The following is a 55014-nucleotide window of genomic DNA, read 5'->3' on the forward strand; positions in this document are numbered from 1 at the left end:
GCAGCGCCGACCATTCGGTGATCGCGTTCATCTTGATCGTCTTCGCCTGCTCGTCGGTGAGCAGCGAAGCGTCGAACCTGTCCCACGGAATGTCCTTCTCCATGTCCCAACGGACGGCTTCGAGCGATCTGAAAAGTTCCGGATAGAGCATCGTCGTCATCGTCGTCGCAACGCACTCGGCATCGGCGGTCACGCCGATTGCGTGGACGCCGGCGCGACCGCTTCGGCATCGGGCTCGCGGTCGTCCCGATCGTCGTCCACCGAGCGCGGCGACAGCCGGCCGCGCAGCAATGCGTAGTAGAACTGTCGATAGGTGCGGTGGTAATAGCGGATGCGCGGCGCGATCGCGCCATGCAGGTCGTGCAACCGCTCGATCGGCAGGCTCGGCATCATGTGATGCTCGACGTGATAGTTGTTGCCGTTCGTGAACCATGTCATGAACGCGTTGCTCTCGATCGTCCGCGTGTTGCGGAACGGGTCGGTGCTCGTCAGGTCGCAGCGGTAGTGCTCGGGCATCTCGACCAGCGCATGCACGGGCGCCGCGACGCACACGAGCGGCACGACCCACACCCAGACGGCGAACCACGTGTGCAGCGCGAACGACAGCGCGGCGAGCAGCGCGATCGCCGCGGCCATCAGCAGATAGTCGCGGCGGATCGCGCGCGACACGAGTGCGTTGTCGCCGAAGCGCGCGCCCGGCACGACGAGCTTCGCGACGTTCTTCGCGAACTGGATATAGTGCGCAGCCATCGACAGCCGCCACGCCCACAGCCCCACATTGACGACGGGGCTCGCGCCGTACTGGTCGCCGTAGTCGAAGAACTCCTTGTTCTCCGGCGTGCCGAGCAACCGGTGATGGCGCAGGTGGCTGTCCTGGTACGCGTGGAACGACACGAGCATCGGCATGCCGAGCAGCACGCCGAACACCATGTTCAGGCGCTTGCTGCGGAACCCCTGGTAATGCAGCGCCTGGTGCTGCAGCTCGACGCCGTGCGCATACATCGCGCCGATCAGCAGGATGCCGACGATCTTCACGATCACGAGCGTCGACAGCGCGAACATCATCCCGTGCGCGACGAGCGCGACGTACACCGCCAGCTTCAGCGAAAAGACCACGCCGCTCGGGCGGCTCTTCATGTCTGCAACCGGTTTCGAGCGGGCAACAAGCGATGAGGTGACGGACAAGACGCTCTCCTTGAGCCGGACCCTGCCCGGCACGATGACGCGGCGACGCTGGCGCGCTGCCGGGATGCAATTCTTCTGTGAGTCGATGTTTCGGACAAGCGAATTTTCCGAACGCATTGCATGACGCCTGCGCATGAGCGAACCACATCGTGAACTAGACGACCGGTCGAATGAGACCGACCAGTCACCTCGCGCCTCGAGCACGCTAATCACGCGAATAAGGAACCTGCGCCGGCCTTCGTGGATGCGCTCCGCTCATGCATAGCCTGCATAGATTCCGTTTGTCGCAGCGGATCGATCCGGCAAGAATCCACCTCACTCGACGAACGGCGCCGCCGGCACCGTGGCGCGAGCGGCCGTGTTCCTCAAGGGGAGAACCCTCGTGACGAAGTACGCATCCACCATTCATCGCCTGATCGAATCGCTCGAGGACGTCGCGGGCGCCATGCATCGCATGACGTTCGTCGACGACGCGGGCAACGAGGCGGGCATCACGTACCGCCGCTTCGCGGAAGAGGTGTTTCGCCAGGCCGGTGCGCTGCGCGAGCTCGGTGTGCGCGAGAACGATCTGGTGATGCTCGCGCTGCCCGCGTCGGTCGAGCATGCGGTCGCGATGATGGCCTGCGTGATGACGGGCGCGCTGCCCTGCACCGTGCCCGTTCCCGCGCGGCGTGCAACGGCCGGACGGCAGGTGGCGGACGTCGCGTGCGAGTTGTACCGGCCGCGCATCGTCGTTGCCGCGGATGCGCAGGCCGCGGCCTGGCACGATGCGGCGTTTCCCGCGGCGTCCACGCGCGTCGTCGATCTCGCGATGCTGTCGAGCGCTGCAGATGCCGGCGCGCGTGCGCTGATCAGCGCGAAGAGCGGCCGCGATCCGCATCATGTCCAGCTCACGTCGGGTTCGACGTCGCATCCGAAGGCCGCGGTGCTCAGCCACGAGAACGTGATCGCGAACGTGCTCGGCATCGGCGGGTCGGTGCGCTTCGATGTCGCGGCCGGCGACGGCACCGCGTCGTGGCTGCCGCTCTATCACGACATGGGGCTGCTCACGCTGCTGTCGAACCTCCACTACCGCGCACCGCTGCTGATGATGCAGCCGAACAGCTTCATCCGGAATCCGCTCGGCTGGCTCAAGCGCATCGCATCGGTGCGCGCGACGACGACGTCGGTGCCGACCTTCGCGCTGCGCTATTGCGTGCGCCGCTTCAACGCCGCCGCGATGGACGGCGTCGATCTGTCCGCGTGCCGCAACATCTTCATCGGCGGCGAACGCGTCGACGATGCGACGCTGCGCGATTTCGCCGCGACGTTCGCGCCGTATGGCCTGGCGGCGTCGGCACTGCAACCGTGCTACGGGATGGCCGAATCGACGCTCGCGGTATCGATGCACCGTGCATGGCACGAAGGCGCGGTCGACGGCGCACCGTACGTGATCGCCGACACGCTCGACCGGCGCGCGCTGATCGAGCGCCGCGACGCGCAGCCGGCCGCCGCGAACGACGGCCACGAGACGGATACCGAAGCGGACACCGAAACGGTGCTCGCGATGGGCACGCCGATCGACGGGATGGCGTTCCGCATCCTCGACGACGGCGACCACGCGCTGCCGAACCGTGCAGTCGGCGAAGTCGCGATCCGCGGCACGTCGGTGATGCTCGGCTACCTGAACCCCGACGACGGCACGATCGCCGCGCCGCTGACGGCCGACGGCTGGTTCCGCACCGGCGACATCGGCTACGTCGCGGACGGCCAGCTGCATATCCTCGGCCGCAAGAAGGAAGTGATCATCATTCGCGGCAGCAACTATTTCCCGCACGAGATCGAGGAAGCGCTGGCGTCGCACGGCGCGCTGCGCAAGAGCACGTGCATCGCGTTCGGTCTGCCCGATCCGGAAACCGGCACCGAACGGCTGGTCGTCGCGATCGAGGCGCGGCCCGTCGACGCCACGCCGCAAACGCGGTCCGAGTGCCAGCAGCTGCTCGCGTCGCGCATCGGGTTCGCCGCGCAGGATCTGTGTTTCGTCGAGCCCGGCTCGCTGCCGCGCACGACGAGCGGCAAGCTGCAGCGCCTGAAGTGTCGCGATCTCTATGCGAACGGCGCGTTGCCCGTGATTCCCGCGTCGGCCGCCGTCGAAACGGGCCAGGGAGCGTTCGCATGACGGCCGCGTCGCCTGGCCCCGTGCTCGAACTGCGCGACGTCACCCGCGTGTACGAGGGCGCGGGCCGCGTCGTCGCCGTACGCGGCGCGACGATCTCCATCGGCCGGCGCGACGTCGTCGCGCTCGTCGGCCCGTCGGGCAGCGGCAAAAGCACGCTGCTCAACCTCGCCGGCTTTCTCGACGTGCCGAGCAGCGGGGAACGCTGGCTCGAAGGCCGCCGGATCGACGACGCGCCGGACACGCTCGAACGGATTCGCCGCGAACGCATCGGCTTCGTGTTCCAGCAATTCAACCTGATTCCGGTGATGTCGGCGCTCGAGAACGTCGAGCTCGGCTGCTTCGCGTGGGGCACGCCGCGCACGCGGCGCGAACGCGCCCGCGCGATGCTCGACGCGGTGGGGCTTGCCGCGCGCGAACGACACCGCCCCGGCGAACTGTCGGGCGGCGAGCAGCAGCGCGTCGCGCTGGCCCGCGCGCTCGCCAAGGAGCCGGCGATCGTGATCGCGGACGAGCCGACCGCGAGCCTCGACAGCGCCAACGCGCGGGCGGTCGCCGAGCTGATCCTCGACACCAACCGCACGCTGGGCACCGCCTTTCTGATTGCGTCGCACGACGATCGTCTGTGCGCGCACCTGCCGCGCCGCATCGTGATGCGCGACGGCGTACCGGGAGTGAATCGTGAACTGGTCGACGTTTGCGTGGCGTAACCTCTGGCGCAACCGGCGCCGCACCGTGCTGACGATGGCGATGATCGGCGTCGCCGCGTTTGCGTCGAGCCTCGCGCTCGGCTACGTGATCGCGACGTTCGACGCGGTGCGCGAAGGGTCGATCGACAGCGGCGTCGGCCATGTGCAGGTGTTGCATCACGGCTATCTCGACCTGATCGGCGAACGGCCGCTGCAGTACGGGCTGACCGCCGACGAGCAGGCTGCCGCGACGCGCGCGATCGCCGCGCTGCCCGGCGTCGCGACGACCGCGCGCGGTATCGACTTCGACGGGCTCGTGTCGAACGGCGATCTGAGCTACGGCTTCGTCGGCGAAGGGATCGAGCCGAACCGCGAGCCGCCCGGCTTCTTCGACTATCACACGGTGCTGTCGGGCCGCTATCTGTCGCCGACGCATGCGGGCACCGAAGTCGTCGTCGGCGCCGAGCTCGCGCGCAAGCTCGGCGTGCACGTCGGCTCGGTCGTGCAACTGATGGCGTCGACCGCGCACGGCGGCATCAACGCGACCGACGCGCAGATCGTCGGCGTGATGAGCACCGGCAACAAGGACGTCGACGAACGGATCGTCGACGTGACGTTCACGGCCGCGCAGGCGCTGCTGCGCACCGACCGCGCGTCGCGCATCGCGGTGTTCCTGTCGAATACCGCGCACACGCCGGCCGCCGCCGCGACACTGCGCGCCGCGCTGCCGACGCTCGACGTGCGGACCTGGGACCAGCTCGTGTCGCTCTATCACCAGGTCGTCGCGCTGTACAAGAACCAGTTCTCGGTATTCGGCGCGATCCTCTGCGTGACGATCCTGCTGTCGATGAGCAACTGGATCCTGATGAGCATCGTCGAGCGGCGTCGCGAGATCTCGACGCTGCGCGCGCTCGGCGTGCCGGCCGCCACGGTGCGCGGCGTGCTGATCCAGGAAACCGCGCTGCTCGGCCTGCTCGGCGCGGCCGCCGGCATCGCGCTCGCGCTGCTGACGATGGTCGCGCTCAATCACGCGCAGATCCACCTGCCCGCGCCGCCCGGTCGCGTGAAACCGATCCTGCTCGAATTCACCGTGTCGCCCGCAGCCGTGGCCGCCGTCGAAGCCGCGTTCGTCGTGCTCGGCGTGGCCGCGGCACTGCTCGCGACGCTCGGGCTCGCGAAACGCAACATCCTCGAAGGACTCGCCCCATGAACCGCATTCGCGTAACGTTCGCCGCGCTCGTCGCGTGCGCGCCGCTCGCCGTCCACGCAGCCGACGTGCCGACGGCCCAGGCCATGCTCGCCCGTGCCGACGCATACCGCAGCACGGCCGCCGACACGCAGACGAACATCCGGATCACCAACGAAGTCGGCGGACAATCCGGCGACGCGACCCGCTATCTCGTCTACACGCGCGGCAACGGCGACACGCTCGCGCTCACGCGCAGCGGCGAGAACGACGGCCAGAAATACCTCGCGACCACGCGCGGGCACTGGTTCTACGTGCCGAACACGCGCAGCGCGGTGCGCATCAACGGGATGCAGCGACTGCAAGGCGAAGTCGTGATCAGCGACATCACGCGCACGCACTGGGCGGACAGCTATCGCGCGACGGCGGCCCCGGGCACGACGCCGATCGACGGCAAGCCGGCCACCGAGCTCGACCTGACCGCGACCGACCCCGACAACGTCTACCCGACGATCAAGCTGTGGGTCACGCCCGATACCGACGTGCCGGTGCGCGCGCAGTTCTTCCTCGCGAGCGGCCTGCTGTTTCGCAGTGCGGATTTTTCCGCGCCGGTCGACGCGAACGGCCGCAAGGTGATCCGCAAGATCACGTATCGCAACGAGGTCGAGAAGCAGCGCGCGAGCGTCGTCGACATCCTCGACGGCCAGCCGCGCAAGATTCCGTCGGGCTGGTTCAACCCCGACACGCTCGCCGATGGTCAATGAGTACGACGCCGATGCCGACGCCCATCGTGACCGCCTCCGTTCATCGTCCGGCCGGGCCAGCCGCAACTGGCCGGGGATCGCGCTCGCCATCCCGCTCGCGCTCGGCTGCACGCTCGCGCATGGAGAATCGCTGATGGATCAGCTCGGCACGCTCAACGGTATCGGCTACGCGCGCTCCGTCGACAGCATGGACGGCCGTGCGCTGCTCGGCCGCCTGATCGGCGACTCGCCGCGCAATCTGCAGGAAGCCGGCCTGCTCGCACGCATCGACGGCGAAAACCTGTTCGCGAACGCGCGCGTCGTCGCCAGTAATCATTCGCTCGGCGCGCAAGCGAGCCGCTTCAACGAAGCCGGCGTGCGCTACGCGTTCGACAACGGCGTCACGCTCACGGCCGGCAAGCGGATCGACGCGCTCGACACGTCGCAGGCGTTCTTCCCGCTCGGCTTCTTCCAGAAACGGGCCGCGACGGCCGACATCTACGACCGCTACGGCGACGTCGAAGGCACGCCGCTCGTCGAAGCGAAATGGGCCGGCGAGCAGACCACGCTGCAGTTCATCGCCGGCGAGAACCGCACGCTGCGCAACGACGTCGACAACCGCGACGTCCAAGGCGCGACGCAACTCGTGCGCGGCGCATACAACTGGTCGGGCGGCTCGGCCGCCTTGCTCGCCGGCCGTCACGCGGGCCGCGGCGGCGCCGGCGCGACGCTGTCGTTCGACGTCGCGCGCTCGAACACCGTCTATGCGGGCGCCTGGCTCGAACGCGGCACGACGCGACCGCTGCCGGCCTTCATCGCGGACGGCACGCCGCTCGATTCGGCGGCCGCGTACGACGCCGTCGATCGCCGCAACGATCGCCAGATCATGTGGCGCAGCGCGGTCGGCATGCAGAGCGCGCTGCCCGGCAACCTGTCGCTGATCGTCGAGTGGTCGCACGACGAGGCGCGTTACGACGCCAGCCAGTGGCGCCGGATGGTCGGCGCGGTGCAGGCGAACAACGCGCTGCTGCCCGTCGCGCCCGGCGCCGCGCTGGCCGGCCTCGGCGGCACGGCCAACTTCGTGAGCGTCGACGGCAGCCTGCGCGACTACCTGTTCGCGCGGCTCGGCAAGAAAATCGGCCGCGTCGAGTATTCGCTGCGCGGCGTCTATTCGCCGCAGGACAAGGGCCTGCTCGCGATCGCGCAGGTCGTCGCCGACGTGAACAAGCGCGTGAGCGTCGACGTCGCCGTCACGCGCGCATTCTCCGACAGCCAGTCCGAGTACCGGATGGTCGGTCTCGGCACCCGTATCGACGCCGCCGTGCGCGTGCGTTTCTGACAGGAACCCTGCCATGTCCACGCTTTCCGTTCCCGCTTCGACCGCCACGCCGCCCTCTCCGCCGCTGCTGCGCGTGGCCGACCAGGCCGCGTATCCGGTGCTGCGCCACCTCGACAACCTCGACACGATCGGCGCCCCGCCGCGTGCGGCGGCCCGGCTGGTCGAAGCCGCCGCCGTGCGGCTGCTCGACAGCGAGATGGTTATCGCGCTGCGCGCGTCCACACCGGACGTGCTGCCCGATGCGTCCGCGTCGACGCCGCTTCGGCACGACGAGGCGCCGCTCACCGAAGCGCTGCTCGAACAGATCGGCCGCGAAGGGTTTCATCACCTGTTCAAGCCGTTCATGCGCGCGTTCATCCGCATCATGTTCGGGCTGTTCTTCTCGGACGACCAGAACCGCCGCGCATGCGAGTGCATCGACGCCGGCCACAACTTCGCGTTCCTGATGAGCGACGGCGGCGGCCCGACGCTCGCCGCCTGGCGCACCGTCGTACGCAGCGACGACAACGGGCTCGCGCTCACGGTCGACAAGGTGTGGGGCATCGAGGCGCACCGCGACTGCATGGCCGTCGTGGCGGCACGCCTGCCGGGTGTGATGTTCCCGGCCGCCTATCTCGTGTGGCCCGACGAGTACCGAAAGCTGACACGCGCGACCTGCGGCGCGCCGTTCCTCGCGGGCAACCTGCAGCTCGCGAACGTCGCCGGCCAGGTACGCATCGCCGCCGAGGATCGCCTGCGGATCGGCGGCCCGACCGTGTTCAACAAATACCTGACCGTCGTGCGGCCGTACTTCGTCCGCGCGCTGATGGCGCACGTCGGCTGGCTCGAACGGACCGGCCGCGTCGAGCTCGACGCCGACGCACGCGCGGTGCACCGCTTCATCGCGGACGCCGCGCGCAACCAGACCGACGACGCGCACTACAGCTTCGGCAAGGTGCAGCGCGTGCTCGCGATCAAGCTGCTGTCGAACGAGTTCCTGAGCGCGCTCGTCCGCGACGGCAAGGTGCCGCTGTTCGACGACCAGCGCGATCTGCTGGCGTTTTCGAAGATGGAAGGCAGTTCGTACCGTTGTTATCACGAGCTTCGCAAGAGCCTGCGCTGCGAAGCCGGCAGTTGACCCACGCGACAGGCCGATCGATCCCGATCAATCCAACTCAACTTCAGGAGCTCCCCTCATGACGACCCAGAACGTTCCGGCCGACGCGCTCGACATCCTGTCCCGCGAAGTCGCGAAGATCCTCAACGTCGAAACCGTCGACACGGACGCCGGCATCGGCGAACTCGGCATCGATTCGCTGAACATCGTCGAGCTGATCGTGTTCTGCGAACAGCTTTACGGTTCGATCGATCCGGAAGCGCTGAACATCACGCAATACACGACGCTGCAGCAGCTCGACGCGCAACTGCGCCGCCAGCAGCACGCGGCCTGATACGGCGATGCTCGCGCCCCTTGCCCCCGCGGCGGCGGCCGTCGTCCAGCCGGCCCCGGCGACCGCGCTGACCGTGCAGGCGCTCGCGTACCGACGCGTCGCGCCGTCGCGCGACGGCGCGGCCGTGCCGCTCGACGACACGGCCCGCGCGATCGGCGCACTGGCGTGTGCCGAACGCGAGCGACTGTGCGGCGCGATCGCCGCGGACGACTACGTGGTCAGCTCGACGATCCTGTCGATGCTGCTGATGAACGACTCGCCGCAGCATCGCGTGTTCGCGCAGGCGCTCGCCGGTACGAACGACTACACGCCCGACTGGATGACGTGCTCGTACGAGTGCGCGGGCTGGGGCTACGTGCTGCGCCGCACGCTCGCGACCGCGGCCGAGACCGGGCCGCGCACGCTGCTGCTGCAGATCGTCGACATCGACGTGCACGGCTATACGTACTGGCACGGCAATCCCGCCTGGGGGCGCTCGGGCTTCGGCGTCTGCACGCTGCTCGTCGACGTCGGTCGCGAACCGGCGCAGTCGGTCGTCGCGGAGGCCGCGCCGCCGGCCAGCGCGGTCGTGCGGCTCGGTCGCGACATCCGCACGTTCTGCGCGGCGCGCCCCGGGCTGCATGCGGCGCTGCCGTTCTTTCCGGCCACGTCGCGCCGCGCGCTGCTCGCGTCGGTCGGCAAGACGCCGCTGCTGCCGGACGGCCACGGCCTGTTCGGTCATGCGTTCGGCAGCGACCCGTGGCTGTCGGTGCTGCTCGCGCACCGCGACGGCGACACGCCGCGCCGCGCGGCCGTCTGCTCGCTCGCGCTGAACGGCTATTACGCGATCGCCGACGTCGCGTTCGCGCCGGACGCGACGTTCTCTCTCGACGGCGAGGCGTGACATGGTGCGGCCCGTTCACTTCACGTACCGGATCGCGCGCGACGCACGGCAGCCGGTTGCGGTCGCAGCCAGCGCCTACCGGATGCCGCTCGACACGCCGGCCGACTATGCGCGCGCCGCGCTCGCGGAAGCGGCCGGCGATGCGTATGACGCCGGCAATACGTACGACGTGGCCGCCGGCGAACGCCGCGTGCTGCTCGACCACGTGCAGTATTTCGCATTCCTCGCGGAAATCACGGCGCGGATTCGCGGCGCCGTGCATCCGGACGCGCGCCTGTTCATCGAAGTCTGTGCGCCGTATTTCGGCGCGCTGCCGGCCGAACTGCTCGCGCCGCACGTGCTGCTCGGCGTGCACCTGTACGACGAAGCGCTGCGCGACGCCGCGCGCGGCGCGCCGGTCGTCTGGATCGGCGACCGCATCCTGCGCGATGCGGAATTCGCCGGCGACAACCGCGTGTGCTGCGCGATCTGGCCCGCGCGTCTCGCCGATGCGTTCGACGCGCAACTGCGCGGCGCGTGGCCGGCCTATGCGATCCGGCTCGACCCGCACCCGGGTGCGTCGCGCGCCGCCGCTCCGTTCATCGATTCCGTCCATCATTCCGGCGCCGCCGCGCGGCCGGGGAGACCCTGATATGAATGACACGCTTACCGTGATGCAGGACACGGCCGATATCCGCTGGTCGATGCCCGTCGACGCGCTGATGTCGAACGACTACGCGCTGCGCGAAGAGGCGCTGAACCGGCTGTACGAGAAGGCGAAGGCCGCGCAGTGGGATGTCGCGACCGACGTCGACTGGCGCCACGACCTCGACCCGGCGAATCCCCTCGGCATGCCCGACCCGACGCTCCTGATCTACGGCACCGAGCTGTGGGGCAAGCTCGCCGACGCCGACAAGCGCGAGGTGCGCCATCACGCGCAGGGCTGGCTGCTGTCGCAGATCCTGCACGGCGAGCAGGCCGCGCTGATCTGCGCGTCGAAGCTCGCGTCGGCCGAGAGCGGCCTGAGCGCGCGGCTGTGCGCGGCCGCGCAGATGATGGACGAAGCGCGCCACGTCGAGGCGTACGCGAAGCTCGTCAACGAGAAGCTCGACGTCAGCTACCCGATGAGCCGCTCGCTGAAGGGGCTGCTGCACGACACGATCACGAGCAGCGCGCTCGACATGACGAACCTCGGGATGCAGGTGCTGGTCGAGGGCATCGCGCTGTCGATCTTCCAGAGCGTCGTCGCGTACAGCACCGATCCGTTCGTCAAGGACCTGTTCTTGCGGATCCAGCGCGACGAGGCGCGTCACTTCGCGGTCGGCCGGATCACGCTGTGCCGCGTGTACGCGGAGATGAGTGCGCACGAGCTGCGCGAGCGCGAGGAATTCATCTGCGAAGGCGCGGCCGTGCTGTACGAGCACCTGTGCGCGGACGACATCTGGGAACCGATGGGGCTGTCGAAGCGCGAATGCAGCGCGATGGTGCGCGAATCTCCGGTGTCGAGCTCGATCCGCCGCTCGATCTTCCGGCGCCTCGTGCCGACGATCCGCGAGATGGGCCTGCTCACGCCGACCGTGCAGGCGACCTTCGAAAAGCTCGACGTCCTCGACTACGCGGCGATGCCGCTCAACTGACATGACGATGCCCTCCCCCCACGCATCCCGCGACGCCGGCTTCTGGATCGGCGTCGACGCGGTGGCCTACGAGCTGCCGGGCCCGCCCGTCGATATCGAGGCCTGGGCCGCCGAGCGCGACTATCCGGCGCAGCGGGCGGCCGCGATCGCGCAGTCGGGCAGCCGCTATTTCCATATGGCGCTCGACACGAGCGAGACCGAACTCGCGATCACGGCCGTCGGCCGGCTGCTCGACACCGCGCGCGTGCATCCGTCCGACGTCGGCGCGATCGTGCACGTGCACACGCAGCAGTTCAGCGTGCCGCCAGCGCCGCGCAGCCTGCCGCATGAAGTGGCCGCGCAATTCGGCATCGAGCCGCTGTGGCTCGGCTCCGTCGCGCAACTGAACTGCGTGTCGGTCGCGGCCGGCATCGAGACCGTGCGCGCGCTGATGCGCCGCCATCCGCAGCTCGATGCGGCGCTCGTCGTGTCGTCCGACCGCGTGTACGGCGAGGATTACCGGATGCGGCAGATGACGGGCGTGCAGTGCGACGGCGCGGCCGCGATGCTGATCGCGCGCAACAGCACGAAGAACCGGCTCGGCGGCATCGCGATCGAGACGCACGCGAAATGGCATCGCGGGTCGGACACCGTCGCCGCGAACGAGGCCGACCTGATCATGATGGAGTGGCCGTACACGCGCCGCGCGATCGACGCGGCCGTCGCGCTCGAGCCGCATGCGCTCGACGCATACGATCTCGTGCTGCCGCACAACGCCGACCTGCCCGGCTGGAACGCGCTGTGCCGCGCGATGCGCGTGCCGGCCGAGCGGCTGTATGCGGAAAACATCCATGCGCGCGGCCACGCGTGCTGTTCGGATTTTCCGATCAACCTGGCCGACGTGGGGCTCGATGCACTCGCGCGCGGCCGGCGCGTGCTCGGCGTGATGCAGTCGAACTGCGGCGCGTATGCGGCCGCCACGCTTCATCCGGTAGGTCGCCATGACGCCTGAGCGCCCGCTTCCGCCCGCCGGCGACTACGCATGGATCGCCGACCTGCGCACGCCGTGCTACGTGTACGAGCCGGACGTCGCGATCGCCCGCTACCGGTCGCTGAAGGCGCGGCTCGGCACGCGGCTGATCGTGTCGCTGAAGGCGAACCCGAACCAGGACATGCTCGCGCGTTGCGCGCATGCGTACGAGGACGGCGTCGAACTCGCGAGCCGCGGCGAACTCGACGCGGTGATCGGCCGGATCAAGACGCCGCGCTACCTGAACAATCCGTCGATGGACGAGATGTTCATGCGCGCGGGGCTCGCGTCGCGCTGCCATTTCGTGCTCGACAACCCGGACGCGGTCGCGCGTTTCGTGCCGCTCGCGCGCGAAGCGGCGGCCGGCGGCAGCACGCCCGGCGCGGTGCTGCTGCGCGTGAACGCCGGCGCGCTGGCAGGCGTCCACGCGAAGGCACTGTGGCACGACCACTTCGGGATGACGCCGAACGAGGCGCACGACGCGGTGCGCACGCTCGCGGCCGCCGGCTTGCCCGTGGCCGGGCTGCACGTGTTCTCCGGCCCGCATTCGTTCATCCGCCAGGACGCGACGCAGCCCGACACGCTCGTGCTGCCCGAATTGCTCGCGGCGCTGGCCCGCGATCTCGCGCCGGCCAACGGTGCGCCGCTCGGCGCGCTGAGCCTCGGCGGCGGCTTTGCCGACGATCACCCGGGCGATGCCGCGTTCGAACGCTATGCCGCCGCGCTCGCGCCGCTGGCCGGCCGGTATTCGCTCGCTCACGAATCCGGCCGCGCGATCTTCGCCGATGCGGGCGTGTTCGCGACGCGCGTCGTCGCGGTGAAGGCGTGGCAGGACCGCACGATCGCCGTCTGCGACGGCGGCCTGTCGCATGCGTTCCTGCTCGCGCAGACCGAATCGGTGATGCGCCGCCTGGCCGCGCCGTCGCTCGTGCGCCGCGCACCCGCGCCTGCGCCTCGCGGCGTGCCGACGCTTTACGTCGGCAGCACCTGCAGCCGCGCGGACGTGATCGGCCGCGACGACACGGGCGCGCCGCCCCAGGTCGGCGACATCGCCGTGTTCGCACGCTGCGGCGCGTATCACCGCACGTACTCGATGGCGCATTTCCTGTCCCACGAAGCCGCGCACGTGTACGTGCGGCCGGCCTAGACCTTCCAGAGGAGCCGATCATGAACGCATTGATCAGCATCGCCGACCTGCTCGAACACGGCGCGCAGCGCTGGCCGCAGCGTCCGGCGTATGCCGACGGCGGCGGCACACTGACTTACGACCAGCTCGCCCGCGCGGTCCGGCGCGCCGCCGCCGTGCTGGCGGCGCGCGGCGTGCAGCCCGGCGAACGCATCGCGATCTACGCGCCGAAGCGCATCGAAACCGTGGTCGCGATGCTCGCGGCCAACGCACTCGGCGCGATCTTCGTGCCGGTCAATCCGCAGTTGAAGGAAGCGCAGATCGAACATATCGTCGCCGACAGCGGCGCCGCGCTGTTCGTGACCGGCGCGCAGCGGCTCAAGCGCCTGCCGGCGCTCGCCGCGCTCGTCGGCGAACGCGTGATGCTGATGGAGGCACTGGCCGATGCGATCGACTCGCCCGGCACCGACACGCCGGCGTCGGCAGCGGCCGCCGCCGGCCGCCCGGTCGACGACGATCCGGCCGCGCTGCTCTACACGTCCGGCTCGACCGGCAAGCCGAAAGGCGTCGTCGTGTCGCACCGCAACCTGGTGTCGGGCGCGTTCAGCGTCGCCGCGTACCAGGGGCTCGCCGAAGACGACGTCGTGCTCGGCGTGCTGCCGCTCAGCTTCGATGCGGGCCTGAGCCAGCTCACGACCGCGCTGGCGTCCGGCGCGTGCTATACGCCGCTCGACTTCCTGCAGCCGGCCGAAGTGCCGCGCCATTGCGACGCGTTCGGCGTCACGTCGATCACCGGCGTGCCGCCGCTGTGGATGCAACTCGCGTCCGCCGGCTGGAGCGACGCCGCGCGCACGCGGATCCGCCGCTTCGCGAATACCGGCGGGCATCTCGCGACGCCGCTGCTGCACCGGCTGCAGGCGCTGTTCACGCATGCGTCGCCCTACCTGATGTACGGGCTGACCGAGGCGTTCCGCTCGACGTACCTCGCGCCGGCCGATGCGGCGCGGCGCCCGACCTCGATCGGCAAGGCCGTGCCGAACGCGGAAATCCTCGTGCTGCGCGCGGACGGCAGCGAATGCGCGGCCGACGAACCCGGCGAACTCGTGCATCGCGGCGCGTTCGTCACGCTCGGCTACTGGAACCGGCCCGAGCTGACCGCGCAGCGCTTTCGCCCGCTGCCGCGCCGGCACGGCGAGATCCCGCGCCCGGACGTCGCCGTGTGGTCCGGCGACATCGTGCGGCGCGACGCGGACGGCTACCTGTATTTCGTCGCGCGCGGCGACGACATGATCAAGACGTCCGGCTATCGCGTAAGCCCGACCGAGGTCGAGGACGTGCTGTTCGCGTTGCCGCACATCCGCGAGGCCGCCGTGTTCGGCGTGCCGCACCCGGCGCTCGGCGAGGCGATCGCCGCGTGCGTCGTGTCTACGCTCGACGCCGGCGCCTGCCGCGCCGACATCGCGCGGGCGTGCCGCGACGCGTTGCCCACCTACATGAACCCGCTCGTCGTCGAGCCGCTGCCGGCGTTGCCGCGCAACCCGAACGGCAAGATCGACCGACCGGCGCTGAAAGCGCAGTATCGCGACGCATTCGCGCGCCCGAACCTCGAGGAGACCGCCGCATGACCCTGTCGACGCTCGATGAAACCTGTATCGGCGCGCCCCGCGTCGCCGCGCCCGGCACGCTCGCGTTGTCCGGCGGCGTCGTGGTGCTGCCGCCCGCCGTCGTGTTCAGCGCGATCCAGGCGCAGGAGCGCCATCCCGGCTACCGGCACCTGCTGCTGCCGCAGGCGCGCTTTGCGCGGCCGCGCGGCACGGGCGCGCTGACGCCCGACGAAGGCACGCGCCTCGCGCCGGGCGGCCGGCCCGCGCTGCGCGTCGCGCCGCCCGGGCGCAGCCTCGCCGATCTGGCCGCCGATGCCGCGCTCGACCTGCGCGATCAGCTCGGCTCCGGCGCGCTTGCGCGCACGACGCACGTGATCGTCGCGAGCTGCGCACTCAACGAAGGCATCGGCGACTCGGTCGTCGGCCGCATGCAGTACGAACTCGGGCTGCAGCGCGTGACGCCGTTCGCGCTCGGCCAGAACGGCACGCTCGGCTGGTATTCCGCGCTGATGCTGCTCGACGGGCTGCTCGACGAAGGCGACCAGGCGCTCGTGATCCTCAGCGACAAGTGGCTCTATCCGTTCTTCCGCCAGTTCGGCGACCTGGTCGGCTACGGCGACGCGGCCGCGGCACTGCTCGTCTCGCGCGCGGGCCCGGCGCCGGAGCCGGCCGCGTGGGGCGGCGTGCGGGCCGTCGCGCTCGAATTCGGGCCATCGATCGCCGATCCGTGGGCCGATGCGCCGGTCACGCTGCGCGACACGCTCGCGCCGGTCGCCGCCCGCGCGATCCGCCGCGCGCTCGAGCAGGCCAACCTGCGCGCGAGCCAGATCGACTGGTGCGTGCCGCCCGGTTTCGATCCCGGCTTCGCGGCGCGCGTGGCCGACGCCGCGTCGATTCCGGTCGCCGCGCGCATCCAGCACGACGGATCGGGCCATCTGTCGTCCGCCGAATCGGCCGCCGCGCTGATCCGGCTCGCGGGCGCGCTGGACGAAGGCGAACGCCGCACGGTGCTCGTGTGGGATGCGGCGCTGCACGGCGCGGCGGCCGCGGCCGTCGTCGATCTGGCCGGCGGCCTCGACGCCGCGCTCGATATCGAAGGAGACGCATGATGAGCGCATACAAGGTCAGCCTGCGCGAACTGCGCTTCTTTCTGTGGGAACTGTTCGAGGCCGACCGGCAGTTTCTCGAACATGGGCCGTACAGCGCGCACGACCGCGCGTCAGTGGATGCGCTGCTCGAACGCGCACGCGATTTCGCGCTCGACCTCGGCCGCAGCTACCAGCAGGCCGACGTCGAGGGCTGCACGCTGCTCGACGACGGCCAGGTACGGATTCCTTCGCATTTCCACGCGCTGTGGGCGCGCTTTCGCGACGAGTGGTCGAACACGCTGTTCGGCACCGCGCATGGGCTGCCGCCGATCGTCACGCAGATGATCTACGAGATGTTCATGGGCGCGAATCCGTCGTTCATGACCTACGGCGGCTTCACGCGCCCCGCGATCAAGCTGCTGCAGATGCACGGCACGCCGCACCAGAAAGCGCTCGTCGCGCCGCTCGAAGCGTACCGCTGGGATGCGTGCTTCTGCGCGACCGAGCCGCAGGCCGGCACCGACCTCACCGCGGTCGCGCTGCGTGCGACGCCGCTCGAACGCGACATCTACGCGATCGACGGCGAGAAAGTCTATATCTCGGCCGGCATGCACGAGCTGACGGAGAACACGCTGTACTTCGTGCTCGGCCGCATCGACACGGCGTCGCCGGATTCGTTCTCGCTGTCGTGCCTCGTCGTGCCGCGCTTCTGGCCCGACGAGGCAACCGGCGAACTGCAACCGAACCACGTCGACTGCATCGGCCTGCCGCGCAAGATGGGGCTGAAGGGTTGCGCGAACACGCACCTCGTGTTCGGCGCGAACGGCACGACCAAGGGCTGGCTGCTCGGCGGCCGGCGCAACGTCGGGTTGCTGCAGCTGATGCCGCTGATGAACCAGGCGCGGATGAGCACCGGGATGTTCGGCGTCGGCGTCGCGTCGAGCGCGTACCTGCATGCGGTCGAGTATGCGGGCCGCCGGCTGCAGGGCCGGCCGATCGAGCGCGCATCGAACACGAATGCCGCGCGCGTCGCGATCGTCGAGCACGCGGACGTGCAGCGCATGCTGGTCGACATGAAAAGCCGCGTCGACGGCTGCCGCGGGCTGCTCGGCAAGCTCGCGGCGACCGCGACGCGCGCGGCGATGCTCGAAGCGACGCCCGACGCCGACCCGGCCGAGATCGAACGCCATCGCAAGCTGCAACTGCTGCTGACGCCGATCTGCAAGGCGTTCATTTCCGACCAGGCGTGGCGCATCTGCGAGACGGCGATCCAGGTGCACGGCGGGCTCGGCTACACCGACGCGAGCCCCGTCGAGCAGAACGCGCGCGACGTGAAGATCCTGTCGATCTGGGAAGGCACGAACTACATCCAGGCGCAGGACCTCGTGCGCGACAAGCTCGGCTTCGGCCGTCATTCGCGGCTGATCCAGTACTACCGCGACGAACTCGACGCATTCCTCGCCCATCAGCATCAACCCGGCACGCATGCGGAGCTGCGGCCGCTGTTCGATGCGCTGCGTGCGGGCGCCGACCGGATCGCCGCCGCGCTCGACGACATCGCGCGCGACGTGCAGGACGGCCACACGCATCGCAGCAGCCAGTTCTACACGCGCTTCCTGGAGATGTTCGGCGTGGTCACGTCGGCGTGGGTGCTGCTCGAATCGGCGACGATCGCCGCGCGCCGGCTCGACGCGCCCGAAACGGCCGACGCGCCGGCCGAGCTCGCGTTCTATCGCGGCAAGCTGAAAAGCGCGCGCTACTACTTCGCGAACGTGCTGCCCGTCGTCGACCAGCACGCGGCCGTGATCGCCGCGATGGCGCACGCGGCGATCAGCGTCAGCAGCGACGAACTCGCCGCGGCGGAATGACATGGACACGACACTCGATTCCGGCACCTCCGTCCCCGCGGCCGGCGATGCGCCGCGCAACCTGCTGGGCCGCCCGGCGACGCGCCATCGCGGCACCGACATCGACGGCGCGACGCTCGACCCCGAAGCGCTGCGCGTGCGCGACCTCGACCTGAACGCGCTGATCGGGGCGACGACGTTCGAAGGCGCGCTCGCGCATCTGTGGTTCGACGTCGCGCCCGGCAGCGCCGCGCATCGCGCGCACGAGGCAGCGCTCGGTGCGCGGCTCGCGGCGTTCGCCGACGCGCTGGCGCCGGGCTCGGTCGGCCAGTCGGTCGCCGCCGACCTCGGCGCGGCAGGCGTCGCGCCGGTGTTCGCGGCCGCGTCCGGCCTGCTGCGCGGCCTCGACGACGTGATCGGGCGCGTGCGCGGCCCGGCGCCGGACGATGCCGATCTCGACACGATGCTGCTGTGCGCGGCCGCCGCGCCGTTCCTGCTGCACGCGGCGATCGAGGGCCGGCCGTTCGCCGCCGGCACGGCCGGCCGCGCGTCGCTCGACGCGGCCGCGACGCAAGCGCAGCGCATGCTCGTGCTGACCGGCGCGACGCGCGGCGATGCGCCCGCGCAAGCGGCCATGGACATGCTGCTCGTCGCCTGGCACGCCGGCTTCGGCTACATCACGCCGACCGTGCTCGCGCCGCGTGTCGCGATCGGCACCGGCGTCACGCTGGCGCAGGCGATCGCGTCCGGCTTCCTCGCCAGCGGGCCGTCGCACGTCGGCGCGGCGCTCGAAGCGATGCAGTGGCTCGCGGCGCTCGCACGCTCGGTGCCGGGCGGCACCGGCGCGCCACCGGCCGCGCTCGACGCGGCCGGGCGCGCGGCGATCGATGCGGCGCTCGACGCGAAACGCACGCTGTACGGCTTCGGCCATCCGCTGTTCGTCGCCGATCCGCGTCCGCCGCACCTGCGCGGCCGGTTCGCGGCATGCGGCTTCGACGGCGGCTACGTGACGCTGTTCGACGCGTGCTGCGCGCAGGCCGACGCGCGCCGTGCGCTGCGGCCGAACATCGATTTCCTGACCGCCGCGACGCTGCTCGAACTCGGCGTCGCCGCGCCGTCGTGGGGCGTCGGCGTCGGGCTCGGCGCGCGCATCGCGGCGATGGCCGCGCATGCGGTCGAACGGCGCCGCCGCCCCGCGTTCGGCGTCAACAGCGCGACCGCGCGACGGCTGCTGGCCGCCGTGCCGGTCGGCTGGCTGTGAACCCTCACCCTTTCGCACAAGGAACGTCATGCTGCTCAAGAACCTGCGCCCGGCGAACGACTACGATCGCTTCGCCACCGAAACGCTCGAACCCTGGGACCTGCTGTTCATCAGTCGCATCCGCCAGCTGGCACGCGGGATGACGCCCGGCACGATCGCCGACATCGGCACGGCCACCGGCGTCGTGCCGGTGCGCCTGGCGACCGATCCGGCGATGCGCGGCTGGCGCTACGTCGGCATCGACCTCGATCCGGCGATGCTCGACGAAGGCCGCCCGCGCATCCGCGAACTCGGGCTCGACGACACAATCGAGATGCGCGTCGGCGACGCGCTCGCGCTGCCGTTCGACGACGGCACGCTGACGATGGCGGTCGGCCGCGCGACGCTGCATCACCTGCCCGACAAGGCGCTCAGCCTGACCGAGATGTACCGCGTGCTGGAGCCGGGCGGCATCGCGCTCGTGCACGACATGCGCCGCGACGCGCCGCAGCACCTGCTCGACCGCTTCACCGAGATGCGCGCGGCCGCCGACTATCCGCCGACCCACGTCGAGGAAAAGATCACGCTCGACGAAGCGCACGCGCTCGTTGCCGCGGCCGGCCTCGCGGCGGTTGCGTCGATCTACAGCCCGAGCGCGGGGCTCGGCGCGCTCGGCTTCGAAATCCTGCTGAAGAAACCGGCGCTGGCCTGAGCGATGACCGATCTCGCCTTCCTCGCCGCCCATGCCGCCGCACGGCTCGGCGCCGACGACGTGCACTGCGCGGCGGTCGCGCCCGGCGCGACCCTGCCGCTGTGCGTGACGCCGCGCAGTGCCGAACTCGCGACGTCGCCGGAGATGTTCGTCGCGTGGTACCGCTCGCGGCTCGACACGATCGACACGCTGCTCGACGCATGCGGCGCGCTGTTGTGGCGCGGCTTCGCGGTACCCGACACCGCCGCGTTCGGCCGCCTCGGCGCGCTCTATCCGGCGCACGCGAACGGCTATACGGCCGGCGCCGCCCCGCGCCGGCAGATCGACGGCCAGGTCTACGAGTCGACCCGCATGCCGCCCCCGTTCAGGATCGGGCTGCATCAGGAGATGGCCTACATGCCCGCGTTCCCGCGCCTCGTCGCGTTCTACTGTCGGCAGCCGGCCGACGCGGGCGGCGAGACGCCGATCTGCGACATGCGCCGCGTGACCGCGCGCGTGCCGGCCGCGCTGCGCGAGCGGTTCGCCGAACGCGGCGTGATGTACCTGCGCAATTTCGCGGCGCCGGGCGACCGCGCCGACGGCCTCGCGGCGAACCCGAACCTGCCGTTCGCCGCCTACCATCGGCCGTGGGACGACGCATTCGGCACGACGGATCGCGACGAGGTCGAGCGGCTATGCGCGGAACGCGGCGTCGGCTGCCGCTGGCTCGACGACGGCAGCGTGACCGTGTCGCACGTCGGCAGCGCGCTGCGCACGCACCCGCGCACCGGCGAGACGGTGTGGTTCAACCAGGCGAGCGCGCAGCACCCGAATCCGCGTTCGATGGGCGAGCTCAGCTATCGCTACCTGCAGCGCATGTACGGCGCGCGCGCCGCGTTCCCGTACGAGATCCGCTACGGCGACGGCGCGCCGATGCCGTTCGACGATCTGGTGGCGATCTACGACGCGCTCGACGACGAGGAGCGGGCGTTCCCGTGGCAGGCCGGCGACGTGCTCGTCGTCGACAACATGCTGGTCGCGCACGGCCGCAACCCGTACCGGGGCGCGCGCGACACGCAGGTCATGCTGTTCGACTGAGGATGCCCACGATGAGCGTTTCGCTTCTTGCGTCCGTGCGCGCGATGTTCGGCCCGCCCGCCGCGTTCGACCGGCCGCAGCGCGCGGGCCTGCCGCCGCTGCCCGATGTGCATGCGCCGGACGCAGCGCTCGGCGCGCGCGCGATCGACGTCACGGCCGGCGATTTCCGTTTCTCCGCGCGCCACGTGCGGTTCCGGCTCGGCGCGATCACCGCGATCGTCGGGCCGAACGGCTCGGGCAAGACCACGCTGCTCGAAACGCTGCTCGGCTTCCGGCGCGGCGGCAGCGACGTGCGCGTGCTCGACGTGCCGGCCGAACGCTTCATGCGCGATTCGCGGTCGCTGCAGCGGATCGGCGCGCAATTGCAGAAGGTCGAGTATCCCGATCATCTGCGCGTCTCGGAGATCGTCGCGCTGCACCGCGCGATGTACGCGCACACCGATGCGGCGATCGCCGATGCGCTCGGCATCGCCGAACTGCTCGACAAGCCGTGCCGCGCGCTGTCGAAGGGGCAGCGCCAGCGCGTGGACCTGTACGTCGCGCTCGCGCACCGGCCCGAGCTGGCCGTGCTCGACGAGCCGTTCACGGGCCTCGACCGCCGCTATGCGGGCGTCGTGATCGACCTGCTGCGCCATCGCGCGCGGGGCGCGAGCGTCGCGATGATCTGTCATTCCGAGGAAGAACTGAGCGTGGTCGACGATCTCGTCTGGGTGCGCGACGGCGGCGTGCGCTACCAGGGCGACCGCGACACGCTGCGCGCCGAGCTCGTCGGCGATGCGCGCGCGGTCCTGCATTGCCGCGACGAAGCCGACGCGCGCGCGCTGCACGAGCGGCTCGCGGCGCTGCCCGGCGTGACCGGCGTGCGCGTGTCGGCCGCGCACGTGGTCGAGGCGTTCGGCGATGCGACGCTGCATCCGAACGTGCACCGGATCGTCGGCGAACGCGGCATCCAGCATCTCGCGCTCGCGCCGAGCACGCTGGGCGACCTGCTGCGCCTGTGCACCGAGGGCCCGACCCATGACTAAGGTGTTCCTGATCCTCGTGCGCAACGAGCTGCTCGGCTATCTGCGCAGCCGCTCGTCGCTGTTCTGGACGCTCGTGTTTCCGGTGTTCCTGCTGAGCGTGATGCTATTCGCGTTCGGCGGCTCGGGCTCGCTCGGCACGGCCGACATCGCGTTCGACGCGCCCGGCGGCGCGACGCCGTACAGCCGCGCATGCGAAGCGCAGATCGTCGACAGCCTGTCGCACAGCGACACGGTGAAGGCGACCTTCGGCGGCCGCGGCGCGCCGGCCGATCGCGTGACCGTCGTGCTCGGCGCCGACGAACGCACGCCGGCGACGATCCGCTACGACTTCAACGGCCCGCTCGCGGTCAAGGCCGCGTCGCGCGTCGTCGAGATCGCGCTCGCGCGCTGCGCCGCGCAGCGGCTCGGGCTGCCGGCCGCGCAGGCGCGCTTCGAGAATGCCGCGCCGACGCGCCGGCCGTTCGACTACGGCGCGTTCTTCGCGACCGGCATCCTGGTGATGGCGTTCATGGCGATCGGCCTGAACTCGACGACCACCGCGATCGCCGCGCTGCGCGAGCGCAATACGTTCAAGCTGTACGTGTGCTTCCCGGTCTCCCGCGGCGTGTTCCTCGCCGCGCTGATCGTCGCGCGCATGGCGATGATGGCGCTGTCGGCGCTCGTGCTGCTGACGGTCGCACGCGTCGCGTTCGGCATCGCGCTGCCGATCGCGACGCCGGACGGGCTGCGCGCGTTGCCGATCGTGCTGCTCGGCGCGGCGATGGTGCTGAGCATCGGCGTGCTGCTGGCCAGCCGCACCCGGTCGCTCGCGGCGGCCGAACTCGCGTGCAACGTCACCTACTACCCGCTGCTGTTCTTCAGCGACCTGACGATCCCGATGCACGACGCGCCCGCGTGGCTGAAGGCCGGGCTCGCGTTCCTGCCGACCAACCAGTTCGCCGTCGCGCTGCGCGGCGCGCTGGTCGACGGCGCACCGTACGCGCAGCTCGCGCCGCAACTGCTCGGCATGACCGCGTGCACCGCGCTGTTCCTGTTCGCCGCCGCGCGACTGTTCCGCTGGCACGACGCCTGACGCGTCGCCACGCCGTTTCGACGAAGGAGAGACACCGATGAAATCGAACCATCCCATAACCGACTACCTGCTGCATGCGAGCAACTTCCTGCCGGCGATCGTGTTCCTGTTCTACGGCCGGCTCGGCCCGGAGCAACCGGGCCTGCGCTGGACCCACGCGTTCCTGATCGGCGGCGTGCTCGCGCTCGTGCATGGCGCGTGGCTGATCCGCCGCGCGGAGCGCAACAGCATCGCGATCGGCGTCGACCTGTTCCTCGTGATCGGCGCGGTGCTCGCGCTCGTCTCGCCGACAGGTAGCCGTCTGTGGGGCGAGGAACTCGGGCCGGCCGCGATGCTCGTCTGCGTGCTGGTGGTCGGCATCGTCCATACCGCCTGGTCGGACGGCGGCTTCGTCGACGGTGCGTTCGTCGACCACGCGCGTGCGCGTTCGCTGTCGCTCGTGCTGCTCGCCGTCACCGTCGTCGCGCTCGCGGTGTCGATCGCGATGCGCCACAGCCCGCTGTGGGGCGGCGTCGTGCCGCTGATCGCACTGGTCGTCGTGCGCGGCCGGCTGCGCAAGCAGCTCGCGCGGGCAGGCTGACGATGAACGCGGTGCCCGCCCATGCGGCACACGCCGCGCAACGGCACGCGCTCGCCGCGGCGCTCGGCGACGGCTGGCTCGACGGCGCGGCGTGCGAGCCGTATGCGACCGACGTCGCGCGCTACAGCGGCGTGCCGCTCGGCGTCGCGCGGCCGGCGTCGACCGCCGACACGCGCGCGCTCGTGCGCGTCGCCGTCGCGCACCGGATCGCGCTCGTCGCCCAGGGCGCGCGCACCGGGCTCGTCGGCGCCGCCGTGCCCGATCGCAGCGGCACGCAATGCGTGGTGTCGTTCGAGCGGATGCGCGCCGTGCGCGCGTTCGATCCGGCCAATCGCAGCATCACGGTCGAGGCCGGCGTGCGGCTGTCCGACCTCAATCGGGTGGCAGGCGAAGCCGGGCTCTGCGTGCCGATCGATCTCGGCAGCGATCCGGCGGCCGGCGGCCTCGTCGGCGCGAACGCGGGCGGCAGCCGCCTGATCAAGTACGGCGACGTGCGCCGTCACGTGCTCGGCGTCGAAGTCGTGCTCGCGGACGAAGCCGGCACCGTGATCGACGCGCTCGCGCCACTGCGCAAGCGCAACGCCGGCTTCGACGTCGCACAGTGCTTCATCGGCGCGAATGGCGCGAACGGGCTCGTGACGGCCGTGTCGTTCGCGCTCGCGCCGCTCGAACGGTCGTCGTGCGCGGCGTTCGTCGCGTTCGCGTCGTACGACGCGGCGCTCGCCGGCCTGCTCGCATTCGAGCGTGCATTCGGCGAGATGCTGTCGGCGTTCGAATTCATGTCGGCGGCGGCGGTCGGTCGCGTCGCCACCGCGTTTCCGGCGTTGCGGGTGCCGTTCGAGGCCGACGCCGCCGCATGCTACGCACTCGTCGAGATCGCGACCGGCATGCCCGGGCTCGATGCGCTGCTCGAGGAACGTGCAGTCGCGACGCTCGACGCGCTCGCGCAACGACACGAGGTGCTCGACGCGGCGTGCGCGCCGGCCGAACGGTTCTGGCGGATTCGCGACGCGCTGCCGGCCGCGGTCGCGCAGGACGGCATGCCGCTGTCGTTCGACGTGTCGTTCCCGCGCGGCGCGCTGGCCGGATTCGTCGCCGATGCCGAGCAATGGCTCGCGGCCGCGCATCCGTCGCTGCGCTGCCACGCGTTCGGCCATTTCGGCGACGGCGGCTGCCATCTCGTCGTGTCGATTCCGCATGCCGACGCGCAACGCTACGGGCCGCTGCAGCAGATGGCGCTGCGCGGCGCGCTGTACGACCGCGTCGCGCGCGCGGGCGGCTGCTTCAGCGCGGAGCACGGCGTCGGGCCCGTCAATATCGCGTACTACCGCAAGCACGTGCCGGCCGCGCAACGGCAGGTCGCCGCCGCCGTCCAGCACGCCGTCGATCCGCTGGGCCTGATCGGCCGGGTCCGCTACTGACACGCCGCTGCGCGGCGCCACGGAGATTTAGCATGATGTTCCGACACTCGCCCGGCCCGCACACCATGGCCGAACCGGACACCGACGAGCATTCGTTCTCCGGCATCCCGGGCCCGTTGCCCGACTCGGGCGTCGTGGTGAACGTGCGCGGCGTCGCTTACGTGATCCGGTTGCCGCCGCGCGACCATGCGCGCCCGGCGCTGTGGCGCGCGCTGGCGGACTGGCGCGACGAACGGTCGGCCGACGACGACGTCGAGCCGGATGGACGGCAGGATTGAGCAGCCGCGTCGCGACGGCCCGGCAAGCACGCCGCGCATACGAGCGCGGCGCCGGACCACCTCGGTCGTCCGGCGCCGCGACGGGCGAAGCACGCCGTCAGAACACCGCGTGCCCGCTGATCAGGCTCGGCAGCCACGTCGAGAAGAACGGCAGGTACGTGACGATGTTGATCGCGCTGAAGATCGCCAGATAGTATGGCCACGCCATCTTCGTGGTCTCGCCGATCGACACGTTGCCGATCGCGCAGCCGACGAACTGCACCGACCCGATCGGCGGGTGCACGAGACCGAGCGAGCAGTTCAGCAGCAGCATGATCCCGAACTGCACCGGCCCGACGCCGCACGCCATCGCGATCGGCAGGAACAGCGGCGTCGTGATCAGGATGTGCGCGGCCATGTCGACGAACGTGCCGAGAAACACCTGGATGATGTTGATGTACAGCAGCATCAGCCACGGCCCCGCGGTCGACTGCTTCAGCAACCCTTCGATCGCATCCGGAATCTCCAGGTACGACATCTGGAAGCGCAGCATGTTGGACACCGCGATCAGCAGCAGCACGACGCCCGTCGTGCGCGCCGCATGCGACAGCGCGCGGCGCAGCTTCTCGGCGGTGAGCGTCCGGTAGACCACCGCGGTCAGCACGAGCGAGTAGACCACGGCGATCGCGGCCGCTTCGGTCGCGGTGGCGATGCCCTTCGCGACGCACACGAGGATGATCGCGATCACCATCAGCCCGGGCACCGCGCCGACGAAGCTGCGCAGCACCGCATACCAGCCGGGAAACCGCGGCAGCGCGGACGAGCCGTCTGCGCGGCGCGGATAGCCGTGACGCACGGCCTGCCAGTACGCGGCGGCGAGCACGAAGCCCATCACCCACAACACCGGCAGGAGCCCCGAGAACAGCAGGTCGCCGATCGACACGCCGCTCACCGGCTGGCCGTGCAGCATCCCGGTGATGCCCTGCGCGGCGAACGCGTAGATGATCATGTTGGTCGACGTCGGCATCAGCGCGCCGGCGAGCGACGCATGCGTGGTCACGTTGACCGCGTACGCGGCGCTGTAGCCTTCGCGCTTCATCAGCGGGATCACCACGCCGCCCATCGCCGACGTATCGGCGGTCGGCGAGCCCGACACGCCGCCGAACAGCGTGCACGCGACGACGTTCGCCATCCCGAGGCCGCCGCGGAAGTGGCCGACGCTCGCCTGCGCGAAGCGCAGGATCCGGTCCGCGATGCCGCCATGCAGCATCAGTTCACCGGAGAAGATGAAGAACGGCACCGCGAGGAACGAGAACGCGTTCATCCCCGAGATCATCGCCTGCATCGCGGTCGCGATCGGCAGGCCTTCGACCATGTAGGTCAGCACGCACGAAATGCCGAGCGCAAACGACACGGGCACGCCGAGGACGAGAAATATCAGAAAACTGACGGACAGGATCGCGAGTTCCATGGCGTTATTGTTCCGACGAAGAACGACGAAGCGCGAGCAGGTGCTCGAGCGAGAAGAGGACGATCGCAACCGCCGCGGGCATCGCGATCAGGTAGCGCACGCCTTCGGGCAGCCCGATGATCGGAATGCGGTCGCCCATCGTCTCGGCGGCCATGCTGCCGCAACCGATCATGATCATGATCGCGAACGCGATCAGGCTCAGGTGCTGGATCGCGACGACGACCGTGCGCGCCTTCGGCGACAGCCGGCGCACCAGCGAATCGAGGCCGATATGGCCGCCGTCGCGCACCTTCATCGCCGCGCCGAACATCGCGATCACGATCACGAGCAGCAGCGCGATCGGCTCGACGAAATCCGGTGCGTTATCGAACGCGTAGCGCATCACGACCGCGTAGAACACCAGCACCGTGAGCACCGCGAGGCACGCCGACGCGATCACGGCCAGCACGCGAAACAGCAGGTCGTTCACGCAGCGCAACAGCGGCGCGGCGTGCGGCCGCGCCGCCGTTGCGTCGTCCGGGGCGTCGTCCGGGGCGGCGCCCGGCGCGGCCGCGGCCGCCGCGCCGTTCAGGGAAGTGCGACGCGTCACTTGGTGGCCTCGATCTCGTCGACGATCTGCTTCATCTGCGGCGTCTTTTCATACTTGGTCCACAGCGGCTGCATCGCCTTCACGAACGCCGCGCGGTCGATCTGCGCGGCCGGCAGGATCTTCGCGCCGCCCTTCGTCACCATCTGCTGCGCCGAGGCTTCGCGCGCGGTCCACAGCTTCTGGTAGTACGGCACCGAATCGGCCGCCGCCTTCCTGATCGCCGCCTGCTCCTGCGGCGACAGCGTGTCCCAGACCTTCTTCGAGAACACCAGCACTTCCGGCGTCATCGCGTGCTGCGTCTCCGAGTAATCGGGCGCGACTTCGTAATGCTTGGTTTCCTCGTACGACGGCAGGTTGTTTTCCGCCGCGTCGACGAGGCCCGTCTTCAGGCCCGTGTATACCTCGGCGAACGGCATCGGCGTGGGCGTGCCGCCCATCGCCTTGATCTCGTCGACCATCAGATCGGACGGCTGCACGCGCACCTTCAGCCCCTTCATGTCCGCCGGCGAGCGCACCGGGCGCTTCGCGTAGATCGAGCGCGCGCCGCTCTCGTAGAACGTCAGCGCGATCATCCCCTTCGCGGTGAACGCATCGAGGATCTTCTGGCCGGCCGGGCCGTACATCGCCTTGCGGAAATGGTCGACGTCGCGGAACAGGAACGGGAACGACGGGATCAGCGATTCCGGCACGATCTCGTTGAACGACGCGCCGTTCACGCGCGCCATGTCGATCGCGCCGATCCGCACCTGGTCGACCGTGTCCTTCTCGGAGCCGAGCGCGCTGTTGCCGAACACCTTGATCGAATCCTTGCCGCCCGTCTGCTTCGACAGCTCGTCGCCCATGAACTTCACGGCCATGTTGGTCGGGAAGTTGTCGCCGTGCACGTCCGCCGAGCGGAACACGCGCGCCTGCGCGGACATCGCGAAGCCGGCCATCAGTGCGACGGCCAGGGCGGCACGGGAGCCGGGGAATCGGTGTTTCATGGTGAGTCTCCTTGATGGTCGATCGTTGTTGTGCCGCGATCCGCCGGCCCGCGCGGGCTTCGCCGATACGCTTCCTCGAACCGCAGAGTCATACGTCGTATGACGTGTTCAGTGAATGTACGTCGGTTAACCGTTTAACTCACTTGGTGCATACCCCTATAACCTCTGCCATCCAAGGTTTTCGGCAGGAAACAGGGAATCGCATTCTCCAGTTTTACGCTTTTCCGCGAAACGTTTTCCGGAAACGGGTCGGCATGCGAATCGGACGTCGAAGGCATGGCTTCCCGACATCCGACGGTCTTCTTTCGCTTCGCTTGCCATCGTTATAGGATGACTGATCACCCCATCGCCACGCCGTTGCGATGCCACGAGCATGCGCCGGCCCGTATTCCGCATGACGCGATTCGGGTCCGTGGCGCACGGCCGACGACCCGCCGGCGGCCGCGGTTCAGGTGTACGCCAATTCGCTTTCGCGAACGCGCGGGAAACCCGTCGTCGCGCGCTCCGCCTGCCAGGCACGCGCGATGCTCGCCGTCATCGCATGCGACGCGAAAGGAGCCAGCGATGTCGACCACGAAGCCATCGGCGACCCCCGAACCGGCTACCCCGCCGAATGCCGGCGACGAAGGCCCGGCCAATGCGCCGGGCATCGGCGAGGACACGTGCCGCGTCTGCCGCGGCACCGGCAGGGTGGAAGGTCAACCCTGCACCGTCTGCGGCGGGACCGGCAAGATACTGCAGGGAATCGGCGGCGGATAGGTAACAACGCCGCCGCATCTGCGCATATCGATCGCTCAGGTCTGCATGACCAGCGACGTGAGCTGGGCTGCGCGCGCCACGTCCGTTTTCGTGTAGATCGACTTGATCTGCGCGCGGACCGTGCCGATCGACACGCCGCGCAGCGCCGCGCACTCCTGCGGCGAGCGCCCGTCGCAGCACAGCAGCACCGCGAGCTCGGCTTCCGCCGACGACAGCCCGTAGAACACCCGCAAGCGCTGCGCGCGTGCTGCCGGCGAACGCAGGTCGGCGGCCGTCATCAGTGCCGCGACGCCGGGCCGCTCGCGCGCGAGGCGTGACTGCTCGGGAACGGGAATCAGCGCAAGCGGCAGCGGCTCGCCCGTCGCACGACGCAGCAACAGCCCGCCGCGTGCGAATGCATGCCGCCATTGCGCGTCGTCGACGCAGCCTTCCGGCGCGAAACGGCCGGTCACGATCCGCAGCGCCGGTTCGGCAGCGATCAGTTGATCGGCCGCGCGGTTCGTATAGCGCAGTTCGCGCTGGGCGCCGAGCAGGAACACCGGCACCGGCACCGCATCGAGCGCCGATTCCGCAGCGGCCACGCGCGCTTCGAGCTCGCCGATGCGCGCGTGGATGCGCAGCGCGCGGCTGATGTGCGCGCCCATGATTTCGATGGTGCGACGCTGCTCGTCGGACAGCCCTTGAGATTCGAGGCCGCTCTGTACGCTGAGGAAAACGCCCGCACCGTCGCCGTGATGGATGTACAGGCCCGAGATGCCGCCGAGCCCGAACGGCTGCATGAATTCCCGATAGAACACGCCATGTGTGCGCTGCCGCACCGACAGGTGCTTCACGTCCTCGAACCAGCGCCCTGCGGGCCAGTCCGCGGCAACCGGCACGACCGGGTCGTACAGGTGGAACTCGGCGTTGTAGCGGTGGAGGCACGCGGCGACCCATGACGGATCGTCGCCGGCCACCTGCTCGATCGCCGGCAGCCTTGCCGCATCGTCGAACGACAGCAGTATGGCCATGCGCACGCCGACCGACAGACGCAGCCCGTCCAGCACCGCTTCCCATCGTTGGTCGCCCAGCGCCGCAGCGTAGACGTCATCGATCCATGCCGACGGAACCCACCCGTTCATCTGCATCTGGCCACCCCGCGCCATGCGTTTTTGTCGAACGCCGTTCGGGCATCTTAGTCAATCGGCCTCATTGTTCAAATCGTCGATGCGGGTTTGATCGAAATACCACGTTTTCTACCGTTTCTCGTCTGACGTAATGGCCGTTTCGGACATGGCGACGCAATCCGCGTCGACGGGCGCCTGCGCAGCGTCGATCGACGCAATGACATCCGGATGAAAGCACGCAGCCGACGGCGCGACGAAACGTTTTTCGCTGCCCGACTCGACGATGCACTTACTTCATCGTCGCGAACCGCACTTCCATCTCGTCGATCTTCGCGAGCACCGCTTCGCTCAGCTTTCTGACGTGACGCGGCACGTCGGGCGTCGACATCAGTTCCTCGATACGCCCGCGCCAGTATCTCGGATGCCTGACGCGCCCCGCCCCCGACATCGACACGTCGTCGAGGTCCGTCTCGCTGTCCAGCAGCGCCACCATGCGCTGGATATGCGAGAGCTCCCGTTCCACATAGTCTCGTGCGAGCATAGTGATTGAAACTCCCCCGAAATACGGCATCAGGCCTTCGGTCATCAACGCGCCACCGCGCGGCGCCGACGATGCACCGCACACGTTGCACGCCAGCGTACGCGACGACCGTGTCAGTCGACTGTGCGAACGCGCACAGCAATCGACGAAGCAACGACAGACCTGTTCGAGTGTTCCGGCGATATCCGGTGCCGGTACCCCGGTGTTCATCGTAGGCGTACCGCCCGGCCGCGGCATCCCCAAAAGTGGGGATGCCGGCCGATATCGATCGGGTAATGACTGACGGAAATGCCGGGAGCCGAAACGGCCGGCGTGGGTGGCCGGTCGGCTTCGCAGGGCGACGCTGCCGTGCGCTACCGACGATAGGGCGGCGGCGCGAGTTCGAGCGGATCGGGGTTCAGGCGCACCCACGCCACCGCGAGCCGGCACAGTGGCGCCGGGTCGCCGGATTGGCGCTTGACGTCCTGCATGACGGCTTCCACGTCTGACAAATCGGCCGCCGGCAGCGACGTGCCGGTGCGCACGATCGCCGCGAACGCATCGGCCGTCTTCCTGAAATCGGCATCCCAGTTGCCACCGCCGTTGTGTTCGAGTTCATGCGCGATACGGCCCGAGATCCGGATCAGTTCGCCCTTCGATCGCGTCCGTATCGTTGGCCGTTCGTCAAAGTGTTAACGCAGTTTTGCATCCGTCGCCGGTACGCGCGCAACCCGCCGCCCCCGTCAGTCCAGCGGCTCCAGCGCCTCCAGCCCGTCCGGGAGCCCGGATGCGCCGCCGAGCTTCGTGATGTTCCAGCGTGCGGCGTCGTTCCAGTCGTAATCCATTCGATAGGAAAACCGGGCATTGGCGCGAAACAGCGCGGCGCGGAATGTCCTGCCGTCGTTTGCGAGCGCGTCGCGCAGTTGCGGCCCGATGCACATGATCCCGCCGATGAAATCGCGGTGCTCCATGGTCGACACCAGCTCGACGCCGGCCGCCGTCGCATATGACGCACGCGCGCCGTACTGCCCGTCGCCCGGTGCGCTGAAGCAAACGTAAACTTCGCGCCAGCCGGGAAAAGCGGATTGCATGTAGCCGATTACGTGCCTGGCGAATTCGATCACCCGCTCTGTCGCGTCGTCGTTCATCGATCGCCCCCGAAATGAGATCGGTGACGAGCGTAATCGGACACGACGCGACGCGTCAATGGCCGCCGGCATACCGGCGCGCGGCCCGTTCGCCGAATCCGGAACCGTCAGCGATCCCGAGCATCGCTGCAGGCCACCGGTATCGCGCCGCCTGTCGCCCCTTGCATGTCGATCGACGCGCGTGGCGAGTGAAATGACGCGCAAAAATCGGCATCATGGTGCATCCCCTCCGCAACGGAATCCCGTCCGTGAATATCGATACCGACCTCCCCGTCATGGTGACGGGCGCAACCGGATACGTCGCCGGCTGGCTCGTGCAGCGGTTGCTCGAGGCGGGCCTGACGGTCCATGCGGCCGTCCGCGACCCCGACAGCCCGGACAAGCTGAAACATCTCCAGCGCATCGCGGCCGGCAAGCCCGGCACGATCCGCTATTTCCGCGCCGACCTGCTCGAACCCGGATCGTACGAGGACGCGATGACGGGTTGCGGGATCGTGTTCCACACCGCGTCGCCATTCACGGTCACCGTTCGCGATCCGCAGAAGGAGCTGGTCAATCCGGCGTTGCTCGGCACGCGCAACGTACTCGAGACGGCCAACCGCATGCCGTCGGTGCGGCGCGTCGTGCTGACCAGCAGTTGCGCGGCGATCTACGGCGACAACGCCGATCTCGCTGCGACGCCCGACGGTATGTTCACCGAAGCAATCTGGAACACCAGTTCGTCGCTCACCCATCAACCCTATTCGTATTCGAAGACGGTCGCCGAGCGCGAAGCGTGGCAAATCGCCCGCCGGCAGCAACGCTGGGATCTCGTCACCATCAATCCGTCGCTCGTGATCGGGCCCGGCATCAATCCGTACGCGACGTCGGAGAGCTTCGAGATCGTCCGGCAGATGGGCGACGGCACGATGAAGGCCCGCGTGCCGGATCTCGGCATGGGCGCGGTGGATGTCCGCGACGTGGCCGACGCGCATCTGCGTGTGGCGTTCTTGCCGAGCGCCAATGGCCGCTACATCGTCTCGGCGCACGACACGAGCCTGCCGGCGATGGCCGCCACGCTGCTGGAACGGTATGGCGCCGACTATCCGATTCCGCGACGCATCCTGCCGAAGTGGCTGGTGTGGCTGGTCGGCCCGCTCGCGAACAAGAGCGTGACGCGCCGCGTGATCGCGCGCAACGTCGGGCTGCCCTGGCGCGCGGACAACAGTCGCAGCCGCAATGAACTGGGCATCCGCTATCGCCCGCTCGCCGAGTCGATGAACGACTTCTTTCAGCAGCTCGTCGAAACCGGGCAATTGCGGCGATGAACCGCTTCGCGCAGCGGCGGCTCGGCGACGATGGCGCAAACTTCAAAACCCTGCCGGCGGTAAGTTCGCGCGAAGCTCGCGCGGCATGACCTCGATCGCTCGGACCTACCCTCCGATCAGATCGCCTTCCTGCCCGGCTACCGAGATCCGGATTCGTTCTTCCTCGCATTCGATGAACGGACCGCGATGACGCCCGAAGCCGCCCCTCGCGCACGGCGCGCCGATCGACGCAAGGCGGCCCGTTCCGTCGGCGCGGCCACGCCCGGTCAACCAGCGGCGCCGCTGCGATTCAGCCCGAAAATGAAATCGGCTTCGACCGACGCGCCCTTCGGCAGTTGCAGCACACCGACCGACGTGCGCGTATGAACGCCGGCGTCGCCGAGCACTGCATACAACACGTCCGACGCGCCATCGGCCACCTCGCTTTGCATCGTGAAGCCGGGCGCGCTTCGCACGTACACGGTCATGCGCGGCACCGTCGCGATCGCATCGAGCGTGCCGCACTGCTTGCGGATCAGCGCCAGCGCGCGCAGTGCGGAAATGCCGGCCGCGCGACGGCCGTCGTCCAGCGAAACGGATTCGCCCACGATGCCGACGAAATGCACGACTTCCCCGATTCGCGGAATCTGGCCGGCGACGTAGGCCGTCGTTCCGTCGGCCAGGACGGGCGTGTACTTTCCGCCGATCCTGATCGTTTCGTCCGGATCGAATCCGAAATCGGCCGCGACCTGTTTCAGTTTGTCATCCCTGTTCATCAGTGAATTCCCCAATCCTTCTGAAAAAAGATAAAGAATAATTGAGTCTCCGAAGCTTGTCCCGCATGAGAAGATCGGACGCAAACGATCCAATCAAACGACTTCTCAGGTGTTCGAAGCAGTCGTGCATTGCCATATCCGCAATACAATTCGTAGTCGGCGCAATTTTCTTCGTCATTTCCGGTTGAAACCGCTATCATGTATGGACACAACCTGAAGAGTGATATATGGCAACTTACAAGGAACTGAAAGCTCAAATGGACGCTTTGGCCGAGAAAGCCGAAGCAGCGCGCGCCGCTGAATTCCAGGCGGTCGTCGACGACATCCGCACCAAAGTCGCGGAATACGGCATTACCGAAAAAGACATTTTCGGTACGCGCCGCGGTCGGCCGGCCAGACAGTCGGGCGCTCCCGTGCAGGCAAAGTATCGCGATCCGAAGACCGGGGCGACCTGGTCGGGCCGCGGTCGCGCGCCCGCATGGATCAAGGATGCGAAGAATCGCAATCGATTCCTGATCCAGGAATAAGATTCCCCGCATGGGCCGGCGCGTGATTCGACACGCTGTCCGGCAATTTGGGCATTGATTGGCGCATCGATACCGGCGGCATTCCAAAGCCGCTCCGGTCGACGAGGTTTTGCCCGATCGGCGTGTCGCGCACAGGTCAATCCACCGATCGTGCCGCACGCCCATCCTTTCTTCAGCGTTCGTAATAGATGGCAAGCCAGACGGTTTGCACTTCGTCATGCGTCCATGCGACACGATGACGGCAATGCGGCTCGATCAGCACGTAATCTCCGGCGCGCATATCGAGCCGCGTCGCATCCTCTTCGAATTCGAGCATGGCCGCGCCGGACAGCAGCACGACCCATTCGGCCCGCGGGTCGTCATACCAGAACCCGTCCGGGCTCGCATGCCCCATCGATACGATCCGCTCGACGTTCACGCGCGGGCCCGTGACGAGCATGTCGATTCGCTCGTCGCCGCCGCGCCGCCCGTCAACGGCGAATAAATTACCGGTTTGAAGTTGCATGGCTTCGCCTCGTCGTCGATCTTCGGGTAAAGGATGCGGATTTAAAGGCAACGGGAAATATTCGCTGCAGCTTGACGCGCCCCGGCTTGCCCAGGCGCCGTTAAAAGCCGTGTCAAAAAGATGAAGAATGACGGAGATTTCATCGGCGCTCATTCGTTGCAAAGATAAAACACGCACCGGCGTTCTTTTAGCGACACACGCACCGTCACGCGTCATTTCCGGTAAAGCCGATCGACCTCCTGCCGGCCCCCGCAGCGTCGAGCCAGGGCAATCGGCCGCGAACATTCGGCCGGCAATTCGGTATCCTGCTTGCAGCGCGCGCCCCGATCGATACATTTTCCGTTCGCTGGCCGACACGAGCAAGCATCGGGAAGTCCATTCATGCTTTATTTCGATTCGCGGTGGCGTTTGCCCGACGAGCGGCGATATTGCCGGGTGCGTCGATATCGATGCGAGCGCCGACGAAGTACCGGCTCTCGCGGCGCGCAGGATCGCATGGTGTGCCGCGCATCCGGGCACGCGCTTCGCCGGTCATTCGAAAGCGCGCCCGGCAGCCCTTGTCAGACCATCGCCCTCAACCATCCCAGCAACGCCGCGTGCGCACTCCCGTCCATCGCCGGCGTCGGCGTCAACAGGTAGTAATCCGATCCATCCTCGACGAACCCCATCGGCGCAACCAGCACACCGCTTTCGATGTCGTCGCGCACCAGGTGCCACGGTCCGATCGCGACTCCCAGCCCCGCGACGGCCGCCTGCAGACTGAAATAGAAATGATCGAACCGCTGCCCGCGCCCATTCGCGGCCGGTTGATTCGCCGCCGCCGCCCAGGCATTCCATGCGTCCGGCCGGGTGCGTGTATGCAGTCGCACAGCGTCGGGCTTCAACGCGCGGGCACCGCGACGCGACGCGAACCACGCACCGACCTTGTCCGGCCGGCAAACCGGCCCCACGCGTTCGGCGAACAGATGCTCGGCGTGATACGCCGCCGGCCACGCAAAATCGTTGCGACGAATCGCCATGTCGATGCCGCTGTCGAACGAGAACGGCCCGCCGGCAGCGGCCAGATGGATATCGACGCCCGCATGCTGCGCCTGGAAATCCGGCCAGCGCGGCATCAGCCAGCGCATCAGGAGCGTCGGCTCGCACGACAGGACCGAACGCCGCGCACGGGCAGCGTCGGTACGCAAGGCGTGGGCGGCGTGACGCATCAGGCCCAGGCCGTCATGGACGGCCTGCGCGAGGGTGCGGCCCGCCTCGGTCAGGAACACGCGACGGCTGCGCCGCTCGAACAGCGCCACGCCCAGATCGTCCTCGAGCAGACGCACCGCGCGACTGACCGCGCCATGGGTCAGGCACAGCTCGTCGGCCGCGCGGCTGAAATGCTCGTGACGCGCCGCCGCCTCGAAACACCGCAGCGCCATCAGTGACGGCAGGCCGGTACGGATCGATTGTGATTCAGACTCACCATTCTGGTCAGAAATCATCGTTTTTCCCGATGAAGCACGATGGATACGATTGTGCCATCAACATATCCGTCGCAGGAGCAACGCCATGACCGAATTGATAGTCGTAGTCACCATCACGCTGCTGGCCGTCATCAGCCCGGGGCCGGACTTCGCGATGGTCACGCGCAACAGCCTGATGCTGTCGCGTCGTTCCGGCGTACTCACCGCATGCGGGATCGGGCTCGGCGTCATCGTTCACGTGAGCTACACGCTGCTGGGCGTCGGGCTGCTGATTCGTCAGTCGGCGTGGCTCTTCAATACCGTCAAGCTGATCGGCGCGATCTACCTGGTCTACCTCGGCGCAAGGATGCTCATGACGAAAGCCGGCGGCGTGCAAGCCGACACCGCCGTGGCGCCGCTGTCCGATCTCGCCGCGCTGCGCACGGGCTTTCTGACGAATGCGCTGAATCCCAAAACCACGGTGTTCATCGTCAGCCTGTTCATGCAGGCAGTCCGGCCCGACACGCCGTTGATCGTGCAGATCGGCTACGGCGCGTTCATCGCGGCCGCCCATGCCGGCTGGTTCAGCCTCGTGGCGCTCTGTTTCTCGGCCACGGCTGTCCGCGATCGCCTGCTGTCGCTGCGGCACTGGATCGATCGCACGTTCGGATGCGTGCTGGTGGGCTTCGGCGTCGCGCTCGCCATCGCCCAGGGCGGGCGCTGAGTCAACCCGCGCCGGCTGCGCGGGGCCGTCAACGTCAGAACGTCCGCGCGATCGCCCGTGCCTCGTCGATCGCCCGGCTCCGATCGACCTTCCCGTCCGCACCGAACAACGTACGCTCGACGACGATTCCGGTGACGTCCGTCACGCCCACGAACTTGAGCCACGTTTCCATGTAAGGGCGCTGCAGATCGAACTCGGCGGCCGGCGTAAACGACCCCGGCGACTGGTAGGCGAGCCCGCGTGCATAGACCACCGCCGCCTTTTTGCCGACCAGCTTGCCGGCAAACCCCGCTGCGTCGAACGTGAACAACACATCCTTCTGCGAGATCACGTCGATCAGGTGCTTGAGCTTGTACGGAATACTGAAATTCCACAGCGGCACGCCGAACAGGAATTTGTCCGCTTCGTGGAACGGCGCCGCGAGCCGTTCGATCTGCTGCCACGCTGCCGCCTGCTCCGGCGTCAACGCCGTGCCGCTCAGCCCGGCATATTTCGCGGCCAGCGCGGCGCCGTCGAATTCGGGCATCGGCAGATCCCAGATATCGAGCTTCCGAATCTCGTGATCGGGATGGGCATGCCGGTACGCGTCGAGAAACGCATCGCACACCTCGATGGACGCCGAATAAGCCTTGTTGGGTGAGCCTTCGATATAGAGTACGCGTGTCATGGCACCGGTCCTTGCCAAGGGTGACGACGGCGCGCCCGATGCGCGCTCGCCCACCGCGCTTCACAGCCTATCCGGCCGGCCTATAATCGGGAAACGATATTAATTGATCAAATTAACCCGGATTGGTGATGAATGAATCCTCCTCTCGACACGGCGCTGCTTCATACCTTCGTTGCGGTTGCCGACGTGCGCAGCTTCACCCGCGCCGGGCGGCGGCTGAACCTCAGCCAGTCCGCGGTCAGCGCGCAGATCGTTCGCCTCGAGGAACAGGTCGGGCAGGCGCTGCTCGTGCGCAATACGCGCAGCGTGACGCTGACCGCGCATGGCGAGACGCTGCTCGGCTACGCGCGGGCGATGCTCAACCTGAGCGAGGAAGCACGGGCCAGGCTGGGAACGGGTGACGCCGTCGACGTCAAGCTGCGGATCGGCGTGTCGGAGGACTTCGCAGGCGGCTGGCTTGCGGACCTGATGCGTCGCCACGGCGCCGCGCGGCGCGGGCTGCGGCTGGATCTGGTCGTCGACATCGGCGACAGCCTGTTTCGACGGCACGCCAACGGCGAATTCGATCTCGTGATCGGCAGCCGGTGCTCGCACTCGGGCCACGGCACGACGTTGTGGCGAGAGCCGCTCGCCTGGGCGTTCGCGCGCCACGAGCCGCTTCCGGAAGGCGACGTGCCGCTCGCATGCTTCCCCGATCCGTGCCCGTACCGCGGCGCCGCCATCAAGGTGCTCGCGCTGGCCGGCATGCGCTACCGGATCGCATGCGAAAGCCCGAGCGTGACCGGCATCCGGACCTTCGCACGGGCCGGCATCGCGATCGCGCCCGTGCCGCGCAGTGCGATCGACGACACGCTCCGCGAATTGGGCTTGCCCGAAGGCTTGCCGGCGCTGCCGGAGATGGAATTCGTGATGATGCACGACGCGCGGATGCCGGCGGCCGCCGAATTCGCCGCGACGATTCTGGACGAGACGGCTGCGCGCGCGGGCGCGGGCAAGGCTAGTCGCAAGCGTCGCCGCCGGGCGTCCACGACGCCCCCGCCCCGCTCGAATCGCTGACGCGAACTACGGTCGAATCACCTCGAAACGCAACCCGGCATGGCGAACCAGACGCTCGATATAGCGTTCGTCGAACATCGTCGCGGGCGTCCAGAAGCCGCCGCCGCGCCCGGTCTTCACGCCGTCGCGGTGGCTATCGAGCGCGAGACCGATCGCGGCCTGGCCGAGCATCTTGCCGGTGGAGCCGTAGCCGGGATCGCGATCGCCGGTGACTTTCACACGCAAGGTACGCCCGTCGTCGGCGCGGCCGAAGAAGCGCAAATCGTAGCGGCCGGCCTGCTGGGCGTCGATGCTCGGCCCCTCGCCCGGCTTCGGCAGCAGGAAGCGCTCCATCAGGCCGCGCAACGGCCCGACGAGGACGCCGACCATGAATGCGCCGAGGCCCGCCACCATCGTCAGCGCGATCATGCGCCCCTTCAGGCCCGTGCCCGTCATCACGGCTTCGTCATAGGTGAAGCGGCTGCCGTACGCATTGTCCGCCAGCGCATTGGAGCGGTGAACGACGCGCTCGTTGATCGCCGCCATCACGAACGGCGCGATCCACGTATCGCAATCGCGATCGAATTCGGCGGACCGAACCGCATGCTGCCGCACCGTGAAACCATGCCGTTGCGGACACAACGAATAAGGATCGAGCAGTTCCCGACGCAACGCCGGATCGGCCGCCGCTTCGCGCACGACGTTGATCACGCTGGCCACGGTGCCCCCCGACGCACCGCCCTTCAACGTTTTGACGCGCATTTTCACGTGCGCGGCCGGTTCGCCCCACTGCCGCCGCGCCTGTTGCTGCAGGAAGAAAACACCCATGTCGGACGGCACCGAATCGAAGCCGCAGCAATGCACGATGCGCGCGCCCGATTGCCGGGCCGCGGGCTCGTACCTGTCGATCATCCGCCGGATCCACTGCGTCTCGCCGGTGAGGTCGCAGTAGTCGGTGCCGGTTTGCGCGCAGACCCGGACCAGCGGCTCTCCGTACAGCGCGTAAGGGCCGACGGTGGACACCACCACCCGCGTTTGCGCGCACAGCGCCCGAAGCTGCGTTTCGTCGGCCGCGTCGGCGACGATGATCGGCACGGATTGCCCGGCCGCGCCGAGCGTATCCCGGACCTGCCTGAGCTTCGCGTCGGACCGGCCCGCGATCGCCCAGCGCAGCGTGTCGCCGGCACCGGCGGTCGACAGATAGTCGGACAGATAGCGGGCCAGGATCTGTCCGACGAAACTGGTCGCGCCAAATACGACGAGATCGTAGGTCGGTTGCGGCATGGACGACTCCTTCCGTGCGCGCACGTCGCACGCATCGGTATCGTTAGCATGGCTTTCCGGGTTCATCGAAGGCCCTCGAAGGCGTCGGCAGATTCAGGACCAGTTGAGCATCCGCGACCACGTCGAGACGCATGATCGTGGATGCGCCGAGCCCGTCGAGCAACTGGCTGAGCGGCCCACCGTGCCGCGCCAGCTCGACGTTGCGCGGCAACAGGCGCTGCGCGAACGACAGCATGTTGGTCTGTACCGACGACTCGTGCCATTCGCCGTCGATACGATTGACCATCGTCGTCGTCCCCATGTGCGATTGCGACGGGACGCGGGTCAGCGCCGGCAGCGGCACGCTGACGCTCAGATCCGGCCGGCCGTCCGGTCCGGCGATACGCGCGCGGGCCGTCGCACCGACGTTCACGTCGATCTCGGCGAGCCACTTGGGCAACTGATAGCCGTGCACGCCGCGCACCCGCGCGATTTCCGTCGTGACCGGCAGCGCCAGTACGTGTGCGAAGAAACTCCGGCGCCGCATCGAGTCGATCAGCTCGAGCGCGTGCGAGCCTTTCGCGCCGGGCCGGCGGATGACCACCGCGACGGATACTTCGTCGTACGGATCGTTGTCGCACACCGCGTACGAAAAGAACGTCAGCGCGACGAGCCCGTATCCGCGGAACGCCCGCAGCGGTTCAAGCGGGATCGGCAGCGTGGTCCGCAGGCGTTCGAGCGGCGCGAGGAACAGCAGTTGAATGCTGCTGGAACGGTAGTAAAAGTTCGGCGCCCAGATCGGGCCGACCCGTGAAGCGACCTGACGCTTCGGAATCCGCCGGAAAAAATCGATGTTCCCCGCTGCGGGATCGCGCGCCACCGCGTCCAGGTCCGGATTCATCCGGAACCGGTCGTAGTACCCGCCCTCGGGCACGTCGACCGTGTGCGGCCCGAATTCGACCTGTGTAAAACGCCTGTCCATGTCCGTTGCCTCTCGTCGATGATCGACCGTGGCAGGCGAGATCCGAAGCCTGCCGATGCGCTGCCGTCAGCAAGCACTCTAAGCTTCAAGTCGACTTCAAGGTCAAGGCGACGAGTAGAGGAATATGTCGGACTGCGGTGGCGCGGCCCGATGGCCGCAGCGGTTTCGTCGCCGGATCATCGGGCCGGCGGGCGCGGTCAATCGAGCTCGCGAAGAAAATCGGGCACCACTTCCCCGATCGAGGCCAGATACGCGGCCATCGCCCCAGCCACTTTCCGCACCGCTGGGCGCGCCGTCATCCGGTTACGCCATGCGAGCAGGTTGGGCGTCTCGCCGGTCATCGGCGCCCCCTTGCGCGCGCCGAACAACTGCGCCATGTAGAACGCGATATCGGCATAGGAATAGGTACCGGCCAGAAATGCGCGATCCGCGAGCACATGCTCCATGCGCCGATAGTATCGTGCCGCTTCTGCGCGTGCGGCCTGCGCCGCCGGATCGTCCGGCATAGCTTCGAGACCCATCAGCCGGACGATGTGCGGAAAATAGATTTCGTCGCTGCAGTGTTCGAGTTGACGCGCAACGGCGCGTGCCGCCGGGTGCACCGGCCACAATGCAGGCTCCGGCTTCAGGTCCTCGAAATACTCGAAGATCTGCGTGGAATCGAAAATCTCCAGCGCGCCGTCGATCAGCACCGGCACCTGGCGCTTCGGGTTGATCCGCAACACATCCGGATGCGTGGGGTCGTAGCCGCGCTGCTGGCTGAACGGCGCCATCGCCAGCTCGAAATCGATGCCTTTCTCGTGCGCCGCAATCTCGACCTTGGCGCCGAACATGCTCAGCGGTCCTGAAATGATTTTCATGATGGGGTGTGTTCGCGTCGACGGAACGAATCGGAGACGCGGCAAAGCATAAGCCTGAAAACACGACATCCTGTGTCATGTATTTGCGGTAACGTACCGTGTATGAAAGCGAGCCGCCTGTTGTCGATCATGATGATGCTGCAAGCGCGCGGCCGGATGACCGCGCCCGCGCTGGCCGAAGCGCTAGAGGTGTCCGAGCGCACGATCCTGCGCGATATCGACCAGTTGTCGACGGCCGGCGTGCCGATCTGGGGCGATCGCGGCCGCAACGGCGGCTTTCAGTTGCGCGACGGCTGGAGCACCGATCTCACGGGGCTCACCGAGCACGAGGCGCATGCGCTGATTCTCGCGGGCCTGCCCGGCCCGGCGAGCGAACTGGGCCTCGACGGCATGGCAACCTCGGCACGGCTGAAGATGATCGCCAGCCTGCCGCCGGGCGCACGCGAACGGGCCGATCGCGTCGCGAGCCGGCTGCACGTCGATACCTTGGATTGGTATCGCGCGCAGGAAACGCCGGAATTTCTGCGCGAAGTCGCCGATGCGGTGTGGGGTGCGTACCGTATCGACGTGAAGTACCAAAGCTGGCGCGGCGTGTCCCGGCACGCGCTCGAGCCGCTCGGCCTCGTGCTCAAGGGCGGCGCCTGGTACCTGGTTGCCGCGGTAGTCGGCAAGGCCGGCGCGCTCACCTTCCGGCTGGCGAACGTCCTCGAACTCGAAGCGACGCACCGCCGTTTCAGGCGCCCCGCGCGATTCGATCTCGCCGCGCACTGGCGTGACGCGATGAGCCGGTACGAGGCCGATCTCCATCGGCTGACCGCCCATGTCGCCGTGTCGCCGCGCGCCGAAACCTGGCTGGCCAACGCGCGGATCGAGGCCGCACCGGTATCGCAGGACGCCGGCGGCCCGGATGTCCCGGCGGGGTGGAAAGCGTTCCTGATGCCGATCGAATCGATCGAGCACGGCGCACGCAAGCTATTGGGGTACGGCGCACAGGTGAAGATCCTCGGGCCTCAGGCGCTCAAGGATCGATTCGTCGACGAGTTGTCGCAGTTGAAAGCGCTTTATCGGCCGGACGACGATTGACGCACCGCGATCGGCCCACCGTCGACGGCGTTCGCTTATAGTGCCGATTGCCCATTCGACGAGGAGAACAGCCATGAAACTGCAGGCCAGCGGTCCGTTCGAAGTGAAGCTGAATCCGGAACCCCTGAGTCACGTCGCGGAACACAGCGGGCTCGGCCGCATGTCGCTGGACAAACATTTTCATGGCGATCTGGAAGCCGTCAGCCACGGAGAAATGCTCGCGTTTCGCAGCAGCGTTCAGGGTTCGGCCGGCTACGTGGCGATGGAAACCGTCGAAGGCGTGCTCGGCGGACGCAAGGGCAGATTCGTCCTGCAGCACAGCTCCACCATGACGCGCGGGCAGCCGACGCAGTCGATCACGGTCGTGCCCGATTCCGGAACGGACGAATTGCTCGGCCTGTCCGGCGCGATGCGCATCGACATCGACGACGGCCGGCATACGTACCGCTTCGACTACGCGTTGCCGGACGCGCCGCAATAATCCCGCACGTCACGCGAGCGCCGCGTCGCGCAGACGGAACTGCGCGACCGCGGCGCTCAACCGCGAGCCCTGTTCGTCGAGCGACAGCGCCGCGGCCGCCGCTTCCTCGACCAGCGCGGCATTGCGCTGCATCGTCTGCTCCATCTGGATCACCGCGGCGTTCACCTGCTCGATGCCCGACGACTGCTCGTCGAATGCCTGGCTGGTTTCGCCCATGATCGCGTTCACCCGCTCGACCGCTGCGACGAGCTCGGCCATCGCCGAGCCGGCCGCCGCGACGAGGCCGCTGCCGTCTTCGACGCGTCGCGCGGAATGGCCTATCAGGTCGCGAATTTCCTTCGCCGCGGCTGCACAGCGCTGTGCGAGCCCGCGCACCTCGGTGGCGACGACCGCGAACCCGCGCCCCTGCTCGCCCGCGCGCGCGGCTTCGACGGCGGCGTTCAACGCGAGGATGTTCGTCTGAAACGCAATGCTCTCGATCACGCCGACGATGCCGGAGATGCGCGTGGAGCTGTGCGAAATCTCCGACATCGTCTCGACGACGCGCTGCATCGCTTCGCCGCCACGCGACGCGATGCCGGCCGCGCCCTCGACGTACGTGCGCGCGTCGCGCGCGTTGTCCGCGTTCTGGCGCACGGCCGCCGTCAGTTGCTCGACGCTCGCGGCCGCCTGCTGCAGCGACACGGCCTGCTGCTCGGTACGCGCGGACAGGTCGACGTTGCCGCTCGCGATCGTGCGCACGTCGCCGACGATCGTCTCGGTGCTCGCGCGCACCTGGCTCACCGTATCGACGAGGCCGTCCTGCATCCGCTTCAGCGCATTCAGCAGATACGCCATTTCATTCTCGCCCGGGACGACGACGGCGCCGGTCAGGTCGCCTTTCGAAATTTTTTCGAACTGCTCGACCGCGAGATTGATCGGCTCGATGATCGCCTTCGCAAGCACGCGCTGGGCCAGGAACCCGACGACGAGCGCCAGCACCGCGACCGCTCCCATCCCCCACACGATCCGGTGGAAATGCCTGCCGGCCGCATCGTAGCGGGCCTTCTGGCGCGTGACCTGGAACGATTCGAGCGCGTCGATCGCCGCCTGGTAGGCGGCGAACAACGCCGGCGGCGCGGTGCGCTGCGTGTCGAGGAAGTTGAACGCGTCGTCGCCGTCGAGCTGCGACAGCGCCTTCAGGAACACCCGGTCGAGCAGTGTGCGCCGGCGGTCCTGCAGCGTGTCGAACAGCGCCTGCTCGCCGGCGTCGCGCGCATGCAGGCGCGTGTATGCATCCAGTTCATCGTTGCTCTGCTTGAGCAGCGTGTGAAGTTGCGCGACCTCCTCCTTCGCGGGCTGGCCGGCGCTGATGATCTGCGCGACGTCGCTCATGCGTTCGCGCAGCACCAGCATCCGCTCGGAGCTGGTCTTCAGGTGCAGCAGCGACGCGGTGTCGTCGCGGTACATCGCCTCGAGCGAGCCGTTGCCGATGTAGAGGGCCGCGATGCAGGCGCCGACCACCAGCACGAGCAGCACGGTATAACCGGCGATGGTCGCGACGAGTCCACCACGGATAGTGAGTTGTTTTCGCATGACGTTCCCTTGAGCCGGCCGGGCACGGCCAGCGGCGGAGGTGAATTCCGGAACACGAACGACGCGCGCCGTGGCGCAGTACCGGCGCGGGGCTGCGAACGGGTTAACGGCTCGGGGAACGGGCGGCTTTTATCCGCATGCGACGCGAATCTTGACGATTGCGACAGAGGGGGGGAACCGAGGCAGCGCGACTAGCCGCCGTCGCCGAGCCTCGCGCGAATCTCGTCGGCCGACAGGTCGCGCTGGTGCGTGGCGATCTGCCAGACGTTTCCCCACGCGTCCTTCACCATCGCCCGCCGGTCGCCGTACGGCATGTCGGCGGGCGCTTCGAGCGGGATCGCTTGCGCCGCGAGCGCCCGTCGATAGGTGGCGTCGGTGTCCTGGACATACACGTACAGAAACGCCGGCATCGGATCGCGCAGGCCGTCTCCGCCGCTGACCATCACGACGGAGTCGCCGATCCGGATCTCGGCAGGCAAACCGGCACGGCATTCGCCTTCTGCGTCGAACACCGTGCGGATGAAGGCGACCAGGTTGCGCGGATCCGGCACGACGATCCGCGGCGTGACGGTATGCCATCCATCGGGTTGAAATGGAGCCATGATGTGCGACCTCCGACGAGATTTCAGGCTGGATTGTCCTCCTCGAACGGCAACCTGCAAAGCGGGCGCGCGGTATCGACCGCGAACGTTTCCGTGCATCGCTTCACGTGTCGGCCTCGTAAAACAGGCCGTATTCGCCGTTCGTTCGCCCGATTCGCGCGAACCCGGGTTCCCCCAGATGCATGCCGGCGATCAGCAGCCCTTCCGAGCTGGCCCGGTCGAGCAGTCGCGCACGCGTCGCCGCCGCCTGCGACGCATCCTGGTCGAACGCAATCGAGACGTCCGGCCGCTTGATCTGGATGTGCGGGAAATGCACGATATCGCCCCACACGAGCAGGCCCTGATCGCCGGATTCGAGCACATAGCCGGTATGTCCGTCGGTATGCCCCGGTAGCGGGATCGCAGCGATTCCGGGCAGCACCTCGCCTTCGTCGAAGGTCCGAAGCGCGTCGCCGTAAGCGTCGAATGCCTGACGTGCGATCCGGAAATTGCCGCGGGCGCGCTCGCTGGCGCGGCTCAGATTGCCGTCGTCGCGCCAGAACGCGACCTCGCGTCGATGCGCGAGCAGCTCCGCATTCGAAAACGCAACGTGTCCGGCGGCATTCGTCAGCCCGCCGATGTGGTCGGGATGGGCGTGCGTGAGCAGAACCGTGTCGATCTCGGCAGGATCGATGCCGGCCAGCCGTAAGTTGTCCTGCAGACGGCCGCCCCATTGCCTGATGCCGCCGGCTCCTGCATCGACGAGCATCGTGCGGCCCGCGCCGCGCACGACGTAGCAGTTGATATGCACGGCGGACGGCGCCTGCTGCCCGGCCGCGCGCTGCATGCCGGCAGCGTCGGCCACGTCGATATTCGACAGGAAATCGAGGCTGGCCGTGAGGTAGCCGTCGCTGATCGCGGTGATCGTGAAATCCCCGACACGCTGACAGGGAAACGTAACGTTGGACATCATGCTTCTCCGGTGCGGCTAGTTTCGCGCGTGAAGGTTCGGCACGGCATGACCGAAACAGCGGATGCGCGCCGTCAGCCCCGTGCGGCGAACGACGGCGCGATCCAGCGCTTCCATGAACGCGTCCATGACCGCGGGCGGACGGAACGATTCCACGCGATACCGGATTTCCGCGAAAACGGGATGCCCGCAGCCGTGCCGAACCGCCACGTAAATGACGTGGACGTTCCTGACTTCTGCCTGAAGGACACGCGTACAGAGTTCGATGCAGTCGCCGGAAAGTTCGGCGAGGCGCGCGTCGGGCGGCATGCGTTCCGCATCGATATGGAAAGTCACGTTAGGCATCGCCGCGCTTCTTCGTCAGTTGCATCGTCATCGGTGCGTACAGGTCAAGGCCGGCCGGTACGTCGTCGACGAGCGGGGCATCGCTCCGGGGGAGTACCGCGAGCCAGCGGCGCGCCGGAAACCGCTCCAGTGCAACGGCCTCCATGGCCAGCGGCTTCAGGCCCAGTTCGATCAGCGGGCCGGGGCCGCTGTCGCTCAGCACGAGCAGTTCGTCGGCGTCGACCGCCGGCGCATGATCGATATCGCCGTAGAGATTGCGGTGCCAGTCGGTGATGTGCTGCTGCCAACGCGCGAAATTGCCGCCGCCTTTCCGTCGATATTCATCGCCGGTCAGCACGTCGAGACCGTCGATCGTGTGAATGGCCAGATAAACGGGGCAGCCGCCGCTTATCGCCCTGAAGCGCTGCGACGTGTGAAAGCCGGCGACCGAGATGAGGGCCGGCAGCTTGTCGTCGCTGTAGAAATCGTTCCATTCGGCTTCGCTGGCGGCGTCGGCGAAGCTGCATTCGACGGTATAGATCATTGGATCGTCCTTCGTGACGAGTGAGCATCCTGCACCTCGAATACGGGATATTCAGTGCAGTGACGTAATGCTAATCTGCTGTCTTTCACACAGATATCGACTTAAAGTCAGCCTTCAGTGACATTTGATCAAGCTGACCGTCGAACGCACCCCGACCGGCGAAACCCACGATGCGACGCAAGATCCCCAGCAATTCCGCGCTCCTGGCCTTCGAGGCGGCGGCCCGACACGGCAGCTTCGCCCGCGCCGCCGACGAGCTGGCGCGCACCGAAGGCGCCGTCAGCCGCCAGATCGGCCGGCTGGAGGCGTTCCTCGGCGTGACGCTGTTCGAGCGCGTCGGCAACCGCGTGCGGCTTGCGCCCAACGGCACGCGATACGCAGTGCAGGTGCGCGAGATTCTGGATCGGCTGGAACGGGACAGCCTGTATCTGATGGGGCAGCCCGTCGAAGGCGCGAGCATCGACATCGCCGCGATCCCGACCTTCGCGACCCGCTGGCTGATTCCGCGGCTGAAGCGCTTTCAGGCGCGCCATCCGAACGTCACCGTGCACATCGCCGAACGGATGGAACCGTTCCTGCTGGCCGGCAGCGGGTTCGACGCCGCCATTCATTTCGACCATCCCGCGTGGGCCGGCATGCATCTGCATCCGCTGCTGGAAGAGGTGCTGGTGCCCGTGTGCAGTCCGGCGCTCATCGAAGGCGTTGGCGCGAATCCGTCGCTGGATGCGCTGCCGCGCCTTCATCGGCGACAGAATCCGGATGCGTGGCAGGCCTATGCGCAGGAAACCGGCATCGTGCTGACTAATCCGGCGATCGGCCCGCGATACGATCTTCATTCGATGCTGATCGAGGCCGCGCTGGCCGGTCTGGGTGTCGCACTGGTGCCGCGCCTTTACATCGGGACGGAACTCGAGCAAGGGCGGCTGGTCGCGCCCTGGCCGGACGGCAAGGCGGTGACGAAAAACTTTTGCCTCGTGCTTCCCGAGCCGATCGAATTGAGCGCGGCGCCGGTGCGGGCGTTTGCGGAGTGGTTGCTGGACGACGCGCGGGACGCGGCGCGTTGATGCCGTTGCGGTGGATTTCGGCAAGTTTGCGTAACGCAAAGGGAGCGCGGCAAAGGAACCGCATCCGCCGACACGTCGAACCGCTCCACCACCCCGCTAATCCAGGTACGGCTTCAATACGCCCCCGATCCAGTCCATGAAAGCCCGCACGCGCGGCGAAAGATTGCGCCGATGCGCGACGACGAGCGACGCGGCAAGCGGCTCGGGACGCAAGTCCGGCAACACCTCCACGAGCGCGCCGCTTTCGAGGTGATGCGCGAGCGCCGAATAGCCGGCCTGGATCAGCCCGATGCCCGCCAGCCCCGCCGCGTGATAGGTCTGCACGCTGTTGACCTGCATCGCGCTGGGCAACGGCAACCACGCATAGCCGTCGCCATCCGGATATTCCCATCCGGGATGCCGCGCGCCGAGCGTCAGCGTGTAGTGGATCATCTTGTGCCCCTGGCTGTGCAGATCGGCGAGCGTATGCGGCACGCCATGCCGCGCGAGATAGGCAGGGCTCGCCGCATTCGTCATGCGCAGCTTGCCGAGCGGCCGGGCAATCAGCGTCTCGTCGGCGATCGGGCCCAGCCGGATCACGCAATCGAACCCTTCCCGAACGAGATCGACACGCCGGTCGGTGCTGGACAGCTCCAGCTCCAGATCCGGATGCGCGGCCATCAGTTGCGGCAGCGCCGGCACCACGACGCTGCGCGCCAATTCCGTGGGCATGTCCACGCGCAACCTGCCGCGCAGCGACGCGCCGCGCCCCGAGAACATCGACTGCAATTCCTGCACTTCGGCGAGCAGGTCGGTCGCACGCGCATAGAACGCGCGGCCGTCCTCGGTGAGCTGTACGCGCCTCGTGGTCCGATGCAGGAGTGCGACACCCATGTCCCGTTCGAGCGCACGGATGACCGTGGATACCCGTCCCTTCTGAATGCCGAGGCTTTCGGCGGCACGCGTGAAGCTCGCCATTTCGGCGACACGGGCAAAAATCAAAAGCGCATCAAGGTTCTGCATTGTTCATCCGGAAAGTAACGGAACGTTCAATCTGTCGTCGTTTATAACCCGATTGCGGCTCGGTAGAGTGGCTTCCCACGTCGTCTGAACGACAACCCGAACGAAAGGAAACCATCATGGATCAACTCTCCCCGCCGGCAAAAACGGTCGTCGTCTACCACTCCGGCTACGGCCATACGCAACGGATGGCCGCCGCTGTCGCGGACGGCGCCGGCGCCGCGCTCGTCGCGATCGACGCCGACGGCAACCTCGCCGACGACGCGTGGCACACATTGGCCGACGCCGACGCGATCCTGTTCGGCTCGCCGACCTACATGGGCGGCCCGAGCTGGCAGTTCAAGAAGTTCGCGGATGCGTCGTCGAAGGTCTGGTTCGAAAGCGGATGGCAGAACAAGGTCTTCGGCGGCTTCACCAATAGCGCAAGCCTCAACGGCGACAAGCTCAATACGCTCGAATACTTCTTCCTGCTGGCCGCACAGCATGGCGGCATCTGGGTCAGCATGGACATCAAGCCGGCCAATCTGAAAGCGTCGGCGCGCGACGACCTGAACCGCATGGGCGCCTACATCGCGCCGATGGCGCAAACGCCGGCCGATGCGTCGCCGGAAGAGATGTCGCCGGGCGACCTCGAAACGGCCCGCCGCTATGGCGCACGCGTCGCGGCGATTGCCGGACAGTTGCGGGCCGGCACATCACGCGCCAACTGACATTCCGACGTTCGTGCGGGGCGCCACCGGCCCACGCCTCGTATTGTGTCCGGCCGATTCCGAAGGGCGCAACAATGAAATACAAGCAATTGGGCCGCACCGGCCTGTACGTCTCCGAGCTGTGCCTCGGCACGATGACGATGGGCGGCAACGCGGATGCCGGCATGTGGGCGGCGATCGGCGCGGTCGGCCAGGACGATGCGAACCGTCTGATCGCCCGTGCGCTCGACGCCGGCATCAACTTCATCGACACTGCCGATATTTACTCGTTCGGGCAGTCCGAACGCGTGGTCGGGCAGGCGCTGCGCGACCTCGGCGTCCCGCGCCACGAGATCGTGCTGGCGACGAAGACAGCCGGTGTGATGGGTGCGGGTCCCAACGACCAGGGCGCGTCGCGCGGTCACATCATGGATTCGGTGCAGCGAAGCCTGGAACGGCTCCAGGTCAACCATATCGACCTGTACCAGATTCACGCGAGCGACCCCGTCACGCCGATCGAGGAGACGCTGCGCGCGCTCGACGATCTGACGCGACAGGGGCTGGTCCGTTACGTCGGCGTGTCGAACTGGCGGGCGGGCAAGATCGGCAAGGCGCTCGGCCTGAGTGCCGCGCTTCACGCCACGCGCTTCGAGACGCTCCAGGCCTACTACTCGATCGCCGGGCGCGACGTGGAGCGCGAGCTGGTTCCGCTCGCCGTCGACGAGCAAATGGGGCTGCTCGTCTGGTCGCCGCTCGCCGGCGGATTGCTGACGGGCAAGTTCGGCCCCGGCGCGTCGACCGAAGCAGGTTCGCGGCGCGGTCATTTCGATTTTCCGCCGGTCGATCCGGATCGGGCCTGGCCGTGCGTGGCGGAGATGCGCGCGATCGCCGGCGCGCACGGCGTCTCGGTCGCGCGGATTGCGCTCGCGTGGTTGCTCGCCAGGCCGGCCGTCACCAGCGTCATCATCGGCGCCAAGCGGATCGATCAGCTCGACGACAATCTCGGCGCGGTCGACGTCGTCCTGACCGACGAAGAACTGGCGCGCCTCGATGCCGTGAGCGCGTTGCCGCCGTGCTATCCCGGCTGGATGATCGCGCGTCAGGAAGCGGGCAGGATTCCCGGGCCGTTCACACGCACCACGGCGCAATAGGACCGGCGGCACTTCATCGGCGGTTCGGCACGGGCGGTGCCGAAACCGCCCGTGTCGAACAGGCCATGCCTGCGATGCGCGCTTACATCCGGTAGTCCGGTTTCTTGTACAGCGTTGCGGAACGCGCCGCAATATCCGGACGATAGACTTTCTCCTTCCACTTGTCCGACGGAATTTCCTCGAAGCCGACTGATAGGGATTCCTCACCATAACCGACTATCTCCATCACATCGCGCGTGATGGCGTCCGCCAGACGCTGCTTCTGCTCCTCGGTTTTCCCGGGCCAGGTTTCTCCGAATTCGACGATCGCTCCTGCGTCGCGCATCACTTCGGAAACACGCCCCGGCTCATCGCATCGAGCTGCCTGACGATCTCGGCGCGCAAGTCGGCCGATACGTCGACGCTGTCGAGCAACTCCGAAATCCACAACCCGTCGGCCGCGAGCCGGCAAATCATCAGCGTCGCGGCCTGCTCGAGCGGCACCGGGTCGGGCCGCGTCCATTCGCGCATCGGCACCGACCATCGCGCGCGCGTGTCCGTCTCTGTGATCATCGACGCGACCAGCACGCGCAGCACGTCGGTACTCGCGGCCGGATTGGCCGCATCGAGCACCGCATGCAGATACGCGCGCGCCGCCGCGCCGCCGCCGTCGGAATCCGCCGCGAGCCGCGCGGCCAGTTGCGCGCCGAACCGCTCGGTCGCCTGCCCGAACAGCGCGTCCAGTAACCCCTGCTTGTTCGCGAAGTGATATTGCAGCGCGCCTTTCGTCACACCGGCACGCTCGGCCACCGCATCGAGCGTCAACGCGGCCACGCCGTGATGCGTCGCGATCTCCGACGCGGCCGCCAGCAATTGCGCGCGCACCTGATCCGGCGCTTTTTTCCGCCGCACGCCGGTCGCGGCGGTAGCCAGCGGCGCCGCTGATCCTTCAGAGGCCCGTGCAGCGGGCGTTTCAGCCGGTTCGACGGGCGCGGACACGTCGCGCGGCGCGGGTTCGAGGCGTTTTTTCATGGTGCGGATGGTAGCACCGCACGTCTCGATATAAACATTCCGTCTGGATGGTATGATCCGCCGCATGAACAAATCGGCCCCCTCTCCCTGGTCCACGCTCGACACTGCCATCGCCCGTGGACGCGACGCACTCGTGCGCCTTCAGCAGCCCGACGGCAGTTGGTGTTTCGAACTCGAATCCGACGCGACGATCACCGCGGAATACATCCTGATGATGCATTTCATGGACCGGATCGACGACGTGCGCCAGGAGAAGATGGCGCGCTACCTGCGCGCGAACCAGCGGCTCGACACGCACGGCGCATGGGACCTGTACGTCGACGGCGCGCCGGACGTGTCGTGCAGCGTGAAGGCGTATTTCGCGCTGAAGGCGGCCGGCGACAGCGAACAGGCGCCGCACATGGTCCGCGCGCGCGATGCGATCCTGAAGCTCGGCGGCGCGGCACGCTCGAACGTGTTCACGCGCATCCTGCTCGCGACGTTCGGTCAGGTGCCGTGGCGCGCGACGCCGTTCATGCCGGTCGAATTCGTGCTGTTCCCGAAGTGGGTGCCGATCTCGATGTACAAGGTCGCGTACTGGGCGCGCACGACGATGGTGCCGCTGCTGGTGCTGTGCTCGCTGAAGGCGCGGGCGCGCAATCCGCGCAACGTCTCGATCCGCGAGCTGTTCGTCACGCCGCCGGACGAAGAGCGCCGGTACTTCCCGCCCGCGCGCGGCATGCGTCGGCTGTTCCTCGCACTCGACCGCACGGTCCGCCATATCGAACCGCTGATACCGAAGCGCCTGCGGCAGCGCGCGATCCGGCATGCGCAAGCGTGGTGTGCGGAACGGATGAACGGCGAGGACGGGCTCGGCGGCATTTTCCCGCCGATCGTGTACAGCTACCAGATGATGCAGGTGCTCGGCTACCCGGACGACCATCCACTGCGGCGCGATTGCGAAAACGCGCTGGAGAAGCTGCTGGTCACGCGGCCGGACGGCAGCGTGTATTGCCAGCCGTGCCTGTCGCCGGTGTGGGATACCGCGTGGAGCACGATGGCGCTCGAGCAGGCGCGCGGTGTCGCGGCGCCGGAAACCGGCGAGTCGGCCGGCGCGCTGCGCGAGCTCGATGCACGCATCGCCCGCGCGTACGACTGGCTGGCCGAACGGCAAGTGAACGACCTGCGCGGCGACTGGGTCGAGAACGTCCCGGCCGACGTCGAGCCGGGCGGATGGGCGTTCCAGTACGCGAACCCGTATTACCCGGACATCGACGACAGCGCGCTCGTCACCGCGATGCTCGATCGGCGCGGCCGTACGCGCCGCCACGCAGACGGCACGAACCCGTATGCATCGCGCGTCACGCGCGCACTGGACTGGATGCGCGGGCTGCAATCGCGCAACGGCGGCTTCGCGGCGTTCGATGCGGACTGCGACCGCATGTACCTGAACGCGATCCCGTTCGCCGATCACGGCGCGCTGCTCGATCCGCCGACCGAGGACGTATCGGGCCGCGTGCTGCTGTGCTTCGGCGTGACGAAGCGCGCGGAAGACCGCGCGTCGCTCGCGCGCTGCATCGACTACGTGAAGCGCACGCAGCAGCCCGACGGCAGCTGGTGGGGCCGCTGGGGCACGAACTACCTGTACGGCACGTGGAGCGTGCTGGCCGGCCTCGCGCTCGCAGGCGAGGACAAGTCGCAGCCCTATATCGCACGCGCGCTCGACTGGCTGCGCGCACGGCAGCATGCGGACGGCGGCTGGGGCGAGACGAACGACAGCTACATCGACCCGAAGCTGGCCGGCACGAACGGCGGCGAGAGCACGTCGAACTGCACCGCGTGGGCGCTGCTCGCGCAGATGGCGTTCGGCGACTGCGAATCCGATTCGGTGAAACGCGGCATCGCGTATCTGCAGTCGGTGCAGCAGGAAGACGGCTTCTGGTGGCACCGTTCGCACAATGCGCCGGGCTTTCCGCGCATCTTCTACCTGAAGTATCACGGCTATACCGCGTACTTCCCGCTGTGGGCGCTCGCGCGCTACCGGCGGCTGGCCGGCGCCGCCGCGGCGGCGCCGGCTGCCGTCGAAGCGGACGGCACAGCTATCGCTTGAACGACCACGCGCTCGATCGCGCTGCGCGCGTCGAAACCCGGCGGAAACGAGACGAACGATTCGTCGCGCAGGTCGGCCCGCCGCGCGACGCACGCGGCCGCATGCGGGACGGGCTCGGCGACTTCGACGTGGTGCGGTCTTGCGCCCGGCGAGACGATCGGCCGGATCAGACGAAACCCTCTTCGACCAGCGTGCAGCCATGGGCCGTGATCTCGTGCCGCTGGCCCGAGCCGCCGACCACGCGGCTCCAGCTCTCGGACACGAGCACCGCGGCATCGCCGTCGGTGCGCAGCGCGTAACCGAATCCGCTGTACATGCTCATTTCCCGACGCGGCGGGCACGGCGACCTTACCGCCCGTCGCCGAGCGATCCGAGGATCCGGTAGGCAACTTTCACGCGGTCCTCGATCGGCACGCTGCCGTTCGCGAGCATCACGATCGCGATCCGCTTCGCGGGAACGAACGCGACATACGTGCTGAAGCCGCCGGTCGAACCCGTCTTGTTGATCCAGGTCGCAGGGTTT

At 68.1% G+C, this 55014-nt stretch carries 58 protein-coding genes and 2 pseudogenes (1 of these 60 only partly in view); 34 read left to right on the top strand and 26 right to left on the bottom strand.

From position 1 onward, the window contains the following. Window positions 1-160 (bottom strand): annotated as a pseudogene (locus WT97_RS26605) (ferritin-like domain-containing protein); the annotation flags it as partial. A gap of 29 nt (window positions 161-189) precedes the next feature. Further along, window positions 190-1137: a fatty acid desaturase gene (locus WT97_RS26610; protein WP_059790084.1), complete on the bottom strand. Its 948-nt coding sequence runs from the start codon at window positions 1135-1137 to the stop codon at window positions 190-192. A 430-nt stretch (window positions 1138-1567) separates the two neighbouring features. On the opposite strand from WT97_RS26610, the gene WT97_RS26615 reads away from it, so the two are divergent. The 23 genes from WT97_RS26615 to WT97_RS26725 are packed head-to-tail and all read left to right on the top strand — an operon-like array spanning window position 1568 to window position 25305. Then, window positions 1568-3343 (top strand): fatty acyl-AMP ligase, encoded by a 1776-nt coding sequence (locus tag WT97_RS26615; protein WP_257128559.1) that lies wholly within the window; start codon window positions 1568-1570, stop codon window positions 3341-3343. Continuing rightward, window positions 3340-4050: an ABC transporter ATP-binding protein gene (locus WT97_RS26620; protein WP_060354682.1), complete on the top strand. Its 711-nt coding sequence runs from the start codon at window positions 3340-3342 to the stop codon at window positions 4048-4050. Before WT97_RS26615 ends, WT97_RS26620 begins: the two co-directional genes overlap by 4 nt. After that, window positions 4022-5239 carry an ABC transporter permease gene (locus tag WT97_RS26625; protein WP_060037121.1) on the top strand — a complete coding sequence of 406 codons (1218 nt, stop codon included), beginning with the start codon at window positions 4022-4024 and terminating at the stop codon, window positions 5237-5239. The genes WT97_RS26620 and WT97_RS26625 overlap by 29 nt, the downstream gene beginning before the upstream one ends. After that, window positions 5236-5979, top strand: coding sequence for an outer membrane lipoprotein-sorting protein (locus WT97_RS26630; RefSeq protein ID WP_060354683.1), 744 nt, complete (start codon window positions 5236-5238; stop codon window positions 5977-5979). The genes WT97_RS26625 and WT97_RS26630 overlap by 4 nt, the downstream gene beginning before the upstream one ends. Beyond that, window positions 5969-7297 carry a hypothetical protein gene (locus WT97_RS26635; RefSeq protein ID WP_060354684.1) on the top strand — a complete coding sequence of 443 codons (1329 nt, stop codon included), beginning with the start codon at window positions 5969-5971 and terminating at the stop codon, window positions 7295-7297. The genes WT97_RS26630 and WT97_RS26635 overlap by 11 nt, the downstream gene beginning before the upstream one ends. Window positions 7298-7310: 13 nt before the next feature. Further along, window positions 7311-8414 carry a hypothetical protein gene (locus tag WT97_RS26640; protein ID WP_059498687.1) on the top strand — a complete coding sequence of 368 codons (1104 nt, stop codon included), beginning with the start codon at window positions 7311-7313 and terminating at the stop codon, window positions 8412-8414. Between the two features lie 58 nt (window positions 8415-8472). Further along, a complete protein-coding gene (locus WT97_RS26645) occupies window positions 8473-8727 on the top strand; it encodes an acyl carrier protein (protein WP_011350104.1) in 255 nt (84 codons plus the stop codon). Between the two features lie 7 nt (window positions 8728-8734). Further along, window positions 8735-9610, top strand: coding sequence for a hypothetical protein (locus WT97_RS26650; RefSeq protein WP_060354685.1), 876 nt, complete (start codon window positions 8735-8737; stop codon window positions 9608-9610). A gap of 1 nt (window position 9611) precedes the next feature. After that, window positions 9612-10241 carry a hypothetical protein gene (locus WT97_RS26655; RefSeq protein WP_060037112.1) on the top strand — a complete coding sequence of 210 codons (630 nt, stop codon included), beginning with the start codon at window positions 9612-9614 and terminating at the stop codon, window positions 10239-10241. A 1-nt stretch (window position 10242) separates the two neighbouring features. Continuing rightward, window positions 10243-11226, top strand: coding sequence for a ferritin-like domain-containing protein (locus WT97_RS26660; protein WP_059498690.1), 984 nt, complete (start codon window positions 10243-10245; stop codon window positions 11224-11226). 1 nt (window position 11227) lies between these two features. Continuing rightward, on the top strand, window positions 11228-12217 hold the full coding sequence (locus WT97_RS26665) for a 3-oxoacyl-ACP synthase (RefSeq protein WP_060354686.1): 990 nt from the start codon (window positions 11228-11230) through the stop codon (window positions 12215-12217). Then, on the top strand, window positions 12207-13382 hold the full coding sequence (locus WT97_RS26670; RefSeq protein WP_060037108.1) for a PLP-dependent decarboxylase: 1176 nt from the start codon (window positions 12207-12209) through the stop codon (window positions 13380-13382). The genes WT97_RS26665 and WT97_RS26670 overlap by 11 nt, the downstream gene beginning before the upstream one ends. A gap of 20 nt (window positions 13383-13402) precedes the next feature. Then, on the top strand, window positions 13403-14986 hold the full coding sequence (locus tag WT97_RS26675; RefSeq protein ID WP_060354687.1) for an acyl-CoA ligase (AMP-forming), exosortase A system-associated: 1584 nt from the start codon (window positions 13403-13405) through the stop codon (window positions 14984-14986). After that, complete coding sequence (locus WT97_RS26680; protein WP_059498694.1) at window positions 14983-16074, top strand: hypothetical protein; 1092 nt, start codon at window positions 14983-14985, stop codon at window positions 16072-16074. The genes WT97_RS26675 and WT97_RS26680 overlap by 4 nt, the downstream gene beginning before the upstream one ends. Beyond that, window positions 16074-17921, top strand: coding sequence for an acyl-CoA dehydrogenase (locus WT97_RS26685; RefSeq protein WP_060354688.1), 1848 nt, complete (start codon window positions 16074-16076; stop codon window positions 17919-17921). The genes WT97_RS26680 and WT97_RS26685 overlap by 1 nt, the downstream gene beginning before the upstream one ends. A gap of 1 nt (window position 17922) precedes the next feature. Continuing rightward, window positions 17923-19161 carry a citrate/2-methylcitrate synthase gene (locus WT97_RS26690; RefSeq protein WP_060354689.1) on the top strand — a complete coding sequence of 413 codons (1239 nt, stop codon included), beginning with the start codon at window positions 17923-17925 and terminating at the stop codon, window positions 19159-19161. Between the two features lie 28 nt (window positions 19162-19189). Next, complete coding sequence (locus WT97_RS26695) at window positions 19190-19852, top strand: class I SAM-dependent methyltransferase (protein WP_027786439.1); 663 nt, start codon at window positions 19190-19192, stop codon at window positions 19850-19852. Between the two features lie 3 nt (window positions 19853-19855). Beyond that, window positions 19856-20929 carry a TauD/TfdA family dioxygenase gene (locus WT97_RS26700; RefSeq protein WP_059790114.1) on the top strand — a complete coding sequence of 358 codons (1074 nt, stop codon included), beginning with the start codon at window positions 19856-19858 and terminating at the stop codon, window positions 20927-20929. A gap of 11 nt (window positions 20930-20940) precedes the next feature. Further along, window positions 20941-21954, top strand: a complete 1014-nt coding sequence (locus WT97_RS26705; RefSeq protein WP_060354763.1) for an ATP-binding cassette domain-containing protein — start codon at window positions 20941-20943, stop codon at window positions 21952-21954. Then, entirely contained in the window at window positions 21947-23026 is a 1080-nt protein-coding gene (locus WT97_RS26710; RefSeq protein WP_059498698.1) for an ABC transporter permease, read from the top strand. The genes WT97_RS26705 and WT97_RS26710 overlap by 8 nt, the downstream gene beginning before the upstream one ends. 37 nt (window positions 23027-23063) lie before the next feature. Further along, the gene (locus tag WT97_RS26715; protein WP_059498699.1) at window positions 23064-23606 is read left to right on the top strand and encodes a hypothetical protein; all 543 of its coding nucleotides are present in this window, start codon (window positions 23064-23066) and stop codon (window positions 23604-23606) included. A 2-nt stretch (window positions 23607-23608) separates the two neighbouring features. Next, on the top strand, window positions 23609-25027 hold the full coding sequence (locus WT97_RS26720; RefSeq protein WP_060354690.1) for an FAD-binding oxidoreductase: 1419 nt from the start codon (window positions 23609-23611) through the stop codon (window positions 25025-25027). A gap of 32 nt (window positions 25028-25059) precedes the next feature. Further along, the gene (locus WT97_RS26725; protein ID WP_060354691.1) at window positions 25060-25305 is read left to right on the top strand and encodes a hypothetical protein; all 246 of its coding nucleotides are present in this window, start codon (window positions 25060-25062) and stop codon (window positions 25303-25305) included. A 97-nt stretch (window positions 25306-25402) separates the two neighbouring features. Here WT97_RS26725 and WT97_RS26730 read toward each other — a convergent pair whose 3' ends face one another. Genes WT97_RS26730 through WT97_RS26740 form a run of 3 tightly spaced genes read right to left on the bottom strand, consistent with a single transcriptional unit; the run spans window position 25403 to window position 28327 of the window. Continuing rightward, a complete protein-coding gene (locus tag WT97_RS26730) occupies window positions 25403-26755 on the bottom strand; it encodes a TRAP transporter large permease (protein WP_060354692.1) in 1353 nt (450 codons plus the stop codon). Between the two features lie 4 nt (window positions 26756-26759). Further along, window positions 26760-27344, bottom strand: a complete 585-nt coding sequence (locus tag WT97_RS26735; RefSeq protein ID WP_060354693.1) for a TRAP transporter small permease — start codon at window positions 27342-27344, stop codon at window positions 26760-26762. After that, entirely contained in the window at window positions 27341-28327 is a 987-nt protein-coding gene (locus tag WT97_RS26740; RefSeq protein WP_060354694.1) for a TRAP transporter substrate-binding protein, read from the bottom strand. Before WT97_RS26740 ends, WT97_RS26735 begins: the two co-directional genes overlap by 4 nt. Before the next feature lie 564 nt (window positions 28328-28891). Here WT97_RS26740 and WT97_RS33585 point away from each other — a divergent pair. Beyond that, complete coding sequence (locus tag WT97_RS33585; RefSeq protein WP_082741815.1) at window positions 28892-29086, top strand: hypothetical protein; 195 nt, start codon at window positions 28892-28894, stop codon at window positions 29084-29086. 35 nt (window positions 29087-29121) lie between these two features. On the opposite strand, the gene WT97_RS26745 is transcribed toward WT97_RS33585, so the two are convergent. The 3 genes from WT97_RS26745 to WT97_RS34685 form a co-directional block, all read right to left on the bottom strand. Then, complete coding sequence (locus WT97_RS26745; RefSeq protein WP_257128560.1) at window positions 29122-30207, bottom strand: helix-turn-helix transcriptional regulator; 1086 nt, start codon at window positions 30205-30207, stop codon at window positions 29122-29124. Between the two features lie 274 nt (window positions 30208-30481). Next, on the bottom strand, window positions 30482-30733 hold the full coding sequence (locus WT97_RS26750; protein WP_059790122.1) for a hypothetical protein: 252 nt from the start codon (window positions 30731-30733) through the stop codon (window positions 30482-30484). Window positions 30734-31455: 722 nt separating this feature from the next. Next, window positions 31456-31860: a hypothetical protein gene (locus tag WT97_RS34685; RefSeq protein WP_179949814.1), complete on the bottom strand. Its 405-nt coding sequence runs from the start codon at window positions 31858-31860 to the stop codon at window positions 31456-31458. Window positions 31861-32075: 215 nt separating this feature from the next. On the opposite strand from WT97_RS34685, the gene WT97_RS26760 reads away from it, so the two are divergent. Continuing rightward, complete coding sequence (locus WT97_RS26760; protein ID WP_060354696.1) at window positions 32076-33167, top strand: NAD-dependent epimerase/dehydratase family protein; 1092 nt, start codon at window positions 32076-32078, stop codon at window positions 33165-33167. Window positions 33168-33433: 266 nt separating this feature from the next. Here the strand turns inward: WT97_RS26760 and WT97_RS26765 are convergent, their stop codons facing one another. Next, window positions 33434-33922, bottom strand: coding sequence for a RidA family protein (locus WT97_RS26765; protein WP_060354697.1), 489 nt, complete (start codon window positions 33920-33922; stop codon window positions 33434-33436). A gap of 227 nt (window positions 33923-34149) precedes the next feature. On the opposite strand from WT97_RS26765, the gene WT97_RS26770 reads away from it, so the two are divergent. Further along, complete coding sequence (locus tag WT97_RS26770) at window positions 34150-34449, top strand: H-NS family nucleoid-associated regulatory protein (protein ID WP_059498710.1); 300 nt, start codon at window positions 34150-34152, stop codon at window positions 34447-34449. A 172-nt stretch (window positions 34450-34621) separates the two neighbouring features. On the opposite strand, the gene WT97_RS26775 is transcribed toward WT97_RS26770, so the two are convergent. Both WT97_RS26775 and WT97_RS26780 read right to left on the bottom strand, forming a co-directional pair. Continuing rightward, window positions 34622-34954, bottom strand: a complete 333-nt coding sequence (locus WT97_RS26775) for a cupin domain-containing protein (RefSeq protein WP_060354698.1) — start codon at window positions 34952-34954, stop codon at window positions 34622-34624. A 560-nt stretch (window positions 34955-35514) separates the two neighbouring features. Then, entirely contained in the window at window positions 35515-36438 is a 924-nt protein-coding gene (locus WT97_RS26780; RefSeq protein ID WP_060354699.1) for a LysR family transcriptional regulator, read from the bottom strand. 67 nt (window positions 36439-36505) lie between these two features. Here WT97_RS26780 and WT97_RS26785 point away from each other — a divergent pair, with 67 nt between their 5' ends. Beyond that, a complete protein-coding gene (locus WT97_RS26785) occupies window positions 36506-37123 on the top strand; it encodes a LysE family translocator (protein WP_060354700.1) in 618 nt (205 codons plus the stop codon). A gap of 34 nt (window positions 37124-37157) precedes the next feature. Here the strand turns inward: WT97_RS26785 and WT97_RS26790 are convergent, their stop codons facing one another. Further along, entirely contained in the window at window positions 37158-37790 is a 633-nt protein-coding gene (locus WT97_RS26790; protein WP_060354701.1) for an FMN-dependent NADH-azoreductase, read from the bottom strand. Between the two features lie 132 nt (window positions 37791-37922). On the opposite strand from WT97_RS26790, the gene WT97_RS26795 reads away from it, so the two are divergent. Then, complete coding sequence (locus tag WT97_RS26795; protein ID WP_060354702.1) at window positions 37923-38846, top strand: LysR substrate-binding domain-containing protein; 924 nt, start codon at window positions 37923-37925, stop codon at window positions 38844-38846. A gap of 6 nt (window positions 38847-38852) precedes the next feature. Here WT97_RS26795 and WT97_RS26800 read toward each other — a convergent pair whose 3' ends face one another. The 3 genes from WT97_RS26800 to WT97_RS26810 all read right to left on the bottom strand — a co-directional run bounded on the left by WT97_RS26800 (window position 38853) and on the right by WT97_RS26810 (window position 41930). Continuing rightward, window positions 38853-40109, bottom strand: coding sequence for a trans-acting enoyl reductase family protein (locus WT97_RS26800; protein ID WP_060354764.1), 1257 nt, complete (start codon window positions 40107-40109; stop codon window positions 38853-38855). A 43-nt stretch (window positions 40110-40152) separates the two neighbouring features. Next, window positions 40153-41070 carry an acetoacetate decarboxylase family protein gene (locus WT97_RS26805; protein WP_060354703.1) on the bottom strand — a complete coding sequence of 306 codons (918 nt, stop codon included), beginning with the start codon at window positions 41068-41070 and terminating at the stop codon, window positions 40153-40155. A 197-nt stretch (window positions 41071-41267) separates the two neighbouring features. After that, entirely contained in the window at window positions 41268-41930 is a 663-nt protein-coding gene (locus WT97_RS26810) for a glutathione S-transferase family protein (protein ID WP_060354704.1), read from the bottom strand. 102 nt (window positions 41931-42032) lie between these two features. Here WT97_RS26810 and WT97_RS26815 point away from each other — a divergent pair, with 102 nt between their 5' ends. After that, on the top strand, window positions 42033-43013 hold the full coding sequence (locus tag WT97_RS26815; protein ID WP_060354705.1) for a YafY family protein: 981 nt from the start codon (window positions 42033-42035) through the stop codon (window positions 43011-43013). Window positions 43014-43086: 73 nt separating this feature from the next. Continuing rightward, window positions 43087-43494, top strand: coding sequence for a DUF3224 domain-containing protein (locus WT97_RS26820; protein ID WP_060354706.1), 408 nt, complete (start codon window positions 43087-43089; stop codon window positions 43492-43494). A gap of 9 nt (window positions 43495-43503) precedes the next feature. On the opposite strand, the gene WT97_RS26825 is transcribed toward WT97_RS26820, so the two are convergent. The 5 genes from WT97_RS26825 to WT97_RS26845 form a co-directional block, all read right to left on the bottom strand. Next, window positions 43504-45069, bottom strand: a complete 1566-nt coding sequence (locus tag WT97_RS26825) for a methyl-accepting chemotaxis protein (RefSeq protein WP_060354707.1) — start codon at window positions 45067-45069, stop codon at window positions 43504-43506. A 191-nt stretch (window positions 45070-45260) separates the two neighbouring features. After that, a complete protein-coding gene (locus WT97_RS35010; RefSeq protein ID WP_059790144.1) occupies window positions 45261-45671 on the bottom strand; it encodes a VOC family protein in 411 nt (136 codons plus the stop codon). 103 nt (window positions 45672-45774) lie between these two features. Beyond that, window positions 45775-46620, bottom strand: a complete 846-nt coding sequence (locus WT97_RS26835) for an MBL fold metallo-hydrolase (protein ID WP_060354765.1) — start codon at window positions 46618-46620, stop codon at window positions 45775-45777. An 18-nt stretch (window positions 46621-46638) separates the two neighbouring features. Continuing rightward, window positions 46639-46965 (bottom strand): hypothetical protein, encoded by a 327-nt coding sequence (locus tag WT97_RS26840; protein WP_034208937.1) that lies wholly within the window; start codon window positions 46963-46965, stop codon window positions 46639-46641. Continuing rightward, window positions 46958-47488 (bottom strand): hypothetical protein, encoded by a 531-nt coding sequence (locus WT97_RS26845; protein ID WP_059498720.1) that lies wholly within the window; start codon window positions 47486-47488, stop codon window positions 46958-46960. The genes WT97_RS26840 and WT97_RS26845 overlap by 8 nt, the downstream gene beginning before the upstream one ends. 170 nt (window positions 47489-47658) lie before the next feature. Here WT97_RS26845 and WT97_RS26850 point away from each other — a divergent pair, with 170 nt between their 5' ends. After that, window positions 47659-48552, top strand: coding sequence for a LysR substrate-binding domain-containing protein (locus tag WT97_RS26850; protein WP_060354708.1), 894 nt, complete (start codon window positions 47659-47661; stop codon window positions 48550-48552). 96 nt (window positions 48553-48648) lie between these two features. On the opposite strand, the gene WT97_RS26855 is transcribed toward WT97_RS26850, so the two are convergent. Further along, entirely contained in the window at window positions 48649-49554 is a 906-nt protein-coding gene (locus tag WT97_RS26855; RefSeq protein WP_060354709.1) for a LysR family transcriptional regulator, read from the bottom strand. A 116-nt stretch (window positions 49555-49670) separates the two neighbouring features. On the opposite strand from WT97_RS26855, the gene WT97_RS26860 reads away from it, so the two are divergent. Together WT97_RS26860 and WT97_RS26865 are read left to right on the top strand one after the other, a co-directional pair. Continuing rightward, window positions 49671-50261: a flavodoxin family protein gene (locus tag WT97_RS26860; RefSeq protein WP_060354710.1), complete on the top strand. Its 591-nt coding sequence runs from the start codon at window positions 49671-49673 to the stop codon at window positions 50259-50261. A 74-nt stretch (window positions 50262-50335) separates the two neighbouring features. Then, a complete protein-coding gene (locus WT97_RS26865) occupies window positions 50336-51391 on the top strand; it encodes an aldo/keto reductase (RefSeq protein ID WP_060354711.1) in 1056 nt (351 codons plus the stop codon). 82 nt (window positions 51392-51473) lie between these two features. On the opposite strand, the gene WT97_RS26870 is transcribed toward WT97_RS26865, so the two are convergent. Together WT97_RS26870 and WT97_RS26875 are read right to left on the bottom strand one after the other, a co-directional pair. Beyond that, window positions 51474-51716 carry a tautomerase family protein gene (locus WT97_RS26870; RefSeq protein ID WP_060354712.1) on the bottom strand — a complete coding sequence of 81 codons (243 nt, stop codon included), beginning with the start codon at window positions 51714-51716 and terminating at the stop codon, window positions 51474-51476. Beyond that, on the bottom strand, window positions 51716-52402 hold the full coding sequence (locus tag WT97_RS26875) for a TetR/AcrR family transcriptional regulator (protein ID WP_060354713.1): 687 nt from the start codon (window positions 52400-52402) through the stop codon (window positions 51716-51718). Before WT97_RS26875 ends, WT97_RS26870 begins: the two co-directional genes overlap by 1 nt. A 52-nt stretch (window positions 52403-52454) precedes the next feature. Here WT97_RS26875 and shc point away from each other — a divergent pair, with 52 nt between their 5' ends. After that, complete coding sequence (gene shc, locus WT97_RS26880) at window positions 52455-54491, top strand: squalene--hopene cyclase (protein WP_060354714.1); 2037 nt, start codon at window positions 52455-52457, stop codon at window positions 54489-54491. Here shc and WT97_RS35235 read toward each other — a convergent pair. From WT97_RS35235 to ampC, 3 genes and pseudogenes are all read right to left on the bottom strand, one after another. After that, window positions 54485-54613, bottom strand: a pseudogene (locus WT97_RS35235) (LysR family transcriptional regulator); the annotation flags it as partial. The gene shc and the pseudogene WT97_RS35235 overlap by 7 nt on opposite strands. 44 nt (window positions 54614-54657) lie before the next feature. Further along, entirely contained in the window at window positions 54658-54807 is a 150-nt protein-coding gene (locus tag WT97_RS34785) for a hypothetical protein (protein WP_257128563.1), read from the bottom strand. A gap of 32 nt (window positions 54808-54839) precedes the next feature. Continuing rightward, a protein-coding gene (ampC, locus tag WT97_RS26885) for a class C beta-lactamase (RefSeq protein WP_060354715.1) crosses the window boundary here: on the bottom strand, window positions 54840-55014 show its final stretch. Its footprint extends 995 nt past the window's final position; 175 of the gene's 1170 nt are visible here — the last part of the coding sequence; its start codon lies off the right edge, out of view — the gene reads right to left on this strand; it ends in the stop codon at window positions 54840-54842.

Source organism: Burkholderia sp. MSMB1459WGS, from assembly GCF_001534535.1.
Taxonomy (GTDB): Bacteria; Pseudomonadota; Gammaproteobacteria; order Burkholderiales; family Burkholderiaceae; genus Burkholderia.

What these genes read in the sequence shown, in the direction of transcription:
- WT97_RS26760 (WP_060354696.1), top strand. Translation starts at nt 32,076, where the DNA reads ATGGTGCATCCCCTCCGCAACGGAATCCCGTCCGTGAATATCGATACC.
- WT97_RS26765 (WP_060354697.1), bottom strand. Translation starts at nt 33,922, where the DNA reads ATGAACAGGGATGACAAACTGAAACAGGTCGCGGCCGATTTCGGATTC.
- WT97_RS26655 (WP_060037112.1), top strand. Translation starts at nt 9,612, where the DNA reads ATGGTGCGGCCCGTTCACTTCACGTACCGGATCGCGCGCGACGCACGG.
- WT97_RS26645 (WP_011350104.1), top strand. Translation starts at nt 8,473, where the DNA reads ATGACGACCCAGAACGTTCCGGCCGACGCGCTCGACATCCTGTCCCGC.
- WT97_RS26845 (WP_059498720.1), bottom strand. Translation starts at nt 47,488, where the DNA reads ATGATCTATACCGTCGAATGCAGCTTCGCCGACGCCGCCAGCGAAGCC.
- WT97_RS26620 (WP_060354682.1), top strand. Translation starts at nt 3,340, where the DNA reads ATGACGGCCGCGTCGCCTGGCCCCGTGCTCGAACTGCGCGACGTCACC.
- WT97_RS26690 (WP_060354689.1), top strand. Translation starts at nt 17,923, where the DNA reads ATGGACACGACACTCGATTCCGGCACCTCCGTCCCCGCGGCCGGCGAT.
- WT97_RS26665 (WP_060354686.1), top strand. Translation starts at nt 11,228, where the DNA reads ATGACGATGCCCTCCCCCCACGCATCCCGCGACGCCGGCTTCTGGATC.
- WT97_RS34785 (WP_257128563.1), bottom strand. Translation starts at nt 54,807, where the DNA reads ATGTACAGCGGATTCGGTTACGCGCTGCGCACCGACGGCGATGCCGCG.
- WT97_RS26695 (WP_027786439.1), top strand. Translation starts at nt 19,190, where the DNA reads ATGCTGCTCAAGAACCTGCGCCCGGCGAACGACTACGATCGCTTCGCC.
- WT97_RS26810 (WP_060354704.1), bottom strand. Translation starts at nt 41,930, where the DNA reads ATGAAAATCATTTCAGGACCGCTGAGCATGTTCGGCGCCAAGGTCGAG.
- WT97_RS26640 (WP_059498687.1), top strand. Translation starts at nt 7,311, where the DNA reads ATGTCCACGCTTTCCGTTCCCGCTTCGACCGCCACGCCGCCCTCTCCG.
- WT97_RS26855 (WP_060354709.1), bottom strand. Translation starts at nt 49,554, where the DNA reads ATGCAGAACCTTGATGCGCTTTTGATTTTTGCCCGTGTCGCCGAAATG.
- WT97_RS26630 (WP_060354683.1), top strand. Translation starts at nt 5,236, where the DNA reads ATGAACCGCATTCGCGTAACGTTCGCCGCGCTCGTCGCGTGCGCGCCG.
- WT97_RS26875 (WP_060354713.1), bottom strand. Translation starts at nt 52,402, where the DNA reads ATGAAAAAACGCCTCGAACCCGCGCCGCGCGACGTGTCCGCGCCCGTC.
- WT97_RS26835 (WP_060354765.1), bottom strand. Translation starts at nt 46,620, where the DNA reads ATGTCCAACGTTACGTTTCCCTGTCAGCGTGTCGGGGATTTCACGATC.
- WT97_RS26650 (WP_060354685.1), top strand. Translation starts at nt 8,735, where the DNA reads ATGCTCGCGCCCCTTGCCCCCGCGGCGGCGGCCGTCGTCCAGCCGGCC.
- WT97_RS26770 (WP_059498710.1), top strand. Translation starts at nt 34,150, where the DNA reads ATGGCAACTTACAAGGAACTGAAAGCTCAAATGGACGCTTTGGCCGAG.
- WT97_RS26820 (WP_060354706.1), top strand. Translation starts at nt 43,087, where the DNA reads ATGAAACTGCAGGCCAGCGGTCCGTTCGAAGTGAAGCTGAATCCGGAA.
- WT97_RS26785 (WP_060354700.1), top strand. Translation starts at nt 36,506, where the DNA reads ATGACCGAATTGATAGTCGTAGTCACCATCACGCTGCTGGCCGTCATC.
- WT97_RS26775 (WP_060354698.1), bottom strand. Translation starts at nt 34,954, where the DNA reads ATGCAACTTCAAACCGGTAATTTATTCGCCGTTGACGGGCGGCGCGGC.
- WT97_RS26745 (WP_257128560.1), bottom strand. Translation starts at nt 30,207, where the DNA reads ATGAACGGGTGGGTTCCGTCGGCATGGATCGATGACGTCTACGCTGCG.
- WT97_RS26705 (WP_060354763.1), top strand. Translation starts at nt 20,941, where the DNA reads ATGAGCGTTTCGCTTCTTGCGTCCGTGCGCGCGATGTTCGGCCCGCCC.
- WT97_RS26790 (WP_060354701.1), bottom strand. Translation starts at nt 37,790, where the DNA reads ATGACACGCGTACTCTATATCGAAGGCTCACCCAACAAGGCTTATTCG.
- WT97_RS26780 (WP_060354699.1), bottom strand. Translation starts at nt 36,438, where the DNA reads ATGATTTCTGACCAGAATGGTGAGTCTGAATCACAATCGATCCGTACC.
- WT97_RS26700 (WP_059790114.1), top strand. Translation starts at nt 19,856, where the DNA reads ATGACCGATCTCGCCTTCCTCGCCGCCCATGCCGCCGCACGGCTCGGC.
- WT97_RS26805 (WP_060354703.1), bottom strand. Translation starts at nt 41,070, where the DNA reads ATGGACAGGCGTTTTACACAGGTCGAATTCGGGCCGCACACGGTCGAC.
- WT97_RS26825 (WP_060354707.1), bottom strand. Translation starts at nt 45,069, where the DNA reads ATGCGAAAACAACTCACTATCCGTGGTGGACTCGTCGCGACCATCGCC.
- WT97_RS34685 (WP_179949814.1), bottom strand. Translation starts at nt 31,860, where the DNA reads ATGAACGACGACGCGACAGAGCGGGTGATCGAATTCGCCAGGCACGTA.
- WT97_RS26610 (WP_059790084.1), bottom strand. Translation starts at nt 1,137, where the DNA reads ATGAAGAGCCGCCCGAGCGGCGTGGTCTTTTCGCTGAAGCTGGCGGTG.
- WT97_RS26635 (WP_060354684.1), top strand. Translation starts at nt 5,969, where the DNA reads ATGGTCAATGAGTACGACGCCGATGCCGACGCCCATCGTGACCGCCTC.
- WT97_RS26710 (WP_059498698.1), top strand. Translation starts at nt 21,947, where the DNA reads ATGACTAAGGTGTTCCTGATCCTCGTGCGCAACGAGCTGCTCGGCTAT.
- WT97_RS26740 (WP_060354694.1), bottom strand. Translation starts at nt 28,327, where the DNA reads ATGAAACACCGATTCCCCGGCTCCCGTGCCGCCCTGGCCGTCGCACTG.
- WT97_RS26670 (WP_060037108.1), top strand. Translation starts at nt 12,207, where the DNA reads ATGACGCCTGAGCGCCCGCTTCCGCCCGCCGGCGACTACGCATGGATC.
- shc (WP_060354714.1), top strand. Translation starts at nt 52,455, where the DNA reads ATGATCCGCCGCATGAACAAATCGGCCCCCTCTCCCTGGTCCACGCTC.
- WT97_RS26815 (WP_060354705.1), top strand. Translation starts at nt 42,033, where the DNA reads ATGAAAGCGAGCCGCCTGTTGTCGATCATGATGATGCTGCAAGCGCGC.
- WT97_RS35010 (WP_059790144.1), bottom strand. Translation starts at nt 45,671, where the DNA reads ATGGCTCCATTTCAACCCGATGGATGGCATACCGTCACGCCGCGGATC.
- WT97_RS26720 (WP_060354690.1), top strand. Translation starts at nt 23,609, where the DNA reads ATGAACGCGGTGCCCGCCCATGCGGCACACGCCGCGCAACGGCACGCG.
- WT97_RS26865 (WP_060354711.1), top strand. Translation starts at nt 50,336, where the DNA reads ATGAAATACAAGCAATTGGGCCGCACCGGCCTGTACGTCTCCGAGCTG.
- WT97_RS26680 (WP_059498694.1), top strand. Translation starts at nt 14,983, where the DNA reads ATGACCCTGTCGACGCTCGATGAAACCTGTATCGGCGCGCCCCGCGTC.
- WT97_RS26795 (WP_060354702.1), top strand. Translation starts at nt 37,923, where the DNA reads ATGAATCCTCCTCTCGACACGGCGCTGCTTCATACCTTCGTTGCGGTT.
- WT97_RS33585 (WP_082741815.1), top strand. Translation starts at nt 28,892, where the DNA reads ATGTCGACCACGAAGCCATCGGCGACCCCCGAACCGGCTACCCCGCCG.
- WT97_RS26725 (WP_060354691.1), top strand. Translation starts at nt 25,060, where the DNA reads ATGATGTTCCGACACTCGCCCGGCCCGCACACCATGGCCGAACCGGAC.
- WT97_RS26850 (WP_060354708.1), top strand. Translation starts at nt 47,659, where the DNA reads ATGCGACGCAAGATCCCCAGCAATTCCGCGCTCCTGGCCTTCGAGGCG.
- WT97_RS26730 (WP_060354692.1), bottom strand. Translation starts at nt 26,755, where the DNA reads ATGGAACTCGCGATCCTGTCCGTCAGTTTTCTGATATTTCTCGTCCTC.
- WT97_RS26715 (WP_059498699.1), top strand. Translation starts at nt 23,064, where the DNA reads ATGAAATCGAACCATCCCATAACCGACTACCTGCTGCATGCGAGCAAC.
- WT97_RS26800 (WP_060354764.1), bottom strand. Translation starts at nt 40,109, where the DNA reads ATGCCGCAACCGACCTACGATCTCGTCGTATTTGGCGCGACCAGTTTC.
- WT97_RS26660 (WP_059498690.1), top strand. Translation starts at nt 10,243, where the DNA reads ATGAATGACACGCTTACCGTGATGCAGGACACGGCCGATATCCGCTGG.
- WT97_RS26750 (WP_059790122.1), bottom strand. Translation starts at nt 30,733, where the DNA reads ATGCTCGCACGAGACTATGTGGAACGGGAGCTCTCGCATATCCAGCGC.
- WT97_RS26860 (WP_060354710.1), top strand. Translation starts at nt 49,671, where the DNA reads ATGGATCAACTCTCCCCGCCGGCAAAAACGGTCGTCGTCTACCACTCC.
- WT97_RS26675 (WP_060354687.1), top strand. Translation starts at nt 13,403, where the DNA reads ATGAACGCATTGATCAGCATCGCCGACCTGCTCGAACACGGCGCGCAG.
- WT97_RS26840 (WP_034208937.1), bottom strand. Translation starts at nt 46,965, where the DNA reads ATGCCTAACGTGACTTTCCATATCGATGCGGAACGCATGCCGCCCGAC.
- WT97_RS26870 (WP_060354712.1), bottom strand. Translation starts at nt 51,716, where the DNA reads ATGCGCGACGCAGGAGCGATCGTCGAATTCGGAGAAACCTGGCCCGGG.
- WT97_RS26685 (WP_060354688.1), top strand. Translation starts at nt 16,074, where the DNA reads ATGAGCGCATACAAGGTCAGCCTGCGCGAACTGCGCTTCTTTCTGTGG.